This window comes from Streptomyces ficellus, from assembly GCF_030406405.1.
Classification (GTDB): Bacteria; Actinomycetota; Actinomycetes; order Streptomycetales; family Streptomycetaceae; genus Streptomyces; species Streptomyces ficellus_B.
In genome coordinates this window covers 1-55,674 of record NZ_JAUEPL010000001.1, presented here as the reverse complement: position 1 = coordinate 55,674, position 55,674 = coordinate 1, and the positions used below count along the sequence as shown (strand labels likewise).

Below are 55,674 nucleotides of genomic sequence, written 5' to 3'. Positions count from 1 at the left end.
GCGGTCGCCGTAGACGTTGCGCAGGACGGCCGGCTCCCGCAGGAAGTCGTGCGGGAAGCCGAGCGGTACGGCGCTCACGCGGTCGAGCCGCTCGACGGCCTCGGCGTCCAGCTCCACGCCGAGGCAGGCGAGGTTGTCGGCGAGCTGGTCGGGGCGGGTGGCGCCGATGAGGGGGACGATGTTGCCGGGGCGGCCGCGCAGCCAGGCCAGCGCCACCTGGGCCGGGCTCCAGCCGCCCTGCTCGGCGATCTCCAGGACGGCGGTGATGACCTCGGTCTCCCGGTCGTCCTCCCGGGCCCCGTCGGAGAGCCGGCCCGTCTCACCGCGCCGGTACTTGCCGGTGAGCTTGCCGGCGGCGAGCGGGGCCCACGCCATGACGGCCTGGTCGAAGGCGCGGGCCTGCGGCAGCAGCTCGCGCTCGGGCGTGCGCTCCAGCAGGTTGTAGCGCAGCTGCGAACCGGCGAAGCCGGTCCAGCCGCGCAGCTCGGCGAGGGTGTTCGCCTGGGCGATCTCCCAGGCGGGCCAGTCGGACACACCGAGGTAGAGCACCTTTCCGGCGCGTACGAGATCGTCCAGTGCGCGCATGACCTCCTCGACCGGGGTGAACTCGTCCCGCGCGTGCACCCACAGCACGTCGAGGCGGTCGGTGCGCAGCCGGGTGAGGCTCGCCTCCACCGACTGCACGAGGTTCTTGCGGTGGTTGCCGCCGGAGTTCACATCGCCCTCGCGGGTCGCGCACGTGTACTTGGAGGCCAGGACGAACCGGTCCCGGCGGCCGTCGAGCAGCGTGCCCAGGACGGTTTCGGAGGCGCCGCCGCCGTAGATGTCGGCCGTGTCGACGAAGTTGCCGCCCGCGTCCGCGTACATGTCGAGGACGCGGCCGCTCACCTTCTCGTCGCCGCCGCCTCCCATGGTCATGGCGCCCAGCGCGAGCTCGCTCACGCGCAGACCGGTCCGGCCGAACAGTGTGTACCGCACGGTGTCTCCCCTCGTCAGGTCGTACGCGTGACGTTAGGGGGTGGAGCGCACCGCAAGGCAAGTGCGTTCTTACGTGCCACGCGCGGCGGCCATCAGCTCCGAGACCTTGACGAAGCGGTAGCCGCGCTCGCGCAGCTCCGGGACGACGCGGCGGATCGCCTGCTCGGTGACGGGAGCGGCGCTGCGGGTGCAGTGCAGCACCACCAGCGAGCCGGGCCGTACGCCCGTCAGGACCTGCTCGGCGACCGCGTCGGCGTCGGTGGCGAAGGCGTCGCCGCCGACCACGTCCCATTGCACGGCCGTCACCTTGGCGGCGGCCAGCGCGCGCAGCGCGTCGTCGTCGTAACAGCCCCCGGGGAAGCGGAAGTACGGCACGACGTTGCGGACGCCGACCGTGCGGAACGCGTCGAACGCGCGGCGTACGTCGGCGGCCATGCCCTGCCGGCCGAGGGCGGGCAGCCCGTAGCAGGGGGCCTTGAAGGCGTGGTGGCTGTAGGAGTGGTTGGCGACCTCGAAGCGCGGGTCGTTGCCGATGGCCCTCGCCTGGTCGGGGTACTCCTCCGCCCAGCGGCCGGTCATGAAGACGGTCGCGTCGACCTTCAGGCGCCGGAGCGTGTCGATCAGCGCGGGGTTGTCGAACCGCTCGCCGCTCGCCGCCCGGGGGCCCTGATCGGCGGTCATGTCGGCGTCGAAGGTGAGCGCCACGGTCTTGTCCGCCGTCGCGGGGCCCCGCTCGAACACGGGCGTGAGCCCGCCGGGGCCGGGCGCCATGGTCGGTGGCAGCCGGGCGGGGGAGAGGCTCGCCACGGCGGGCGGCTCCTCGGGTGCGGCCGGGCGCGTGCCGGAGGAACCGCCGCAGCCGACGAGTGCGGAGCACAAAGCGACCGAGGCCGATACTTTCTGTACAAAAGTAGTCACGCACGGAAAATATATGATCATCGGGTCGTAAAGTGTCCATCTGCTTCCGTCCGGAGTAGTCCAGCGCGATGTCCCGCCCCGCCCGGGTGATCGTGAGGGGGAACCGCACTCGCTCGAAGGGACGGACGGACGCATGATCGAGGACACCGCGACACGGCCCATCCTGGGTCCGCCCCCCGTGCGGCACTGGCCCGCGCTCGACCTGACCGGGACGGACTTCGACCCCGTGCTCGCGGAGCTGATGCGCGAGGGTCCCGTCACCCGCATCCAGCTGCCCCACGGGGAGGGCTGGGCCTGGCTGGTGACCCGCTACGACGACGTCCGGATGGTCACCAACGACCCCCGCTTCACCCGCGCGCCCGTCGTCGACCGCCAGGTCACCCGGCTCGCCCCCCACTTCAAGCCGAAGCCCGGCTCACTGGCGTTCGCCGACCAGCAGGACCACAACCGGCTGCGCGGTGCCGTGGCGGCGGCCTTCACCACACGCGGAGTGCAGCGGCTGCGCTCCAGGGCCCAGGACGCGCTGGACGAGCTGGTCGACCGGATGCTCGCGGACGGGCCGCCGGCGGACCTCACGCAGCGGGTCCTGGAGCCGTTCCCCATCGCCGTCGTCTGCGAGGTCATGGGGGTGCCCGCCGCCGACCGCGAGCGGATGCACGCCTGGACCCGGCAGATCGTCTCCTCGGCGGGCGCCGCCGCCAGCGCCCGGGCCAAGGACGGGATGTACGGCTGGTTCACCGAAGCGATCCGGTCCCGCTACGGCAGCACGGAGGAGGACGTCATCTCCCTGCTGGGCGCGGCCGTGGGCCGCGGCGAGATCAGCGAGGACGAGGCGATCGGCCTCGCCGGGCCCCTCCAGATCGGCGGCGAAGCCGTCACCAACAACACCGGCAACATGTTCTACCTCCTGCTGACCCGGCCCAAGCTCCTCGAACGGCTCCGCACCGAGCCGGCGGTACGGCCCCGGGCGATCGACGAACTCCTGCGCTACATCCCGCACCGCAGCGCGGTCGGGCTGGCCCGGATCGCCCAGGAGGACGTGGAGATCCGGGGGGTACGGATCAGCGCGGGAGACCCCGTCTACGTCTCCTACCTCGCCGCCAACCGCGACCCGGACGTGTTCCCCGACCCCGAGCGCATCGACTTCGACCGCGCGCCCAACCCGCACGTCGCCTTCGGGCACGGGCCGCACTACTGCATGGGCGGGATGCTCGCGCGCATGCAGACCGAGCTGCTGATCGACACCCTGATCGACCGCCTCCCCGGGCTGCGCCTGGCGGTCCCCGCCGAGGAGATCCCCTGGCGGCGCAGCACCCTCATCCGCGGCCCGGAGGCTCTGCCGGTCGGATGGTGACGGCCTCCTCCGGCGTCTCACGGGCCGCCGCCCGTCGCCGCCCAGGTCAGCACCACGGCCCGGTCACCGCGAACGTCGTCCCCGGCGCGTAGCAGTTCACGTACATCGTTCCGCCGTCCGGGGAGAACGTGACGCCCGCGAACTCGCCCCACTCCGGCTCCTGCGGCGTCCCGATGTTCTGCCGGCCGCGGGCCATCTCGTACACCTCGCCCTGCTTGGTCAGGCCGTACACGTGCTGCGCGCCGTTGCCGTCCTCGCACACCATCAGTCCACCGCTGGGGGCCAGGCAGATGTTGTCGGGGGACTCGCCGGGCAGCTGGATGTCGGTGCTCGGCCCGAACACGATGACCAGCGTGAGCCGGCGCCGGTGCGGCTCGTACTTCCACACCTGGCCGTAGTGGTCGGCCGCCGACCCCTCGGCGGCGCGCGCGAAACTGGAGACGAAGTACACCGCGTTCCCGCCCCAGTAGCAGCCCTCCAGCTTCTGGGCGTGCGTGATGCCCTTGGGGCCGAAGTCCTGGAGCCGGATGGGCGTCTGCCTGGCCTGAGCGTCCGGTACGGGAACCCACTCGACGCCCTCGAACCTCGCACCCGTCTCCTGGACGGCCGACAGGTCCGGCACGCCCGGCACGCGCATCGCCTCCAGCGCGCCGCCCGCGCGCAGCGAACCGGTGCCGCCGAGCGGCTTGTTCGGCAGGAAGCGGTAGAACAGCCCGAAGGGCTTCTGGAAGGCGTCCTCGGTCTCGTACACGATGCCGCTGCGCGGGTCGACCGCCACGGCCTCGTGCTGGAAGCGGCCCATCGCGGTCAGCGGTACGGCTCCGGTGCGCAGCGGATCGGCCGGGTGCACCTCGAAGATGAACCCGTGGTCCTTGGTGTAGCCGTTGGTGCCCGCCTTGTCCTCGGTCTCCTCACAGGTCAGCCACGTACCCCAAGGGGTGAGCCCGCCCGAGCAGTTGACGGCCGTGCCGGCAATCGCGACGCGCTCGCCCAGGACGTTGTTGCGGCCGTCCAGCTCGATCGCCGTACAGCCGCCCTTGGCCGCCGGGTCGTAGGTCAGGCCCCGGACGGTCGGTACGCCGAGGCGGGCGGAGGCCCGGTTCTCGTGGTTGCGGACGAGGTGGACGCGGCCACGGCGGCCGGCGAACGCCCCCATGCCGTCGTGGTTGCCCGGCACCGTGCCCTCACCGGAGCGCAGAGGGGCGCCCTCGCGGGATATGACCTGGTAGCGGAAGCCTCTCGGCAGGTCGAGCAGCCCGGCCGGGTCGGGGACGAGGGGGCCGTAACCCGCGTGCCCGCGGGCCGCCGCCGTGCCGGCGAAGAGTTCGGAGAACGCGCCGGTGAAGGCGATCCCGGCCACGGAGGCGCCGGTACGGGCGAGGACTTGGCGTCGTGTTGCGGACATGAGGCAACTCCCTGCTGGCGGCCCCCCGAGCCCGAGGCCGAGGGGGAGGACAGGAGATGTGACGTGACCCGCACGTGTGTACCACGCACTGTGGTGACACGTGAACCGTGCGGGCCACGTTGCCTCGTGAGACGCCGGAGGTCGGACGCGGGAGGTCAGACGCCGGAGGTCAGGACGCCGGAGGTCAGACGAGCTTGGCGGTGAGCGTGATCGGCGTACCGCCGAGGGCCTGGCTGACCGGACAGTTCTTCTTGGCGTCCTCGGCCGCCTCGGTGAAGCCGGCCTCGTCCATGCCCGGGACCTCACCCTCCACCGTGAGGTGGATGCCGGTGATGCCGGTGCCGGGCTGGAACGTCACCTCGGCCTTGGTGTGCAGCCGGGTGGGCGGGTTGCCGGCCTTGGCCAGCCCGTTGGAGAAGGCCATGTTGAAGCAGCTGGAGTGAGCCGCCGCGATCAGCTCCTCCGGGCTGGTCTTGCCGTCCGGCTGCTCCGCCCGCGCGGGCCAGGACACGGGGTACTCGCCGATGCCCGAGGAGTCGAAGGTCACGACGCCCTTGCCCTGGAGCAGGTCGCCCTCCCAGACGTTGTGTGCCTGACGCGTGGTGGCCATGGTGGTTCCCTTCGTACGGTGTGAACCCGACTGGCCCAAACCTACTGCGCGACCAGCCCCTTCGCGTCGCGGGCCAGCGCGGTGAGCCGCGAGATCGCCCGGAAGTACTTCTTGCGATACCCGCCGTTCAGCATCTCGTCGCTGAACAGCTGGTCGAACGGCAGCCCCGAGGCGAGCACCGGTACCTCCCGGTCGTACAGCCGGTCGGCCAGCACGACCAGCCGCAGCGCGGTCGACTGGTCGGGCACGGGCTGCACGCCGGTGAGGCAGACCGCCGCGATCCCGTCCGTCAGCGCGCCGTACCGGCTCGGGTGGACCCGGGCCAGGTGCTCCAGCAGGTGCGGGAAGTCGTCGAGCGACGCGCCCGGCGTGGCGTACGCCGCCTTCGTCACCTGCTCGTCGTCGTACGGCGCCGGGGCCGCGGGCAGCCCGCGGTGGCGGTAGTCCTCGCCGTCGATGCGCAGGGGCCGGAAGTGCGCGGACAGCCCCTGGATCTCGCGGAGGAAGTCGGCCGCGGCGAACCGGCCCTCGCCGAGCTTGCCGGGCAGCGTGTTGGAGGTGGCCGCCAGGGCGACACCCGCGTCGACCAGCTTGCCGAGCAGCGTCGACACCAGCACGGTGTCACCCGGGTCGTCCAGCTCGAACTCGTCGATGCACAGCAGCCGGTGCCCGCTGAGCGTGGCCACCGTCTGCTGGAAGCCCAGCGCGCCGACCAGATGGGTCAGCTCCACGAAGGTGCCGAACGCCTTGAGGGACGCCTCGGCGGGGGTGGCGTGCCACAGCGAGGCGAGCAGGTGCGTCTTGCCGACGCCGTACCCGCCGTCCAGGTACACCCCGCGCGGCCCGGTGGGGGCGGCCGGCTTCCTCGCGAACCAGCGGCGCCGGCCCGCTCCGCTCGCGTGCGCGCCGCCGAGCCCGGCCGCGAAGGAACTCAGCACCTCCACCGCCTGGGTCTGGCTCGGCTGGTTCGGGTCGGGAATGTACGTGTCGAAGCGCACCGCGTCGAAGCGCGGCGGCGGCACCATCCCGGCGACCAGACGGTCGGCCGGGACGTGCGGCTCGCGGGCGCACAGGGACAGCGGGGCCGCTTCGGTTATGGCACTGGTCGACACAGTTACTCACTCTAATCGCCGTGCCAGACTGCACGGCATGCGACGCCTGTTCCCTGTGACCGACCAGACACCCGCCGACGCGCCGGACCAGCGGGACCGCGAGTGGTCCCTCGACGAGCTGGCCGAGGCTTACGCGTACCCCGACGAGCGCCCCTGGCTGCGCGCCAACATGGTGTCGTCCCTGGACGGGGCCGCCCAGCACGAGGGGCGGTCCGAGCCCATCTCCTCCGCGACCGACATGCGGATCTTCGGCACGCTGCGCGCGCTGGCCGATGTGGTGATCGTCGGCGCCGAAACGGTACGGCTGGAGGGCTACCGCCCGGCACGCGCCCGTGACGCCTTCGCCGAGCGGCGGGCGGCGGCCGGACAGGGCCCGGTGCCCGCGATCGCGGTGGTCAGCGCCTCCCTGAAGCTGGACTTCTCGCTCCCGCTGTTCTCCCGGCCGCTCGTCCCGACGCTGCTGCTGACCGGCGCCGCGGCGCCGCCGGACCGGGTCCGCGAGGCCGAGGAGGCCGGCGCCGAGGTCGTGATCGCGGGCGACGGGCCGGCCGTGGAGCCGGAGCGCGCGGTACGGGCGCTGGCCGAGCGGGGGCTGACCCGTCAGCTGACGGAGGGCGGGCCGCGGCTGCTCGGCCAGCTGGTGGCGGCGGGGGTGCTGGACGAGCTGTGCCTGACGGTGTCGCCGCTGATGACGGCCGGGGATGCCCAGAGGATCGCGGGCGGGCCGTCGCTCGCGGTGCCGTCGCGCTTCGCCCTGGCCTCCCTCCTGGAGGAGGAAGGGTTCCTTTTCACCCGGTACCGCCGGGTCTGACCAATCAGCGGAATAATCCGTTCCGGTTAGCTTCCGGTGGGCACACTTACTCTCGCAGTCCCCGTGCGGGCACGGGGAAGGATGGTTTCCGCAGAAGGGCTCCCGAGGTGTTCACAAGCGTTCTCATGATTGAGAAGCCCCTGTCGTCCGTCGACGTGGACTTCGTCACCAGCCTGCACGGGGACGAGGCGATGTCCTTCATCGTGCTGATGCAGCCGCGCGGTGAGCAGGCCGTCGTCCTGCTGCGGGCCATTGACGACGTCGCCCTGGGAGAGCTGAGGGAGGCGGTCAAGGAGGGCGAGGAGCCGGAGGGCAAGGCGGCCATCGTCACCGCCCAGGCGGGCCTGGAACACTCGCTCCAGGCACTGCGCAACGCCGGCTGCGAGGCGGTCGGCCAGGTCGTCGAGGACCACCCGCTGGACAAACTGAAGGCGGTGGTGGAGGAGTCCGGCGCGGACGAGGTGATCGTCCTGACCAAGCCGCACTACGTGGAGGAGTTCTTCCACCGGGACTGGGCCTCCCGGGCCCGCCACAAGGTCGGCGTACCGGTGCTCAAGCTCTTCGCGCACAACGACGAGCCGCGGAACGCATAGGCTGGGCACCTTCACGTACGTCGCACCCCGGGGAGAGACACGCATGGGACCCGCCATCCCTGCCGCCATGGCACGGCCGCACTTCATCGGCATCGGCGGCGCCGGAATGTCGGGCATCGCCAAGATCCTCGCCCAGCGCGGCGCCCGGGTCGCCGGCAGTGACGCGCGCGAATCCGAGACCGCCGCCTCCCTGCGGGCGCTCGGTGCGACGGTCCACATCGGGCACGCCGCCGCCCACCTGGCGGACGACACGACCAGCGTCGTCGTCTCCAGCGCCATCCGCGCCGACAACCCCGAGCTGGCCCGCGCCACCGAGCTGGGCATCCCGGTCGTGCACCGCTCCGACGCGCTGGCCGCCCTGATGACCGGGCTGCGCGCGATCGCCGTCGCCGGCACGCACGGCAAGACGACCACCACGTCCATGCTCGCCGTCGCCCTCACCGAACTGGGCCTCGACCCCTCGTACGCCATCGGCGGCGACCTCGCCGGGCCCGGCACCAACGCCCTGCACGGCGACGGCGAGATCTTCGTCGCCGAGGCGGACGAGAGCGACCGCAGCTTCCAGAAGTACGACCCCGAGGTCGCGATCGTCCTCAACGTCGAACTCGACCACCACGCCAACTACGCGTCGATGGACGAGATCTACCAGTCGTTCGAGGCGTTCGTCGCCAAGATCCGCCCCGGCGGCACCCTGGTCGTCGGTGAGCACGCCGGCGCCCGTGAACTGGCCCGCCGCGTCGTCGGCCGCGAGGACCTCCACATCATCCGTGTCGGCGAGTCGGCCGACTCCGACGCCCGGATCACCGCGATCGTGCCCAAGGGCATGACCAGCGAGGTCACCGTCGCCCTCGACGGCACCGAGCACACCTTCACCGTCTCCGTGCCCGGCCGCCACTACGCCCACAACGCCGCCGCCGCCCTCGCCGCCGGCGCCCGCGTCGGCATCGACCCCGCGGCCCTGGCCAAGGCCCTGACCGCGTACACCGGCGTGGGCCGCCGCCTCCAGCTGAAGGGCGAGGCGGCGGGCGTCCAGGTCATCGACTCGTACGCGCACCACCCCACCGAGATGACCGCCGACCTGGAGGCCATGCGCGCCGCCGCGGACTCCTCCCGCCTGCTGGTCGTCTTCCAGCCGCACCTGTTCTCCCGCACCCAGGAGCTGGGCAAGGAGATGGGCCAGGCCCTCGCCCTCGCCGACGCCTCGGTCGTCCTCGACATCTACCCGGCCCGCGAGGACCCGATCCCGGGCGTCACCAGCCGCCTGATCACCGACGCGGCCCGCGCGGCCGGCGCCGACGTCACCGCCGTGTCCGACAAGGACACCGTGCCGGACGTCGTCGCGGGAATGGCCAAGCCCGGCGATCTCGTTCTCACCATGGGCGCGGGCGATGTCACCGACCTCGGCCCGAGGATTCTGGCCCGCCTGTCGAACTGAAGGAGAGCCGATGCCGTACGACGTCGAGAAGCCGGACGAGCAGTGGCGCGCGGAGCTGTCCCCAGAGGAGTACCACGTGCTGCGCGAGGCCGGCACGGAGCGCCCCTTCACCGGTGAGTACACCGACACCAAGACCAAGGGCGTCTACTCCTGCCGGGCCTGCGGCGCCGAACTGTTCACCTCCACGACCAAGTTCGCGTCGCACTGCGGCTGGCCGTCCTTCTACGACCCCAAGGACAGCGACGCGGTCGAACTGATCGAGGACCGCTCCCACGGCATGGCCCGCACCGAGGTCCGCTGCGCCCGCTGCGGCTCACACCTGGGCCACGTCTTCGAGGGCGAGGGCTACCCGACCCCCACGGACCAGCGGTACTGCATCAACTCGATCGCGCTGCGCCTCGCACCGGCCGACGAGGGCTGAGCAGACACCGGGGGCGGCGCTTACACTGAGTCGCACAGGGGCCGTCGCGACCTAACGGAACCGCCATGCGCCACCAGCGACTGTTCGTACCGGTACTCGCCCTGTTCCTGGTGACGGCACCCGCGGTCACCGCGTCGGCGCAGGGCGAGGCGGTGCTGGGCGCCCCCGGGTTCGGCGCGCGCGCCCTGCAGGCACTGGTCGACGGCATTCAGTTCGGCGCCATCATCGCGATCACCGCGGTCGGACTCTCGCTGATCTTCGGCACCATCCACCTGATCAACTTCGCGCACGGGGAACTCGTCACGATCGGCGCCACGTTCGCGTTCTTCCTCAATGTCTCCCCGGCCGGTCCCGGATGGCACCTCATCCCCGCCGCCATCGCCGCGGTCGCCTTCGGGGCCCTGCTGGGCGGGGCCATCGACCGCGGCCTGTGGCGGCCGTTGCGGGCGCGCGGCACCGGGATGATCAACCTGTTCATCGCCACCATCGGGCTGTCGCTGCTGCTGCGGCACGTGGTGCTGGTGCTGTACGGAGCCCGGCCGGGTTCGTACGCCCAGTACGACATCCAGAGCGCGATCGACCTGGGACCGGTCGGCATCACCCCGCGGGACCTCACCGTCACCCTGCTGTCGGTGCTCGTGCTGCTCGGCATCGCCGCGCTCCTGCAGCGGACGAGGATCGGCACGGCCATCCGCGCCGTCTCGGTCAACCGCGACCTCGCCGAGGCCTCCGGCATCGACGTGCAGCGCGTGGTGCTGGTCGTCTGGATGCTGGGCGGCGCTCTCGCCGCCCTCGGCGGGGTCTTCTTCGGCCTGGTCGAGATCGTCACCTGGGACATGGGCTTCAAGCTGCTGCTGCTGATGTTCGCCGGGATCATCCTCGGAGGGCTCGGCTCGGCCTACGGCGCGATGGCCGGCAGCCTGGTCATCGGCATCGTCGCGCAGATGTCCACCCTGTGGTTCCCGGTCGACCTCCAGTACGCCTGGGCCCTGCTCGCCCTGATCGTCGTCCTGCTGATCAGGCCGCAGGGCATTCTCGGCCGTCGTGAACGCGTCGGATGAGGGCGGTGGTGTGCCATGGACTGGTCGGTCATCTTCTCCGACGCCGTGCGCTCCGGCATCGGACCCATCGCCGCCGTCTACGCGCTCGCCGCGATGGGCCTCAACCTGCACTTCGGCTACACCGGGCTGCTCAACTTCGGCCAGGTCGGGTTCATGCTCGTCGGCGGCTACGGCCTCGCGATCACCGTGGCGACCTGGGGCGGCCCCATGGTGCTCGGCGTTCTCGTCGGCCTGGCGTCCGCGGTCGTCCTGGCGCTGCTGCTGGGCCTGCCCACCCTGCGGCTGCGCGCCGACTACCTCGCCATCACCACCATCGCCGCAGGGGAGACGCTGCGGCTGTTCTACCGGTCCAGCTGGGCGGAACCGGTCACCGGCGGCGTGTACGGGCTGCAGCGCTTCGCCAACGATTTCTACGAGATCAGCCCCATCCCGCGCGGCACCTACGGCGTGTGGCTGGTGGAGTTCAGCTCCCGGGACGTGTGGGTGCTCATCGTCGCGTGGGCACTGGTGGCCCTCGTCGGACTGCTGCTCGCCCTGCTGGTGCACAGCCCGTGGGGCCGCGTGGTGAGGGCCATCCGCGAGGACGAAACCGCCGTGCGCAGCCTCGGCAAGAACGTGTACGCGTACAAGATGACCAGCCTGGTGCTCGGCGGCGTGATCGGCGCGGCCGCCGGAATGCTCCAGGCGATCCAGGTGCAGTCGGTCAGCCCGGACACGTTCGACCCCGGCGTCACCTTCTTCCTGTACACGCTGCTCGTGCTGGGCGGCGCCGGGCGGATTCTCGGGCCGGTCGTCGGCTCGATCCTGTTCTGGTTCGTGCTGTCCTTCCTCGACAGCGCGCTCCGGCAGGCCATCGACGCCGGGTACGTCTCGCCGGAGCTGATCAGTACGTCGGAGATCGGCGCCGTCCGGTTCGCCCTGGTCGGGCTCGCCCTGATCGTGCTGATCGCCTTCCGGCCACAGGGCCTCCTCGGCAGCCGGAAGGAGATGATGCTCGGTGCCCGCTGACGCCGCGCGGCCTCGGTCCCCGCTCGCTCCCCTCGACGGGGTCGCGCCCGAGCCCGGGGTGCGCAAGCCCGACCCGCTGCTCGTCCTGGACGGGGTGACCCGCGCCTTCGGCGGCCTCGTCGCCGTGCGGGTCGACCACCTGGAGGTGCAGCGCGGGGCCATCACGGCGCTCATCGGACCCAACGGCGCGGGCAAGACGACCTTGTTCAACGTGGTCAGCGGCTTCGACCGGGCCGACGGTGGCCGCTGGTCGTTCGACGGGCAACCCCTGAGCGGCCGCTCCGCGCACCAGATGGCGCGGCGGGGGCTGGTCCGTACGTTCCAGCTCACCAGGACGCTCGCTCGCCTCACCGTGCTGGAGAACATGAAGCTCGCGGCGGTCGGGCAGCGCGGCGAGCGGCTGCTGCCCGCGCTGCTGCCGCCGCTGTGGCGCGGGCAGGAGCGGGAGATCGAGCGCAGGGCCGACGAGCTGCTGGAGCGGTTCCAGCTCGCGCGCCTGCGCGACGACTACGCCGGCACGCTCTCCGGCGGCCAGCGCAAGCTGCTTGAGCTGGCCCGTGCGCTGATGGCCCAGCCCGTCATGGTCCTGCTGGACGAGCCGATGGCCGGGGTGAACCCCGCGTTGACGCAGTCGCTGCTCGGGCACATCACGCAGCTGCGCGACGAGGGGCTCACGGTGTGCTTCGTCGAGCACGACATGGATGTGGTGATGGGCATCAGCGACTGGGTGGCCGTCATGGCCGGCGGCCGACTGGTGGCCGAGGGTCCGCCGCACACGATCGGGCGGAACCGCGCCGTCGTGGACGCGTACCTGGGCAAGCAGCATGACGAACCGGAAGCGACCGGCGAGACCGGGGAGGCCGGGGAGACCCGGGAGACCGGGGAGGAGGAGTAGCCGATGTCCGCGAACGAGGGCGGGCCGGTGCTGGCGGCCCACGAGATCGTCGCCGGCTACCTGCCGGGAGTCGATGTGCTGCGCGGGTGCAGCATCGAGGTGCGACCCGGCGAGCTGGTCGGCGTGATCGGCCCCAACGGCGCCGGGAAGTCGACCTTGGCCAAGGCGGTCTTCGGCCTGCTGCGCATCCGCACCGGCACCGTGCGGCTGCACGGCGAGGACGTCACCAACCGGCCCGCCCATGAACTGGTGCGCCGGGGCGTCGGCTACGTACCGCAGCTGGCGAACGTCTTCCCCGCGCTGACCGTCGAGGAGAACCTGCGGATGGGTGTCTACCTGCGCCCCCGGACCTATGCGCGCCGTGCCGCCGCCTTGGAGGAACTCTTCCCCGTGCTGGCCGACCGCCGGAAGCAGAAGGCCGGTTCGATGTCCGGCGGCGAACGCCAGATGCTCGCGATGGCACGCGCGCTCATGATGGAGCCGCAGGTGCTGCTCCTGGACGAGCCGTCGGCGGGGCTGTCACCCGTCTTCCAGGACCAGGTGTTCGACCGGGTGAAGGAGATCAACGGCGCGGGCGTCGCCGTGCTGATGGTCGAGCAGAACGCCCGCAGGTGCCTGCAGATCTGCGACCGTGGCTACGTACTCGACCAGGGCCGGAACGCGTACACCGGTCCCGGCCCCGATCTGCTGCACGACCAGAAGGTGATCGACCTCTACCTGGGCACTCTCGCCCGCGTGCGGTGAACCGAGGTCACTGGGCGGCGCCCTTGCTCAGCTCCGTGCGCACGGTCTTCAGGTCGCCCTTCTCGTCGTACGTGTAGACCTCGATCGTCGCCTGGCCGGGCTCGCCGGCCTCGGTGAAGTCGAGCGGACCGCTCACACCGTCGTAGTCGATGTCCCTGCCCGCCGCGAGCAACTTCTTGCAGGCGTCGAACGAGTTGCACTTCTCGCCGTCCTTGGTGACTCCGACCATCTCCTTCGAGAACTTCTCCGGGTCGTCCGACCGGGCCTTTTCGGCGGCGAGCGCGACGGTCGTCACGCAGTCGAACGTCTGGGGTGCGAACTGCAGCTCCTTCAGGCCGGGCGCGAACTCCTTCAGCGCCTTCACGTACGCGGCGTTCGACGCCGATGCCGGTGCCGTGCCCTTCATCCCGGCGAGCCGGCCGGTGTCGCCGGGTGCGACGAGCGAGGGCAGTTCCTCGCTGCGCAGCCCGTCGGTGCCGTACACGCCGATCCTGTCCGGGCCCAGTCCGGCCTCGATCAGGCCTTGGAGGATCTGGGCGCCCTCCTCGAAGGCGACCACCACGGCGGCGTCCGGGTTCGCGTTCCTCACCTTCTGTACGACCTGGTCGAAGTTGGTCGCCTTCGGGTCGTACGTCTCGGCGACGGCCACGGTCGCGCCGCGGTCCTCAAGCGCCTTCCTGGTGGACTCCAGCAGGCCGCGACCGTAGTCGTCGGCGCGGGCGACGATGGCCACCCTCTTCTTGTTGTCGTCCTCGGCCACCACCTTCGCCAGGACAGGCCCCTGCAGCGCGTCACTCGGCGCGGTGCGGAAGTAGAACCCGCCGTCGTCGTAGTCGGTGAACGTGGGTGCGGTGTTCGACCCCGAGCACTGGACCACACCGGCACCGGTCACCCGGTCGATGAAGGCCAGCGACATCCCGGAGGCGGCGGCACCGATGATCGCGTCCACGTCCGCGGCCAGCACCCGGTCGGCCGACTGCGTGGCCACGGCTTCCTGACCGGCCTCGTCACCCGAGGCCGGGGCCGGTATCGGCTTGCCCAGCACACCCCCGGCATCGTTGATCGTCTTGATCGCGAACTTCGTCGACTCGATCATCGGCGGGCCCAGGAAGGACAACTGACCCGTCTCGGGAAGGACGTAACCGAGCTTCAGTACACCGTCCTCCGCCTGGGCCGGAACCTGCGCCGGGACCGTGGCCGGGGATCCGCTGCCGCCGACCGCGCCGGTCGCGCCGATGGTCGTGAGGAGCAGAGCGGCCGCGCTGGCCACGATCGCGGACCGTCGTATCGACGTTTTCATCTTTCCGCCTCCTCTCCGTGGAGACGGGCGACGTCGACAGGGCCGACAGGCCGGCGCTCCGCCCGCCTCTGTATCGAGACTAGAACGTTGAGCCCGAAACGTCCCGCCTTCGCCGGAACCCCGGCCTCGGGCCCCCGTCACGCGGGCTCCAGCAGGTCCCAGCGGTTGCCGTACAGGTCCTCGAAGACCGCCACCGTCCCGTACGGTTCGTGGCGCGGCTGCTCCAGGAACCGCACCCCCGCGGCCAGCATCCGCGCCCGGTCACCGGCGAAGTCCTCGGTGTGCAGGAAGAACCCGACCCGGCCGCCGGTCTGGCCGCCCACGGCCGCCTCCTGGGCGGGACCCGCGGCGCGGGCCAGCAGCAGCCCCGTACCCGCTGCGGACCCGCGCGGCCGGACGACGACCCAGCGCGAGCCGTCACCGCGATCGGTGTCCTCGACGAGTGCGAAGCCGAGAGCGCCGGTGTAGAAGTCGATGGCCTCGTCGTAGTCACGGACGACAAGGCTGACCAGGGCGATGTGGGACATGCGGCCACGCTAGCCGGAGGAAACGGCCCCGGTCGGCCCGCTGCCACAATCCCTCCATGGACTCGCAAGCGCTCGCCGAGCTCACCGACCGCGCCCGCCGCCTCGCCGCCCCCGGGGCCCGCCGGGTCCTGGGCATCGCCGGGGCGCCCGGTGCGGGCAAGTCGACGCTCGCGGGGAGTCTGGTCGACCGCCTCGGCGGGCTCGCCGTCCTCGTCCCCATGGACGGCTTCCACCTCGCCCAGGCCGAGCTGCGCCGCCTCGGCCGCGCCGGGCGCAAGGGCGCCCCCGACACGTTCGACGCCGCCGGGTACGCCGCCCTGCTCGCCCGGGTGCGTGCCGCCGAGCCCGGCGTCACCGTCTACGCGCCCGCCTTCGACCGGGCCCTGGAGGAACCGGTCGCCGGCAGCATCCCTGTTGACCCCGGCGTGCCTCTCGTCGTCACCGAGGGCAACTACCTCCTGCACGACGGCGGCCCGTGGGCGGCGGTCCGCCCGCTCCTCGACGAGGTCTGGTTCCTGGAACTGGACGACCGCCGCCGCGTCCACCGGCTCGTCGAACGCCACGTCCACTACGGCAAGGACCGACCGTACGCCGAACGCTGGGTCAGGGAGTCCGACGAGGCCAACGCCCGGCTCGTCGCCGCCGGTCGTGGCCGCGCCGACCTCGTCGTACGCATGAGCTGACGACGCGGCTCACGCCACCGGCAGCGCGCTCGCGTGCCGGACCGCGGCCGACGCCAGCGCCCGCACGACCGGGTGCGGACGCGTCCCGTCCCCGGCCAGCTCGGGCTGGAACAGCGTGGCCAGGAAGAAGGGGTGACCCGGCAGTTCCACGATCCGCGCCTGCCCGTCCCCGTCCTCGCCGGTGAAGCGCAGCCCGTGCGCGCGCAGCAGGTCCAGGTGGTCGGCGTCCGGCCCGTACGAGCACTGGTACCGCTCCACCAGCCGCTCGGCCCCGATCACCGACTCGGCCAGTGAGCCGGGCGTCACCCGCACCGCTCCCTCGTGCCCCGCCAGCGAACACGCGAGCCGCCCGATCACCAGGTCCTCGGCCGCGGCCTGCGGATCGTTCTCGGCGTGCGCCGCCCGGGACAGCCCGCAGACGTGCCGCGCGTACTCCAGCAGCGCGTGCTGGAAACCGCCGCACGTCCCCAGGAACGGGATGCCCCGCTCCCGCGCGGTACGGACCGCGGCCAGCGCGCCCGCCTCATTGCGGTACGGGCTGCCCGGCAGCAGCCACACCGCGTCGAACCCGTCCACGGCACCGGGCTCGGCGGCGTCCGCGGTCGGCACCCAGTACGCGTCGAGGACGAGACCGTCCCGCTCGGCGAGCGCGTCGAGGAGCAGCGGGACGCGGACATGGGACTGCACGGTGGGGGAACGGTCGGCGACCAGGGCGATCCGGGCGAGAGGAAGCGTCAGAGCAGGGTTCGTCATGCCGAACATGCTTGCCGCCGGGGCCCGTTCAGGTCCAACGATGATCTCTGCACCCTCGATCAGAAACGCTGATGCCGGTCGGGACACTGGTCACCATGGACCCGCACCTGCTCCGTACGTTCGTGACGGTGGCCCGGCTCGCCTCCTTCTCCGGGGCCGCCCGCGAACTGGGCTACACCCAGTCGGCCGTCTCCCAGCACATCGCCGCCCTCGAAGGCGACCTCGGGCTGCCGCTGCTGGCCCGCCGCCCGGTCGCTCCCACCCGCGCGGGAGAACGCCTCCTCGAGCACGCCCGGCCCCTGCTGCTCCGCCTCGACGCGGCCCGGGCCGACCTCACGCGCATGGCCGCCGCACCGGCCGGTGACCTCACCCTCGCCGCCGCCCCGCTCGCCGTCCACCCCGACACCCTCGCCGCGCTGCCCGCCACCCGCGTCACCCTCCGCGTCCTGCCCCGCGACGAGATCCCCGCCGCCCTCGCGGCCGGGACGGCCGACCTGGGGATCGTCGACGGCCTCGCCGCCCCCAACGACCCGCTGCGGCTCCCGGACGTCGCCCCGCTCACCGCCACCCGCGTCGCCGAGGCCCCGCTCGCCGTCCACCTCCCCGCCGGCCACCCCCTCGCCCACCGTCCCGGACTGCGCCTCGGCGACCTGATCGACGCCCGGTGGCTCGACGCACCGGCCGCCGGCCTCCCGCTCGACCGGCTCCGCGCCGCCCACGGCACGCCCGGCTTCCGCCCCGCCCTGCGCTACGACGGCACCGACGTCCGCACCCTGACCGCCCTCGCGGCCGCCGGCCACGGCCTGACCCTCCTGCCGGCGACCATCCCGCCCGCCCCCGGCGCCACCGCCGTGCCCCTCACCGAACCGCGCCTGGTCCACCGCACCGAACTGCTCCGCACCGGCGAACCGGCGGGCCCCGCCGCCACCGTGGCCGCCGCACTCACCACACCCCCGCAATCCGCTCGCGTCGGGCACCCGGCGCGGCGAGGATGACCGTCATGGACAGCCACCGCGACAGCGCCCCCGCTCCCTTCACCGCCGACGACTACCGCGCCCGCATGGCCCGCGCCGTGGACGCCGCCGCAGACGCCGGCCTCGACGGGCTCGTCATCGCGCCCGGGCCCGACCTCGTGTACTTCACCGGTTACCAGCTGACCGCCACGACCGAGCGGCTCACCGCCCTCGTCCTCGTCCCCGGCAAGGACCCGGTCCTTGTCGTGCCCACCCTGGAGGCACCCGACGCCGCCCGGGCCCCCGGGGCCGAGGCGCTCGGCCTGCGCGACTGGACCGACGGCACGGACCCGTACGACGTCACCGCGCCCCTGCTCGGGACCGGCCGCCGCTACGGGATCAGCGACAACGCCTGGGCCATGCACCTCCTCGGGCTCCAGAGGCGGCTGCCGGACACCTCGTACACCGCGCTCACCGAGGCCCTGCCCATGCTGCGGGCCGTCAAGGACGCCCACGAGCTGGCCCGCCTGGAGGCGGCGGGCGCCGCAGCCGACGCGGCGTACCGCGAGATCCTCAAGGTCCGTTTCGCCGGGCGGAAGGAGACGGACATCGCGGCCGATCTCGCCGCGCTGCTCAAGCACTTCGGCCACTCCCAGGTGGACTTCACCGTGGTCGGTTCGGGCCCCAACGGCGCCAACCCGCACCACGAGGCGGGCGACCGCACCATCGAGCCGGGCGACATGGTCGTCCTCGACTTCGGCGGCCTCAAGCACGGGTACGGCTCCGACACCAGCCGTACCGTCCACGTCGGCGAACCCACGGCCGAGGAGCGGCGCGTCCACGACGTCGTACGGGAGGCCCAGCAGGCCGGGTTCGAGGCGGTCAAGCCGGGCGCAGCCTGCCAGGACGTCGACCGGGCGGCCCGAGCGGTGATCACCGAGGCCGGGTACGGCGAGCACTTCATCCACCGCACCGGCCACGGCATCGGCGTCACCACGCACGAGCCGCCGTACATCATCGAGGGCGAGCAGCAGCCCCTGGTACCCGGCATGTGCTTCTCCGTCGAGCCCGGGATCTACCTGCGGGGGCGTTTCGGTGTCCGGATCGAGGACATCGTCACGGTCACCGAGGACGGCGGGCGCCGCTTCAACACCACCCCGCGCGAGCCGGCGATCGTCGAGTAGCGGATCGCGACACAGGGCCGCCCACTCGCCCGCTCATACGTCAGCCCACTCGTACGCTCACACGTCCGCCAGGATCACGCACGACTCCGGCGGGAGCGTCAGCAGACCGTCCCCGTTGGGCAGCTCGACCGGCTCCCAGGCCGCCAGGACCCGGCCACGGCCGCCCAGCGGGATGCGCGCGGCCTCCTTGGCGAAGTTGACCGCCACCCGCAGGTCGCCGCGCCGGAACGCCAGCCAGCGGGCCTCCTCGTCGTACGCCACCCGGACCGCCGCCAGGTCCGGGTCGGTCAGGTCGGGCTGGGCGGCCCGCAGGGCGATCAGCTCCCGGTACCAGGCCAGCAGCCGGGCGTGCGGTTCCCGGTCCCGCTCGGACCAGTCCAGGCAGGACCGGTCCCGGGTGGCCGCATCCTGCGGATCCGGAATGTCGTCCTCGGCCCAGCCGTGCGAGGCGAACTCCCGCCTCCGGCCGGTGCGTACCGCCTCCGCCAGCTCCGGGTCCGTGTGGTCGGTGAAGAACTGCCACGGCGTGCTCGCGCCCCACTCCTCGCCCATGAACAGCATCGGTGTGAACGGCCCCGTCAGCACCAGCGCCGCCGCGCAGGCCAGCAGCCCGGGGGAGCAGGAGGCCGAGAGCCGGTCGCCCGTGGCCCGGTTGCCGACCTGGTCATGGGTCTGGGCATAACCCAGGAAGCGGTGCGCCGAGGTCTTCGTCCGGTCCACCGGACGCCCGTGCGTACGGCCCCGGAAGGACGAGTACGTACCGTCGTGGAAGAAGACGTGGCCCAGGGTCTTGGCGAGGGCGGCGAGCGGGGCGCGGGCGAAGTCCGCGTAGTAGCCCTGGGACTCGCCGGTCAGGGTGGTGTGCAGGGCGTGGTGGAAGTCGTCGTTCCACTGGGCGTGCAGCCCCAGGCCCCAGCTCTCGCGCGGGGTGGTGGTGCGCGGGTCGGCGAGGTCGGACTCGGCGATCAGCAGCAGCTCCCGCCCCTGTTCGGCGGCCAGCGCGTCCACGGCGGCCGACAACTCCTCCAGGAACGTCAGCGCCCGCGTGTCGGCCAGCGCGTGCACCGCGTCCAGCCGCAGCCCGTCGATCCGGTAGTCGCGCAGCCAGGCGAGCGCACTGCCCAGCAGGTACGCCCTGACGTCGTCCGAGCCGGGCGCGTCCAGGTTCACGGCGGCGCCCCACGGGGTGTGGTGGGTGTCGGTGAAGTACGGGCCGAAGGCCGGGAGGTAGTTGCCGGAGGGGCCCAGGTGGTTGTGGACCACGTCCAGCACCACGCCCAGTCCGAGCCCATGCGCGGTGTCGACAAAGCGCTTGAGCGCCTCAGGGCCGCCGTACGGCTCGTGCACCGCCCACAGCGACACCCCCTCGTACCCCCACCCGTGTCTCCCCGGGAAGGGACACAGCGGCATCAGCTCCACATGCGTGATGCCCAGCTCGACCAGGTGGTCCAGCCGCCCGGCCGCCGCGTCGAGGGTGCCCTCGGGCGTGTACGTACCGACGTGCATCTCGTACAGCACGGCGTCGCGCAGGCCGCGCCCCGGAGGCTCGTGCCGCCAGCTGTACGAGGAGTGGTCGACGACCGCGCTCAGCCCGTCCGGCCCGTCCGGCTGGCGGCGCGAGCGCGGATCGGGCAGCACCGGGCCGCCGTCCAGCGCGTACCCGTACCGCGCGCCGTCCGGGGCGTCCGCGTCGTCCACTTCGGTCACCCACCAGCCGTCCCGCTCCGGGTCGCGCGCCAATGGGCGTGTCACATGCTGCAGTTGGAGCTCGACCCGTTCTCGCGCCTGCGGCGCCCACACTTCGAACAGCACTGGCGGTCCCCTCGTCGTCGTCGCCTCCCATCCTGACAAGATCGAGAACGGGAAGCACGACACTTGGCCGAACGGACGGCATGCGTCATACCACGTGCACACCCCCCGCTGATCACGTACCAAGACCGTACCAACGGGGTCCGACAGCGGGCCCCGTCTGGACACTCCCGGCCGCCCGGACCGACAATCACGTCTGTGACGTCCCCTTCCGAGTCCCACACCTACCCCGCTCGGCTCTCCGACGCCGACCGGGACCGTGCGCTGGGGCTGCTGAGGGAAGGCGCCGCGCAGGGCAGGCTGTCGCACGACACGTTCCTGCGGCGCATGGAACTGGCCCTGGTCGCCCGCCGCCCCGACGAGCTGGCGGCGCTCACCGCCGATCTGCGCACCGAGGGGCGCTGGTCCCAGCGGGTGTTCGGCGCGGTGGAGCGGGTGTCGGCGTTCACCGTACGGCTGGGGCGGGCCTGGCGGGCGGAGCGGCTGCCGAAGCTGCTGCTGCCGGAGCCCGGACCGTACCCCCTGCGCATAGGCCGCGACCCGGCCAACGGCCTCCGGCTCAGCCATGAGACGGTCTCCCGCCTCCACGCCGAACTGGCCCTTGACCGTGGGCTGTGGGTGCTGCGCGACCTGGGCTCCACCAACGGCACGACCGTCAACGGGCGGCGGGTGACCGGCTCGGTGGTGGTCCAAGCCGGTGACCTGGTCTCCTTCGGCCAGATGGCCTTCCGGCTGTCCGCCCGCTGACGACGCTTCCGGGAAGGCTCAGTCCTCGTCCCGTACCGCCTCCTCCCGTACCGCCTCGTCCTGTACCGGGCGGCGGCTCAGCAGCGCCACCGGCCGTGCCGCGAACAGATCCACCAGCGGCACCGGCTCCCCGCCCGGGAACTCCCGCCCCGCGTCCACGGCGTCGAACCACCGCCCCTCCGGCAGTGTCAGTGACGTGTCGCCCCAGCCACCGCCCTCCGCCAGCCGCAGCGACAGCCGCGTGACCGCCGTGATGACTTCCCCCGAACGGCAGAACGCCACACAGTGCGCCGCCGCCGGGCCGCTCGCCGCCAGCGGCAGATACGTCCCCGACGCGCCGAACACCTCCGGACTGCGCCGCCGCAGCCACAGCGCCGCACGCGTCACGGCCGTCTTCTCGTCCGGCGGGCCCTCCTGGAAGGGCCGCCGGTTGTCCGGGTCGACCAGCGCCAGATACACCCGCTCGGTCTCCTGGTACAGGTCCGGCACGCCCGGCATGGTCAGGTGGACCAGCGCCGCGCCGAGCGTGTTCGCCCGTACGTACGGCTCCAGGTCGCGGGCCAGCAGGGAGACCGTGTACTGCGGCGGACCGGACGGGCCCGCGTCCACGAAGTCCAGCACGGCCCGCTCGTACGCCGGGTCCGGCTCCGTCCAGGAGGTGTGCAGCCCCGCCTCCCGCACCGCCTTCAGCACCGCGGGCGCCAGCCGGTCCGCGTACGGATACCCCAGGCCCAGCGCCGTCTGCCATGCCGTCCACGCCACCTGCCCGTCCGGCGCGGGCGTCGCCGCGACGTCGTCCAGCAGCTTGGCCCACCGCTGCGGGCACTCCGACAGGACCGCGATCCGCGCCCGTACGTCGGCGCTGCGCTTGGTGTCGTGCGTGGACAGCACCGTCCCGGTCGCCGGCCAGTCGCGGGCCAGCCGCTCGCAGTACGCGTGGAACCGATCCGGGCTCACGGCGGGCCTGCCCGGGTCCCCGCCCACCTCGTTCGCCGAGATCAGCGGCGTGTACCGGTAGAACGCCGTGTCCTCGACGGACTTCGCCCGCAGCGCCGACGAGGTCTGCGCGAACCGCACCCGGAAGGCGGTGTGATCAGGGCCCTCACCGAGCCGGCCCAGCGCCAGGTCCCGGACGACATCGACGGCCGCCGCCTCCTCGGGGACCGTGAACGTCGCCTTCACCTCCCGCGCCGCCTCCTCGGTGAGGATGTCCTCCGCCCCCGTCCCGTAGGGACGGTAGACCGGCACCCGGATCAGCAGCTCCCGGATCGCGGCCCGCAGCGCCCACGGCGCGTGGTCGCGCAGGGCCGGGTCCGTGCCGTCGCAAATCCGCGCGGCGGTCCGGGTCAGGAACGCCACCTCCGACGCCAGCGCGTGCGTCACCACCTTGTACGCGGCCCGGCGCGCCGTCGCCTCCCAGTGGCCGCCCCGGTCGCCGGCCGGGTTCGCGAAGCGCCGGTACTGCTCGGCCAGTTCCGCCGCGCCGGCCTCGTCCACGAACAGCCCGTCCACGTGCCGCAGCGCGTCATAGCCGGTGGTGCCCGCGACCGGCCACCGCGCGGGCAGCCGTTCCTCCCCGGTGAGGATCTTCTCCACCACCGTCCAGCACGCCCCGCCCGTCGCCCGGTCCAGCTGCCGCAGATACGCCTCCGGATCCGCGAGCCCGTCCGGGTGGTCGATCCGCAGCCCCTCGATCACGCCGTCCCGCACCAGCTCCACGACCTTGGCGTGCGTCGCCTCGAACACCCCGGGGTCCTCGACCCGCACCCCGATGAGGTCCGAGATGGTGAAGAACCGCCGGTAGTTCAGCTCCGTACGGGCCAGCCGCCACCAGCTCAGCCGGTACCACTGGGCGTCCAGCAGCTCCGGCAGGGCCAGCCCCTCCGTACCCGGCCGCAGCGGGAACTCCTGCTCGCCGTAGCGCAGCGTCCCGCCCTCGGCGCGCATGTCCGCCAGCTCGTCACCGACCCGGCCGGCCAGCACCGGCAGGAGCACCTTCCCGCCGCCCGCCTCCCAGTCGATGTCGAACCAGCGCGCGTACGGGGACGCGGGCCCCTCCCGCAGCACCTCCCACAGCGCCCGGTTGTGACGGGGCACGGCGGCCATGTGGTTGGGCACGAGGTCCACGACCAGACCGAGCCCGTGCGCGCGGGCCGTGGCGGCGAGGGCCCGCAAGCCCTCCTCCCCGCCCAGCTCCTCGCGCACCCGGCTGTGGTCGGTGACGTCGTACCCGTGCGTCGAGCCGGGGACCGCCTCCAGGACCGGCGACAGATGCAGGTGTGATACCCCGAGCGAGGCGATGTACGGCACCGCTTCCCCGGCGGCCGAGAACGGGAAGTCCGGCTGGATCTGGAGCCGATAGGTGGAGTTGGGCGTCATGCGAACGTACGTACCCGCTTGAGCGGCTCATGTGTCATCCGCTCATGCGATTTACCCCGGACTGGCGCGCGTGTCGCATGACGCGCCGGCGCGCGTAAGGCGCGGACGCGGGGCGCGCGGTGCCGGGCGGCACGCCCCGCACCGCGCCCCACCGCTATCGCACCCCACCCCGCACCGCGCGCCCCGCCACCACCGCGCCCCACCCCACTCCGCGCCCCCGGATCGCCCGCCGCTGGTCAGGCCGGGCGGCGCAGGACCGTCAGGCTGCGGCCGATCAGGGTGAGCCGGTCGCCCGCCGCGACCTTGGGGCCCTGGCCCGGCTCGACGCCCTCCGGGACGGCCGTGTCCACCACCACCTGCCACTGGCGCCCGTGATTGACCGGCACCACGAACTCCAAGTCCTCGGCGCTCGCGTTGAACATCAGCAGGAACGAGTCGTCCGCGATCCGCTCGCCGCGCGGTCCCGGCTCGGAGATCGCACTGCCGTTCAGGAACACCGACAGGGCCTTGGCGTGTGCCGCCTGCCAGTCCCGCGCCCTCATCTCGTCACCCCCGGGGGTGAACCAGTTGATGTCCGACAGGTCGTCGTGGGTGCCCTCGACCGGCCGCCCGTGGAAGAAGCGCCGCCGCCGGAAGACGGGGTGGTCGCGTCGCAGCCACACCATCGAACGGGTGAACTCCAGCAGCGACCTCGCCGCCTCGGAGTCCTCGTCCGGCCAGTGCACCCAGGCGACCTCGTTGTCCTGGCAGTACGCGTTGTTGTTGCCCCCCTGCGTACGGCCGAACTCGTCGCCGTGGCTCAGCATCGGGACGCCCTGCGACAGCATCAGCGTGGCGATGAAGTTGCGCATCTGGCGGGCGCGCAGCTCGGTGATCCGCTCGTCGTCGGTCTCGCCCTCGGCGCCGCAGTTCCAGGAGCGGTTGTGGCTCTCGCCGTCCCGGTTGCCCTCGCCGTTCGCCTCGTTGTGCTTGTCGTTGTACGAGACGAGATCACGCAGCGTGAAGCCGTCGTGGCAGGTCACGAAGTTGATGGAGGCGAGCGGGCGGCGCCCGTCGTCCTGGTAGAGGTCGGAGGAGCCGGTGAGCCGGGACGCGAACTCGGCGAGCGTACGCGGCTCGCCACGCCACAGGTCACGGACCGTGTCCCGGTACTTGCCGTTCCACTCCGTCCACAATGGCGGGAAATTGCCCACCTGGTAGCCGCCCTCGCCCACGTCCCAGGGCTCGGCGATCAGCTTGACCTGGCTGACCACCGGGTCCTGCTGGACCAGGTCGAAGAACGACGACAGCCGGTCCACCTCGTGGAACTGGCGCGCCAGCGTCGCCGCCAGGTCGAAGCGGAACCCGTCGACGTGCATCTCCGTCACCCAGTACCGCAGCGAGTCCATGATCAGCTGGAGCACGTGCGGCGAGCGCATCAGCAGCGAGTTCCCGGTGCCGGTGGTGTCCATGTAGTACCGGGGATTGTCCTCGACGAGCCGGTAGTACGAGGGGTTGTCCAGGCCCCGGAAGGAGAGCGTCGGGCCCAGGTGGTTGCCCTCGGCCGTGTGGTTGTAGACCACGTCCAGGATGACCTCGATGCCCGCCTGGTGCAGCGCGCGCACCGCCGACTTGAACTCCAGCACCTGCTGGCCCCGGTCGCCCCAGGAGGCGTACGCGTTGTGCGGGGCGAAGAACCCGATCGTGTTGTAGCCCCAGTAGTTGGCCATCCCGGCGTCCACGAGCCGGTGGTCGTTGACGAACTGGTGCACCGGCATCAGTTCGAGCGCCGTGACACCCAGTTCCGTCAGGTGCTCGATGACGGCGGGGTGGGCCAGGCCCGCGTACGTACCGCGCAGCTCGTCCGGCAGGGCGGGGTGGAGCATCGTCAGGCCCTTGACGTGCGCCTCGTAGATCACCGTGCGGTGGTAGTCGGTACGCGGCGGGCGGTCGTCACCCCAGTCGAAGTACGGGTTGACGACGACCGACGACATCGTGTGCGGCGCCGAGTCGAGGTCGTTGCGGGAGTCCGGTCTGCCGAAGTGGTAGCCGTACACCGCCTCCCCCCAGTCGATGGCGCCCGCGACCGCCCGCGCGTACGGATCGAGGAGCAGCTTGGCGGAGTTGCAGCGCTGTCCGCGCTCCGGCGCGTACGGTCCGTGGACCCGGAACCCGTACCGCTGGCCCGGCATCACGCCGGGCAGGTACGCGTGCCGTACGAACGCGTCGGTCTCCCGCAGCTCCACCGCGGTCTCCGAGCCGTCGTCATGGAGCAGACACAGCTCGATTCGGTCGGCGGCCTCCGAGAAGACCGCGAAGTTGGTGCCGGCGCCGTCGTAGGTGGCACCGAGTGGATACGCCTGTCCCGGCCAGACCTGCATAGATAAGACTCTTCCACTTCTGATCCGGCTGATGGGTGTCACTTGAGCCAGAATCCTCCCCGAAAGTGGTGCGAGCTCCTAGGACTTCGGCCGGTCCTACCGGGTGACCACGGGGCGCGAAGGGGGCGCTGGCCGGAAAACGCCCCCTTGTGCCGGATTTGTGGGATCACCATACCGGGGGTGCGTGCGGTGGCCGTCCGCTTGCCCCGGGTCAACTTCGCGTTCCCGGGTGTCGCCCGTGGCGAGCCCCGTGCCGCACGCCGTCACCCGTGGGGGCTGCGGCGGCCGGCCGGGCCGGCGCCGGCGGCGTCACCATGGTGAATCCGCTCACTCCGGTCGGTCCCGCCGGCCGGAAGGGCCTTAAGAATCATGGGCGTTGAGTAAGGAGCCTGGGCATCCTGCTGCATCTCCTCCCGGTCCCGGAGTACCCTTCCTTGATCGTTGGAGACGGGCGTCCAGGAGCAGAAGGCGGTGCGCGGGTGAGCTCGGGAGGGCTGGAGCTGCCCCCAGGTGACTCAGGTCATCAGGGGGACTCCTCTGACCCCGCTGATGTCCCGCCCGGAGCGGTCTCACTCGCCCGGCCGATGGAGATCGGTGCGGAACTGGACTGGGGTGCGGAGGCCTGGAGCGAGGTGCGGACCCGTGCTCAGCGGGCGGGGCGCGCCTATATCTGGCTGAATCTGGTCGAACAGCGATTGCGTGCCGTCGTGGCCGCCGTGCTGCGGCCCGTCTACGAACCCGTCCACGGCGATGACTGGGTGGTGGCCGCCGCCGGGCCCGCCGGTCAGGAATGGGTCCAGCGGGCCGTCGCCGTACGGGAGGTCTCGCGCCGCAAGGGCTACCTCCTGGACCCCGCCGACGACAATGTGCTCAGCTTCCTCACGCTGCCCCAGCTGCGCGAGCTGATGGTCCAGCACTGGCCCTGTTTCGAGCCGTACTTCGACGACCGTCGCGACCTGGAGCTCGCCCTGGACGAGCTGGAGGTCACCCGCAACGTCGTCTCCCGCAACCGCGCGCTCTCCCGCACGGTCCTCGACCAGTCCGAGAGGGCCTCGGCCCGGCTGCTGGAGATCCTCGGCGGCGGCGCGGGCGTGCCGTCCGCGCACCGGCTGCCGGTCGACGCGGTGGAGGACCTCGTCGGCGACCGGTACGCGGATGTGGTGTCCGTGCACCCCGACCGGGTCCGGCTCCAGCGGCAGCTGCCCGCAGAGGACCTCTTCGGCGGGGCGCGGCGCCTCGACGCCATCGGCATAGGCCTGAACCTCCTCGTGCAGAACTTCTCCGGGCGGCGGCTGGTGCGGCTCGCCGAATCGGGCTGCCGGATACGACTGCTGTTCCTCAACCCGGCCAGCAGCGCCGTCAAACGGCGCGAAAGGGAACTCGGGATCAGAAAGGGCGAATTGAGCCGCTCGGTGGAAATGAACATCCTCCATATGCGGCGCGTGCGCTCCAAGCTGCGCGACCCGGGCGCCTTCGAGATCCAGGTCTTCGACGAGACGCCGCGCTTCACCGCGTACCTCGTCGATGGCGACGGTCCCGACGGGGTGGGCGTCGTCCAGTCCTACCTGCGCCGGGCCCGCGGCATGGAGGCACCGGTGCTGGTGCTGCGCGGCGGCAGGCGAGCGGTCGTCACGTCCGGGACGGAGAGTGACCACGGGCTGTTCGAGACCTACCGCGAGGAGTTCGAGTCGGTCTGGGCCGACTCGCGGCCGGTCTCCTGACGGACCGTCGCCACGCCGGTCATAGGCCGGTCGAGGCCCGTCCGAGCGGCGTTGTCAGTGGTGCGTGGGAGGGTGAAAGCCCACAGGGGGAGTGCACCGCAGGGGGGCGCACCACAGCACCGCGAGGAGGAGCAGCATGGGCTGGCACGGGGAGACGCTCGTCGGCTTCGATCTGGAGACGACGGGGACGGAGCCGCTCGAAGCGCGCATCGTGACAGCCGCGGTCGTGGAGGTCCGGGGCGGGGACGTGGTGGTACGCCGCGACTGGCTGGCCGATCCGGGCATCCGGATCCCCGCTCAGGCCTCGGCGATCCACGGCATCAGCAACGAGCGCGCCGTGGCCGAGGGCCGCCCGGTCCGGGAGGTGGCGGACGAGCTCGCCGACACCCTCGCCGGGTACTGGACGCGGGGAGTGCCCGTCGTCGCGTACAACGCCGCCTTCGATCTGACGCTGCTCACCGCCGAGTTGCGGCGGCACGGGCTGCCCGGCCTCGGTGAGCGGCTGGGCGGCGCACCGATAGGCCCGGTCGTCGACCCGTACACCATCGACCGCGCTGTCGACCGCTACCGCCGGGGCAAGCGGAACCTGGAGGCGGTCTGCGCCGAGTACGGCGTGGTGCTGGACGACGCCCACGACGCGGCCGCCGACGCGCTGGCGGCGGTGCTGGTCGCCCGCGCGATAGCCGAGCGGCACGCCGCCGTGGCCGCCCTGTCCCCGCGTGAGCTGCACCAGCGGCAGGTCCAGTGGTACGCGCAGTGGGCGGCGGACTTCCAGCGGTTCCTGCGCCGCAAGGGCACACCGGACGCCGTGATAGACCCGGCCTGGCCGCTGCGCGAGGCGGCCGCGGTGGCGGGCTGAACCGCCGTCGGGCGATCGGCGCGGCGAGCGGCGTCCTGGTCAGCGCCCACCCCGGCGCTGCTCCGCGAAGAAGTCCAGCAGCAGCGTGTTCACCCGCTCGGGAGCGTCCAGTTGCAGCCAGTGGCCGGCGCCCTCGATCCGCTCGTACCGCCAGCAACCGTCGACGTACTTCCCCGTACCGGCCATCGACCCCTCGGTGAGGAAGCGGTCACCGGTGCTCCATACGCCCAGGACCGGGCCCGGCAGTGACGGCAGCGGCTGCTCCGGGCCGAACAGTACCTCGGGGCGCAGACCAGCCCGGTACAGCGACAGCGCGGACGTGAGCGCACCCGGCTCGCGCAGGCGCTCCACCACCTCGTCGGCGTCGGGGTGCTCGGCGAGCATGTCGCGCAGGTTGGCGAAGTCGTCGCGGGAGAGCCACTCCTCGGCGAGCCCCGTCAGTTGGAACAGCAGCATGTACCAGGAGCGCTGGCGCTGCTCCCAGCCCGCGCCCAGCAGGCCGCCGAGGTGCCCCACGGACAGCAGGGACAGACTCGCCACCCGGGCCCGGTCGGTCAGGGCCAGCGACTGGGCGATGCCCGAGCCCCAGTCGTGCCCGACCAGGTGGACGCGGCCGATGTCGAGCCGGTCCAGGAGCTCCACCAGGTCGGCGACGATCCGGTGCGGGGCGTACGCCGCGGTCTCCTCCGGCCGGTCGGAGGCGCCGAAGCCGCGCAGGTCGGGCGCGATGGTGCGGTACCCGGCGGCGTCCAGCGCCCGCACCTGGTGGCGCCAGACGGCATGGGTGTCGGGGAAGCCGTGCAACAGCAGGACGGGGTCCCGGCCGGTCCCGTTGTCCTGGACCTCGTTGTCCTGGACCTCAAGGGTCACCTCGCTGAGCTCCATACGCATGCCGAACCTCCGGTTCACGAAAGGGAGTTCATGTTCTCAGAACGAATGCCAGCGGATTTCCGGGTCGTCGTCCCGCAGCGAGGCCACCCGGCGGCGGAACTCCGCCAGCGCCTTCGGGTTCGACGGCGCGTGCTGGGCCACCCAGGCGCAGCTCGCGGTCTCCCGGGCGCCGCGCAGCACGGCGCAGCCGTCCCACTCGCGCACGTCCCAGCCGTACGCCTCGGTGAACGCGTCGTAGGCGGCCGGGTCGAGGCCGTAGCGGTCCCGGGACAGGAGCAGGACCACCAGGTCGTGTTCGCGCAGGTCGGCCGAGAACGTCTCCAGGTCGACCAGTACCGGCCCGTCCGGGCCGATATGCACGTTGCGCGGCAGCGCGTCGCCGTGGATCGGCCCGGGCGTCAGCCGTGGCGTGAGCGCGGCGGCCGCTTCGGCGAACGCGTCGCGGCGCTCACGCAGGTAGGCCGCGTCGACCGGGTCGATCGCGTCGCCCGCGAGCCGCAGCCAGCGCTCCACGCCACCCAGCAGGTCCCGGCGCGGCAGCGGGAACGGCGGCTCGGCGAGCGCGTGGACGCGGCGCAGCAGCGGCGCCAGGTCCCGGGGCTCCGGCGGGCGTACGGCGTCGGGCAGCCGGTGCCAGACCGTCACCGGGTGCCCCTCCACCAGGCGGGGCTTCGGCTCGGCCGCCCGTACCACCGGAATGTCCGACTCCGCGAGCCAGGACGAGATGGCGACCTCCCGCTCCGCCCGCTCCAGCAGTTCCACGTCCCGGCCGACCTTGACCACCAGGTCCCCGGCGGCGAAGACGGCGTTCTCGCCCAGCGCCAGCAGCGCCGCCCCGCGTTCCAGTCCCGCGGCGGCCAGAACCTCCCGCGCCCGCGCCTCATCCATCGCGCCCGTCCCTCCCCTGCGTGCCGTCCCTGTCGTACATATGCGAATCCGGCATATGCGCATCCGGCAAAGTCTCGCATCCGCGTGGGCACGCTTGACGAACCGACGACCCGTCAGCACGATGACGCCAGGCCGGCTCACCTTGACCAAGGGGGCGCTCCGTGACATCGGTGACCGCAACGGCGCGGTCCGGCGGAAAGGCCGGCGGCACGGGGAGACCGGCACACCGGCCGCGCCCGGTGGATCACGGGGCATGGTTCCTCGTCCTGCCGGCGCTGATCCCCATCCTGGTTCTCAGCGTCGGACCGCTGCTCTATGGCGTCGCCCTCGCCTTCACCGACGCCCAGTCCGGACGCACCCGGTCCACCCAGTGGGTGGGCACGCTCAACTTCCAGGACCTGCTGCACGACACGCTTTTCTGGGAGTCGTTCCGGATCGGCCTGCTCTGGGCGGTGGGCGTCACCGTCCCGCAGTTCGTGCTCGGCCTCGGGCTGGCCCTGCTGCTCAACCAGAACCTCCGCTTCCGCTGGCTGGCGCGGGCGCTGGCGATCATCCCCTGGGCCATGCCCGAGGTGGTCGTCGGCATCATGTGGCGGCTGGTCTACAACCCCGACGCCGGCATCCTCAACGAGACCGTCCGAGACCTCGGCCTCGGCGACGGCCGCGACTGGCTCACCGGACTGGCCACCGCCCTGCCCGCCGTGACAGCCGTCGGTATCTGGGCCGGCATGCCGCAGACCACCGTCGCCCTGCTCGCCGGGCTCCAGAACACCCCGCAGGAGCTGCATGAGGCCGCCGCCCTCGACGGCGCCGGCGCGTGGCGCCGCTTCCGTACCGTCACCTGGCCGGCCCTCAAGCCCGTCGCCCTCGCCATCACCGCGCTCAACTTCATCTGGAATTTCAATTCTTTCGCGCTGGTGTACGTGCTCACGGGTGGCGGGCCCGGCGGCCGTACCCGCCTGCCCATGCTCTTCGCGTACGAAGAGGCGTTCCGCTATGGACAGTTCGGCTACGCCGCCGCCATGGGCTGCGTGATGGTCGCCGTGATCTCCGTACTCCTCGCCCTCCATCTGGTGGGCCGGCTGAAGGGAGGCGAGGACCGGTGAACGGCCTTCGCCCGAGCGGGCCCGCACGGGCCGGCCAGTACCTCGCGCTCCTCGGGTACCTGGCCTTCCTCGCCTTCCCCTTCCTCTGGCTGATCTCCACCGCGTTCAAACCGGCCCGTGAACTGGCATCCCTGCACCCCACCTGGCTCCCGGACGACCCCACCCTCGGCAACTTCCGGCAGGCCTTCGCCGAGCAGCCCCTGCTGCGGGCCGCCGGGAACAGCCTGATCGCCGCGCTCGGTGCCGCCCTGATCGCGGTCGCCATCGCCACGCCCATGGCCTATGTGATGGCCCGCCACCGCGGCCGGCTCTCGGCCGCCGCCACCGGCTGGGTCGTGATCAGCCAGGCGTTCCCCTTCGTCCTGGTGATCATTCCGCTGTTCCTGGTCCTGAAGAACCTGCATCTGCTCAACACCCTGTCCGGGCTGGTGATGGTGTACGTCGTGTGGTCGCTGCCGTTCGCGCTGTGGATGCTGACCGGCTACGTACGGGCCGTACCCGCCGAGCTGGAGGAGGCCGCCGCCGTCGACGGCGCGGGCAGGCTGCGTACGCTCGTCTCGGTCACCGCCCCGCTGCTGGCGCCCGGCATCGTCGCCACCGCGCTGTTCGCCTTCATCACCGCGTGGAACGAGTTCTTCTTCGCGCTCGTCCTGCTCAAGACCCCGGAGAAGCAGACCCTGCCGGTGGTCCTCACCCGCTTCCTCGGCGCGGAGGGCGTCGCCGACCTCGGCCCGCTCGCCGCCGCCGCGTTCCTCGCCACGCTGCCCTCCCTCGTCGTCTTCGCAGTCATCCAGAAGCGGATCACGGGCGGCATGCTCTCCGGGGCGGTGAAGTCCTGATGCGTGGACGGGCACTGACCGCCGCGGCCGCAGCGCTCGCGCTGCTCCTGGCCGGCTGCTTCGGCGGGGCTGAGCGGGACGGGGACGGACGGGCCGGGAGGGTGGTGCTCCGCTTCCAGTCCCTGGCCTGGCAGAAGGAGTCCGTGGACGCCAACAAGGAACTCGTCGCGGAGTGGAACGCCGCCCACCCCGGCATCCGGGTCGAATACGTCCAGGGCAGCTGGGACAGCGTCCACGACCAGCTGCTCACCTCCTTCGAGGGCGGTGAGGCGCCCGACATCATCCACGACGCCTCCGACGACCTCGCCGACTTCGCCTACGGCGGCTACCTCGCCGACCTGCGCGGCCTGCTGCCCGCCCGGCTGAAGGCGGACATACCGCGGCGGAGCTGGGAGACGGTCACCTTCGGCGACGGCGTGTACGGCGTGCCGTTCCTCCAGGAACCGCGCGTCATCATGGCGAACAAGAAGATCCTGCGCTCGTCCGGCGTCCGCATCCCGACGCCCGCCCGGCCTTGGACGTGGCCGGAGTTCCGGCAGGTCACCAAGGAGCTGACGGCCACGATGGGCAAGGGCCGGTACGCGGTGGCGTGGCCGCTGAAGGAGCCGGTCTCCGTGTCCCTGAACCTGGGACTGTCCGCGGGCGGGCGGCTCTTCCACCGGGGCGACGACGGGAAGGCCGAGATCCGGTTCACCGACGGGGACGCCGTCATGCCGGGCACCGTGCACGCCCAGGTCAACACCGACCGCAGCGCCCCGCGCGGCACGCTCGGCATGGGCGGGTCCGACACCCTGCCCGGGTTCTTCGGCGGCAGGTACGCGATGGTTCCGCTCGGCTTCTCCTACCGCCAGCAGATCGTGCGGCAGGCGCCCGAAGGGTTCGAGTGGATGGTGCTGCCCGCGCCGGCCGGGGACGGGGGACTGGCGCAGGGGGTCAGCCCGCAGACGCTGTCGATCGCCGAGGACAGCCCGTACAAGAAGGAAGCCGTCCGGTTCATCGACTTCCTCCTCCAGCCGCGCAACATGGTGCGTCTGGCGCGCGGTGACTGGATGCTGCCGACCGGTACGGAGGCGCTGAAGGACCCCTCGCTGCACACGGCGAAGGACGGGTGGGCAACCGGCGTGGCGCTCGCGAAGGACCTCCGCCCGGCCCCGGCGCAGTGGGTGCGCGGCTATCCGGAGTGGAAGGACAAGGTCGCCACGCCCGCCTTCCAGGAGTTCTACAGCGGCGCCATCGACGCCCGTGAGCTGGAGAAACGCCTCGTCGACGACGGCAACCCGGTGCTCGCCCGCTACCAGCGCTGAGCGCGCCGCGAGCCGGCGTTGCCGCGGCGCCCCCCGACGCGACCCTGATCACCCCGCCTCAGTACGCCCGTGAGCGGGCACCGGCGACGGCCGCCGAACTAGTTGCACGAGACGTCTCGTCTCGCCTAGTCTGAGCGGCATGACCCCCACAGAACGCGCCCATATCGCCATGTTCTCCATCGCCGCCCACGGCCATGTGAACCCGAGCATCGAGGTCATCCGGGAACTCGTCGCCCGTGGGCACCGCGTCAGTTACGCGATCCCCGCCTCCTTCGCCGACAAGATCGCCGCGACCGGCGCGGAGCCCGTCGTCTACACCTCGACCCTCCCGACCGACGACGATCCGGACGAGTGGGGGACCGAACTGATCGACAACATCGAGCCGTTCCTCAACGACGCGATCCAGGCGCTGCCCCAGCTGGCCGCGGCCTTCGAGGGGGACGAGCCGGACCTCGTCCTGCACGACATCACCTCCTACCCGGCGCCCGTCCTCGCCCACCGCTGGGGCGTCCCCGCCGTCTCCCTGTGGCCCAACCTCGTTCCGTGGGAGGGGTACGAGAAGGAGGTCGCCGAGCCGATGTTCGCCGACCTCAAGACGTCCGAGCGCGGGAAGGCGTACTACGCGCGCTTCGAGGCCTGGCTCGCGCAGAACGGCATCACCACCCACCCCGACCGGCTGGTCGCCCGGCCGCGCCGGGCCGTCGTCCTGATCCCCAGGGTGCTCCAGCCGAACGCCGACCGCGTGGACGAGTCCGTCTTCACCTTCGTCGGCGCCTGCCAGGGAGACCGCGCCGAACAGGGGCAGTGGCAGCGGCCGGCCGGTGCGCGGAAGGTGCTGCTGGTCTCGCTCGGCTCGGCCTTCACCAAGCAGCCCGCCTTCTACCGCGCGTGCGTGAAGGCCTTCGGTGACCTGCCCGGATGGCACATGGTCCTCCAGATAGGGGCACACGTCGACGCGGCCGAGCTGGGGGAGCTGCCCGGCAACGTCGAAGTGCACACCTGGGTCCCGCAGTTGGCGGTACTGCGCCAGGCGGACGCCTTCATCACGCACGCGGGCGCGGGCGGCAGCCAGGAGGGCCTCGCGACGGCCACGCCGATGGTCGCCGTCCCGCAGGCCGTCGACCAGTTCTCCAACGCCGACATGCTGGCCTCGCTGGGCGTCGCCCGGCACCTTCCGATGGCCGACGCCACCGCCGACGCCCTGCGCGCGGCGGTGCTGGAACTGGCCGGCGACCCGGAGGTGGCCCGGCGGGCCGAGGAGATCCGGCGGCGGATGGCGAGCGAGGGCGGCACCCACCGGGCGGCCGACCTCATCGAAGCGGAACTCGCGGCGGCGCGCCCGGCTCCCGCCGATGCGTAACGGCTGATACGGCTGCGCTCGCGCCCCTGCCAGCGGCCGCCGTGCCCTCCCCCACGGGGCGCGGCGGCCGTCCTATCGTGTGACCATGACGACGACGTACGCCGCCCTGCTGCGCGGAATCAATGTCAGCGGCCACAAGAAGGTCCCCATGGGGGAGCTCCGCACGCTGCTGACCGAGCTCGGGCACAGCGACGTACAGACGTATCTCCAGAGCGGCAACGTCACCTTCGCCGCCGCGTCCGGGGCGGAGGAGAACGCGCTGGCCGCCGAGCTGGAGCAGGCGATCGAGAAGCACTTCGGCTTCCGCGTCGACTGCCTGGTCCGCGGCGGACCGTATCTGCGCGCCGTCGCCGGCGCCTGCCCCTTCCCGGCGGCCGAGCTGGAAGCCAGGCAGCTGCACGTCACCTTCTTCTCCGAACCCGTCGGCCCGGACAGGTTCGCCGCCATCGACCAGGCCGCCTTCCTGCCGGAGGAGTTCCGGCTCGGTGACCGCGCCCTGTATCTGTACGCCCCCCAGGGCCTCGGCCGCTCCCGGCTGGCCGACGCACTCTCACGCCCCCGCATTCTCCAGGGCATCACCGCCACCACTCGCAACTGGAACACCGTCGTCAAGCTGGTGGAGCTGACCCGTGACTGAGCAGACCTCGGCCGTCGCCGCCGCGATCGAGGGCGAACTGCGGCTGCTGGACCCCGAAGTCCGCACCACGCCCGCGCTGTTCGAGGCGCTGCTGCACCCGCGGTTCCACGAGTTCGGCGCGTCCGGCCGCCGTTGGGACCGGGCCTCCATGATCGCCGCGATCACCTCGGAGGACGCCCCGGGGCCGCGCCCCATCACCACCTCGCGGATGCGCGGCGTGCAGCTCTCCGACGACGTGGTGCACCTGACGTTCGACACCGAGTCCAAGGGGCGTCACGTCCACCGCAGTTCCCTGTGGCGGCGCACCGCGGACGGCACCTGGCTCCTGTACTTCCACCAGGGCACGCCCTTCACCCCCGACGCGTGACGCCGCCGGTCAGGCCACGGCCGCCGGCTGCTCGGCGGCGGCGCGGGCCTCGTCGTACCGGGTCAGCAGCAGGCGCGCCATCTCCGGCGCGGGGCCCAGCACGTCGGCGAGGACGTCCGCCCCGGCCGCGCCCGCGGCGATACGGTCCGGCAGGCGGCCCGGCGCGATGACGTACGGGGCGACCGCCACCCGGCGCACGCCCTCGGCGCGCAGGGCGGCCACCGCGTCCTCGGTGCGCGGAAGGGATGCGGAGGCGAACGCAGGCCGCACGGCGCACCAACCGGTGTGCCGCAGCTCCCGCGCCATTTCAGCGATCACTGCGATCGCCTCCGGGTCGGTGGAGCCCGCCGAGGCCAGGACGACCCCGGTCGAGCGCTTGTCGGCGGGCGTGAGCCCCGCCTCGTACAGCCGCCGCTCCAGCGCCGCCACCAGCAGGGGTGAGGGACCCAGGACGGGAGCCTGCCGGACGCACAGGGACTGCGGGGCCTCCCGCAGGACGGCCGGGATGTCGGCCTTGGCGTGGAAGGCGCGGGTCAGCAGGAGGGGGAGGGCCACCACCTCGCGTACCCCGTCCGCCGCCAGCCGTTCCAGCACCGCCTGCACCGACGGGACGTTGAAGTCGAGGAACGCCGTCTCCACCCGCAGCCCCGGCCGCGGGACCCCCGCCGCCCGCACCAGGGCGTGAACGGTCGCGGCGTGCCGCGGGTCGCGACTGCCGTGGGCGATGACGAGAAGGACAGGACGACGGTTCATGGGGACGCTCAGCTCTTGACGAGGAGACCGCGGCTGCGCAGCACCGACCGCTCCAGCGGGCTGAAGATCAGCAGGTCGATGGCGATGCCGACGACCAGGATCAGGATGATCGCCAGGAAGATCCCGGGCATGTCGATGTTGTTGCGGCCGTTCTCCAGCAACTGGCCCAGGCCGAGGCCCAGTTCCGGCGACGAGGCGATGATCTCGGCCGCCATCAGCGAGCGCCACGAGAAGGCCCAGCCCTGCTTCAGCCCCGCCAGATAGCCCGGCAGCGCCGCCGGCATCACGATGTGCCGGGCCCCCCGCAGCCCCGTCGCGCCGAGCGTACGGCCCGCCCGCAGGAACAGCGGCGGCACCTGGTCCACGCCCGCCACCAGCCCGTTGGCGATCGACGGCACCGCGCCCAGCAGGATCACCGTGTACATCATCGAGTCCTGGAGGCCCAGCCACAGCACCGCCGGCGGCACCCACGCCACCGAGGGCAGCGACTGCAGCCCCGACAGGATCGGCCCGATCGCCGCCCGCACGAACCTCACCCGCGCGACCAGCAGACCCAGCGGCGTACCGATCGCCAGCGCCATCAGGAACCCGAGCAGCGCCCGCGACACGCTCGTCCACAGGACGTCGAACAGCGTGCCCTGCAACCACATCGTGGCCAGGCTGTCCCACACCGCGGACGGCGCGGGCAGCTTGTACTCGTCGGTGACCTTCGCCGACACCAGGACCTGCCACACCAGCAGCACCAGCGCGACGGCGACGAGCGGCGGCAGCACCTTCTTGACCAGCACCTCCCGCACCGGGGTGCGGGTCACCTGCACCGCCTCCAGCGCGTCGAGGCCCGCCTCCAGACCGGCCAGGTCGTCCGTCTTGGAAGCGGTGGACGTCGTATCAGTGCTGGCCATGACGGCGGATCTCCCCACGCAGTTCTTCGGTGATCTCAAGCGACAGCTCCGCCACCGCGGCGTCCTCGATACGGCGCGGCTGCTCGATGTCCACGGTCCACTCACGGGCGATCCGCCCCGGCCGGGACGACAGCAGCACCACACGCTGGGCCAGCCGCACGGCCTCGCGCACATTGTGGGTGACGAACAGGACGGAGAGGTTCGTCTCCTCCCAGATGCGGGTCAGCTCACCGTGCAGCACATCCCGCGTGATGGCGTCCAGCGCCGCGAACGGCTCGTCCATCAGCAGCAGGTCACTGTCCTGCGCCAGCGCCCTCGCCATCGCCACCCGCTGCCGCATGCCGCCCGACAGCTCGTGCACCCGCTTCCCGTACGCGCCATTCAGCCGCACGAGCTCCAGCAGCCGCTGCGCCTCACCGCGCCGCTCGCCGCGCGGCACCCCGCGCAGCCGCAGCGCCAGCTCGATGTTCTTGCCCGCCGTCAGCCACGGGAACAGCGCGTGCTCCTGGAACATCAGCGCGGGCCGCCCGCCCGGGGTGTCGATCGACCCGGCGCTCGGCCGGTCGAGTCCGGCGACCAGGTTGAGCAGCGTGGACTTGCCACAGCCCGAGGCGCCCAGGAGCGTGACGAACTCGCCCGGCGCGACGTCGAGCGTGATGTCGTCGAGCACGAGCTGCCGCCCGGCCGGTCCGGCGAAGGACTTCGAGACGTGCTCGATGCGCGCGGCGTGGGTGGTCACCGTGGCACGGTCCTCGGCCTTGGCGATCGTGATGGCCATGGTCGTCACCTCCTGGGCGTGATGAAGCGGATACGGGGGTTCGCTACGGGTTACTCGGCGCCGAGCCCGGCGTCGGCGACCTCGGGCCTGCCCTCGGCCCTGAGGACCTTGTTCAGTGGCTTCAGGTCGTAGATGCCGTGCAGGTCGGGCTTGTCCAGCAGCCCGGCCTTCACCGCGTGGTCCGCCTGCGCCCGGAGCGTGGCGGCCAGCGGGTCGTCGGTGAACACCAGCGACGGCCACGCCCGGTCGATCACCTCGGCCGGCAGCGGCTTGCCGCTGAGCGCCTTGAGCCTGGCGTTGGCGGACGCCTTCGCCTTGGCCGGGTTGGCGTTGATCCACGCGTTGGTCCTCACCGAGCCGCGCAGCACCGCCTCGACCACGTCCGGGTGCTCGGCGAGGAACCGCTGCGACACGATGATGTTCGTGATCACGAACTTCTTCTCCGGCCACAGCGACGACTCGTCCAGCAGCACCTTCGCGCCCTCGCTGACCAGCTTGGACGCGGTCGGCTCCGGCACCCACGCGCCGTCGATGGACCCGGACCGGTAGGCGTCCGGGGCGATCTTGTTGTCCGTACGGACCACTGAGACGTCGCCCTTGCCGCTCTGCGGGTCGACCTTCCAGCCCTGCTCCGAGATCCAGTTGAGGAACGCCACGTCCTGGGTGTTGCCGAGCTGCGGCGTGGCGATCTTCTTGCCCTTGACGTCCGCCAGGGTCTTGATCTTCTCGGGGTTGACGACGAGTCTCACACCGCCGGACGCCGCACCGCCGATGATGCGGAGGTTGTTGCCCTTGGCCTTGGTGAAGCCGTTGATCGCGGGGGAGGGGCCGATGAACCCGATGTCGATGGAGTCCGCGTTCAGCGCCTCGATCTCGGAGGGGCCCGCGTTGAAGGTGGAGACCCTCAGCTGGGTGCCGCCCAGCTCCTTCTGGAAGATGCCCTCCTGGTCGCCCACCAGGGCCGTGGCGTGGGTGAGGTTCGGGAAGTACCCGATCCGCACCGCGTCGGCCGACAGCTTCGCCCCCTTGGCCTTCGCCCGCGTCTCCGGGACGGCCTGGGAGCCGTAACCGCACGAGGCGAGCGCCCCGAGCAGCAGCGGCAGGGCGGCAGCGGCGGCGAGTGCGCGCCGCAGGGCGGTGGAGCGGGAAGTGGCAGGCACGGGAGGGGGTTCCTCTCGTCGGGCCCGGTGCTCACGTCCTCCTGATCGTCAGGGGCGTGGCCGGGGTGGCGGCAGGTGCGGGTCTTCGGGCGTACGGGCGGGGGCGGGGCGTCATCGGACACATCGGGCGACACCCCCGGTTCCCGCGCCGAGGGCACCGCTGCCGACCCGGCCGCCCTCCTTGGCGAAGGTCGCGTAGACGTCGGTCGTCATGTCAGAAGTCCCAGCCGTCCTCGTCGCCTCGGACCACGGGAGCCTTGGCCGACGCGAACGCCTCGCCCGCCATGCCCGCCGCCAGCGTGGTGCCGTCCGCCGGGTCGATGAGCAGGAACGATCCGGTACGGCGGGAGTCGGCGTACGTGTCGAGCGCCAGCGGTTCAGCGGTACGCACCACGACGCGGCCTATGTCGTTGGCGACCAGCTGCCCGGGCGCCGGGTGCTGGGACAGGTCGTCCAGCGTCAGCCGGGACGGGATGTCCTTGACGATCGCCTTGACGGTACGGGTGGTGTGCTTGAGCAGCACCCGCTGGCCGACGACCAGCGGCTGGTCGGCCACGTGGCACACCGTCGCCTCCACATCCCGCGTGGTCGCCGGGGCGTCGCCGACCGGGGCGATCAGGTCGCCGCGCGAGATGTCGATGTCGTCGGCCAGCCGGATCGTCACCGACTGCGGTGCCCAGGCGATGTCGACGCTCTCGCCGAGCGCGTCGATGGCGGTGATGGTGCTCGTCCGCCCCGACGGCAGCACGGTGACCTGCTCGCCCACGCGGAAGGCACCGGCCGCGATCTGACCGGCGTACCCCCGGTAGTCGGGGTGCTCGGCGGTCTGCGGACGGATCACGTACTGCACGGGGAAACGGGCGTGGCAGGCCGTCAGGTCGTGGCTGACCGGGACGGTCTCCAGGTGTTCCAGGACGGTCGGGCCGCCGTACCAGTCCATGTTCGCGGACGGCTCCACCACGTTGTCGCCGTCGAGCGCCGAGATGGGGATCGCGGTGATCTCCGGGACGCCCAGCTCGGAGGCGTACGTCGTGAACTCCTCGGCGATCTTGGCGAAGACCGGCTCGGCGTACTCGACCAGGTCCATCTTGTTGACGGCCAGGACGACGTGCGGGACACGCAGCAGCGCGGCCACCGCGGCGTGGCGGCGCGTCTGCTCCACGACGCCGTTGCGGGCGTCGACCAGGACCACGGCCAGCTCGGCGGTGGAGGCGCCGGTGACCATGTTGCGGGTGTACTGCACATGGCCGGGCGTGTCGGCCAGGATGAACCGGCGCCGGGGCGTGGCGAAGTAGCGGTAGGCGACGTCGATGGTGATGCCCTGCTCCCGCTCGGCCCGCAGGCCGTCCGTCAGCAGCGCCAGGTCCGGGGCCTCCTGGCCACGGCTCAGGGACGCCGCTTCCACGGCCTCCAGCTGGTCCACCAGCACCGACTTGGAGTCGTGCAGCAGCCGGCCCACCAGCGTGGACTTGCCGTCGTCGACGGACCCGGCGGTCGCGAAACGCAGCAGGGTGGTGGCCGAGAGCTGCTCGGTCGTCGTGCTCATCTCTAGAAGTACCCTTCGCGCTTGCGGTCTTCCATCGCGGCCTCGGACAGCTTGTCGTCGGCGCGGGTGGCGCCCCGCTCGGTGAGCCGGGAGGCGGTGATCTCGGCGATCACGGCCTGGAGCGTGGTGGCGTCGGAGTCGACGGCACCGGTGCAGGACATGTCGCCAACCGTGCGGTAGCGGATCATCCGCTTCTCCACCGGCTCGGTGTCCTTCGGGCCGCCCCACTCGCCGGCCGTCAGCCACATGCCGTTGCGGGAGAACACCTCACGCTCGTGCGCGAAGTAGATCTGCGGCAGCTCGATGCCCTCGCGCTCGATGTACTGCCACACGTCCAGCTCGGTCCAGTTGGACAGCGGGAACACGCGGACGTGCTCACCGGGCGCGTGCCGGCCGTTGTAGAGCTGCCACAGCTCCGGGCGCTGGCGGCGCGGGTCCCACTGCGAGAACTCGTCCCGCAGCGAGAACACCCGCTCCTTGGCCCGGGCCTTCTCCTCGTCGCGCCGCCCGCCGCCGAACACGGCGTCGAAGCGGTGCTGCTGGATGGCCTCGGTCAGCGGCACGGTCTGCAGCGGGTTACGGGTGCCGTCGGGGCGCTCCTTGAGGACCCCGCGGTCGATGTAGTCCTGCACGGACGCCACGTGCAGGCGCAGCCCGTACTTCTCGACGGTGCGGTCGCGGTACTCGATGACCTCGGGGAAGTTGTGCCCGGTGTCCACGTGCAGCAGCGCGAAGGGGATCGCGGCGGGAGCGAACGCCTTCAGCGCCAGGTGCAGCATGACGATGGAGTCCTTGCCGCCGGAGAACAGGATCACCGGCCGCTCGAACTCACCCGCCACCTCGCGGAAGATGTGCACCGCCTCGGACTCCAGCGAGTCCAGGTGCGACAGCGCGAACGGGCTGTCGGTCTCCTCGTCGAACGTGGTGACGCTGGTCGTCATGCTGCTACCCCTTCATGAGCTTCTCCGCCTGCGCGGCGCAGAGGTGCGGCGGCCATGGTTGTCTTCTGCGGCCCGGCGGCGTTGCGTGCGTCGCTCACAGCAGTCCCCTCTCGGTCAGCAGGGCGTGGACCGCCGCGGCGGACTCGGCCACGGTCTGGTTCTGGGACTCGATCCGCAGATCCGGGCTCTCCGGCTCTTCGTACGGGTCGTCCACGCCGGTCAGGCCGCTGATCTCGCCCGCGGCCTGCTTGGCGTACAGCCCCTTCACATCCCGTACGGAGCACACCTCCACCGGAGTGGCGACATGCACCTCGACGTACGGAGTGCCTTCCTGCTGGTGGCGCTTGCGCACCGCCTCGCGGCTGTCCGCGTACGGGGCGATGACCGGGACCAGCACGTGCACACCGTTCGAGGCGAGCAGCTCGGCGACGAAGCCGATCCGCTGCACATTGGTGTGCCGGTCCTCGCGGCTGAAACCGAGGCCCGCCGAGAGGAACTCACGGATCTCGTCGCCGTCGAGCACCTCGACCCGGCGGCCATCGGCGCGCAGCCGGCCCGCCAGCTCGTGGGCGATGGTGGTCTTGCCGGCGCTCGGCAGACCCGTGAGCCAGATGGTGGCCCCAGTCACGTCCTTCTCCTGATCGTTCGTCATCAGCCGTGCAGCCCGCATTCGGTCTTGGCGCGGCCCGCCCAGCGGCCGGCGCGCGCGTCCTCGCCCTCCAGCACGCGGCGCGTGCAGGGCGCACAGCCGACGGACGCGTACCCGTCCATCAGCAGCGGGTTGGTGAGGACGCCGTGCTCGGTGACGTACGCGTCCACGTCGTCCTGCGTCCAGCGGGCGATCGGCGAGATCTTGACCTTCTGCCGCTTCTCGTCCCAGCCGACGACCGGGGTGTTCGCCCGGGTCGGCGACTCGTCGCGGCGCAGCCCGGTCGCCCAGGCGTCGTACGCGGTCAGGCCCTCTTCGAGCGGCTTGACCTTGCGCAGGGCGCAGCACAGGTCGGGGTTGCGGTCGTGCAGCCTCGGCCCGTACTCGGCGTCCTGCTCGGCCACCGTCCGGCGGGGCGTGAGCGTGATGACGTTGACGTCCATCACGGCGTCGACCGCGTCACGGGTGCCGATGGTCTCGGGGAAGTGGTAGCCGGTGTCCAGGAAGACGACGTCCACGCCGGGGAAGGCACGGGAGGCGAGGTGGGCGACGACCGCGTCCTCCATGGAGGAGGTGACGCAGAAGCGCTTGCCGAACGTCTCGGCGGCCCAGGTGAGGATCTCCAGGGGCGACGCCTCTTCGAGGTCCCGGCCCGCCCGCTCGGCGAGCGCCTTGAGCTCTTCCTTGGTCCGAGTGTCCGTCATATCGCTTCCCCTCCACCGTCGTTGCGCCGAAGTCCCCGGGTCAGCAGACCGAGGAACTTCAACTGGAAGGCTCGATTGCAGGCCGCGCATTCCCAGGCGCCGTGCCCCTGCTCGCTGGGACGCAGGTCCTCGTCGCCGCAGTACGGGCAGTAGAACGGCGCCGCGCGCTCGCTCATGACAGAGCCTCCTGGTTCGCCGCGCTCACGAAAGAGCCTCCTCCGACGCGCGCGCCGCCCACGTGGCGAAGCGCTCGCCGTCCTCGCGCTCCGCCTGGAAGCGGTTGAGGACCCGCTCGATGTAGTCCGGGAGCTCGGCCGATGTGACCTTCAGGCCGCGCACCTTGCGGCCGAAGCCCGGCTCCAAACCGAGCGCGCCGCCCAGGTGGACCTGGTAGCCCTCGACCTGGTTGCCGTCGTCGTCCAGCACGAGCTGGCCCTTGAGACCGATGTCCGCCACCTGGATACGGGCGCAGGCGTTGGGGCAGCCGTTGATGTTGATGGTGATCGGCTCGTCGAAGTCCGGGATACGGCGCTCCAGCTCGTCGATCAGCGAGGCGCCGCGCGCCTTGGTCTCGACGATCGCCAGCTTGCAGAACTCGATGCCGGTGCAGGCCATCGTGCCGCGCCGGAACGGCGACGGCTTGACCTGGAGGTCCAGCGCCTCAAGACCCGCCACCAGCGACTCGACCTGCGCCTCCTCGACGTCGAGGACGAGCATCTTCTGCTCGGCGGTGGTCCGCAGCCGGCCGGAGCCGTGCGCCTGGGCCACGTCGGCGATCTTGGTGAGTGTGGCTCCGTCGACCCGGCCGACGCGCGGCGCGAACCCGACGTAGTACCGGCCGTCCTTCTGCCGGTGCACGCCCACGTGGTCACGCCACTGCTGTACGGGCTGCTCGGGCGCCGGACCGTCGACCAGCTTGCGCCCCAGGTACTCGTCCTCCAGCACCTGGCGGAACTTCTCCGCGCCCCAGTCGGCGACCAGGAACTTCAGACGGGCGCGGTTGCGCAGCCGCCGGTAGCCGTAGTCGCGGAAGATGGAGATGACGCCGGTGTAGACGTCCGGGACCTCGTCCAGCGGCACCCACGCGCCGAGCCGTACACCGATCTTGGGGTTGGTGGACAGCCCGCCGCCGACCCAGAGGTCGAAACCGGGGCCGTGCTCCGGGTGGTTGACGCCGACGAAGGCGATGTCGTTGATCTCGTGCGCCACATCGAGCAGCGGGGAGCCGGAGATCGCCGACTTGAACTTGCGGGGCAGGTTGGAGAACTCCTTGTTGCCCACGATGCGGCGGTGGATCTCGTCGATGGCGGGGGTGCCGTCGATGATCTCGTCCTCGGCGATCCCGGCCACCGGCGAGCCGAGGATGACGCGCGGGGTGTCGCCGCACGCCTCGGTCGTGGACAGGCCCACGGCTTCCAGGCGGTTCCAGATCTCGGGCACGTCCTCGATCCGGATCCAGTGGTACTGGACGTTCTGCCGGTCGGTGATGTCGGCGGTGCCGCGCGCGAACTCCTGCGAGATCTCACCGATGACGCGGAGCTGCCGCGTGGTCAGCCGGCCGCCGTCGATGCGCACGCGCAGCATGAAGAACTCGTCGTCCAGCTCCTCCGGCTCCAGGATCGCCGTCTTGCCGCCGTCGATCCCGGGCTTGCGCTGGGTGTAGAGCCCCCACCAGCGCATCCGGCCCCGCAGGTCGTTGGGGTCGATCGAGTCGAAGCCGGCCTTGGAGTAGATCGTCTCAATGCGTGTCCGCACATTGAGACCGTCGTCGTCCTTCTTGAACTGCTCGTTGCCGTTGAGGGGCGTGAAGTGGCCCACGGCCCACTGGCCTTCGCCGCGGTGCCGCCCGGTCTTGCGACGGGCGGTGGCGGAGGCGGGCTTCTCAGGGGTGGCGGCCATGACGATACGTCCTTCGGGACTGCAGGAGGGCGGCTCTGACCTGCACACTCGCGCGCGGAGCAGGGGGTGGCGCGGCAGTGCGCTGGGGGTTCAGAAGTTCGGGGGTCGCGGTGGTGCTGGGTGGGCTCAGCTCACCGGACAGATGGCGCTGGACATGCGGCCGAGGTCGACGTGCCGCCGACTCACCAAGGCAATTCCAGCTCGAGACATGACGGAAGCGTGCCACGGGGCTTTGGACTCAGTCCAGGTTTGTCCACGATATGGACACTGGCGTCCCGCATGGTGGGCAAGTGTGGCGCCGGTCACTCCGAGGGCATGCGTCGACATGCGTGGAACGCGGGTGAAGCCGTCCCGGGGATCAGGCGAACGCGCCCGGCCACGGTCCCGGCGCCGGCCCGTCCGGCTCCTTCGACACCGTCGTGTCGAACAGTCTGAAGCCCCGCCGCAGATAGTTGTCCATCGCGTGCTCCCCGTCCAGGGAGCAGGTGTGCAGCCACACCCGTTTCGTCGCGGCCCGCCCCGGCCAGCGGTCCGCCAGGTCCCAGGCGCGCGCCACACCGTACGACAGCAGGTGGCCGCCGATCCGCCGCCCACGGAACGCCGGTATCAGCCCGAAGTAGATGATCTCCACGACCCCGTCGTCCTGCGGGTCCAGCTCCACGTACCCGGCCGGTGTCCCCTTCTCGTAGGCGACCCAGATCTCGGCGCCCGGACGTTCGACGATCTCCTGCCACTGCGCGTACGTCAGCCCCAGCCGGTCCGTCCAGCGGATGTCGCCGCCCACCGCCGTATAGAGGAACCGGCTGAACTCGGGGGACGGCACCTCGGCCCGCACGATCCGGATGTCGTCGCCGGGGGGTTCGGCGGCGCGCCGCAGGTCGTTCGGCGAGGTCTGTTCGAGGGACCAGGTGGTGACGGTGATGCTCATACGGTCAAGCGAATCATGCGGGCGGGCGGCGGGACGACCGGGTGGTCCCCGAGCGGCCCGCACCGGAGCTGTCCGTCCCCGAGCGGCCCCCCGCCGGCTCGCCGGCCGCTTCGCCGCGCGAGGCCCGCACCGCGGGGGCCGTGGAGTGGGGGAGCAGGTCGCCCGGGTCCGCCGGGCGGACCACCTCCACCTCGACCTCCTCGCGGAAGCGGTACGGGCGGTGGTCCAGCACGCCCGCGAGAGTGCGGCGTACCCGGGACATCTCGGCCCGGACGGTCACCGTGCGCGTACGGTCGCCGAACACGTCGTACGCCAGCTCCGCCGCCGTGCGGCCGTCCCGGTGCAGGGCCAGGACGTACAGCAGCTCGGCGTGGCGCGGGCTCAGCTCCTGCGTCCAGCCGCCCACCGCGCCGGACACCTCCAGCGACCAGCGCCGCGGCCGGCTCACGTCCAGCACCAGCCGGCTCACCGTCCGCGTCTCCTCGTCCACCAGCCGCAGCAGCCACCCACCGGGCAGCGGCTCCACCGCGCACATGCCCAGCGACGGCAGCCACACCCGCCCCGCCCTGAACGACGCCGGCAGTGGCAGCCGGTCCACCGGCGGCATCCCGGTCACGCCGGCCAGCCAGCCATGGGTGTCCACCGCCAGCGCCCGGCCGCCCACCCGGCACAGGATCGGCGCGGCCACCGAACGCAGCCGCGCCAGCTCCGCGAAGTGCCGGTTGCGCAGCTCCGCCTCGGCGAGTCTGGCGACCGAGCTGACCAGCATCAGCGTCGCCGGGTGCATCGTCGCCAGCGGCCCGCTCACATCCACCGCGCCGAGCAGCTTCCCGTCCCGCGGATCGGTGATCGGGGCGCCCGCGCACGTCCACGAGTGGTGGGTCGAGACGAAATGCTCCGCCGAGTGCACCTGCACCGGGCGCCGGGTCACCAGCGCGGTGCCCACGCCGTTCGTCCCGACGGTCGTCTCCGCCCAGTCGGCCCCCGGCTCGAACCCGTGCCCGTCCGCCTTCCTCAGCACGGCCGGACTGCCCTCCCGCCACAGCACCCGGCCCTCGGCGTCCGCCACGACCATGATGTGCTGCACCGCGTCCCCGCCGGAGCCCGATACCGACACGAGCCCCTCGCGCAGCACCGGCAGCAGCGCCGCCAGCGGAGAGGCGTTGCGCCGGCGCTCCAGCTCGCCCGGTGGCAGCAGCCCCGACCGGTGGTCCTTGTCCGGGTCCACGCCCTTGCGCAGCATCCGCTGCCACGACTCGCGTATGTCGGCGCGCGGCGCCAGCGGGGGCCGGCCGCCCCTGAGCGTGGCGTCCCGTACGCCCTTGAGCAGCAGCGCCGCCTCGCGCGTGTCCATGGCGGCGAGCCGGGTCATGTCGACTGTGGCGTTCCGCACCGGTTCCTCCCCGCTGCCGCCCGCACGCGGTGGCTGGTGTGTGTCATCCCATCCTCCCCCGACGCCGCGGCGGCCCGCTCCGATATCGCCCACAACGCTGCAACCCTTTGCAACTCTCGCGAACGGCTGTGCCCCTGTACGAAAGTGGCGTCGTACCGGTGCTTCGTGCTTCCGGTGCGGCGGTGGGTTGGTGCCGTGTCGGCGCAGCACCAATCCGGCCGCTCTCCCGGGCGCGGGCCGTATGGACACACGGCCCGCGCCCGCTCCGTACGCGCGGCGCCGCTCAGGGCCCCGGTCCCCGCCCGCTCCGTACGCGCGCCGGCCCGCCTCAGACCACCGCGCGGGCCCGCTCCACCACGGACGCCAGGTCCAGGGTGTGCGGCAGCGTCCCGAACGCCGACCCCCGGTCACCGCCCAGCCGGGACGCGCAGAACGCGTCCGCGACGGCCGCCGGAGCCCAGCGCACCAGCAGCGAGCCCTGGAGCACCAGCGCCATCCGCTCCACCAGCCGGCGCGCCCGCGCCTCGATGCCGTCCAGGTCGGCCAGTTCGGCCAGCAGGTCCTTGATCGCCCCGTCCAGCCGGTGGTCCGCGCCCCGCGCCGTGCCGACCTCCTCCAGGAAGGCGTTCAGCGCCTGCGGCTCCCGCTGGAGCGCCCGCAGCACATCCAGCGCCTGGACGTTGCCCGAGCCTTCCCAGATGGAGTTCAGTGGCGACTCGCGCAGCAGCCGGGGCATGCCCGACTCCTCCACGTACCCATTGCCGCCCAGGCACTCCAGCGCCTCGGCCGTCACCGGCGTACACCGCTTCGTCACCCAGTATTTGGCCGCGGGCACCGCGATCCGCAGGAATGCCCGCTCGGCCTGCGAATCGCTGTCGTAGGCGGCCGCCAGCCGCATCGCCAGCGTGGTCGCCGCCTCCGACTCCAGCGCGAGATCGGCCAGTACGTTGCGCATCAGCGGCTTGTCGATCAGTACGCCGCCGAACGCGCTGCGGTACGCGGCGTGGTGCACCGCCTGCGCCACCGCCTGCCGCATCAGGCCCGCCGAGCCGACCACACAGTCCAGCCGGGTCGCCGCCACCATCCCGATGATGGTGCGCACCCCGCGCCCCTCCTCGCCGACCCGGCGCGCCCACGTCCCGTTGAACTCGACCTCGCTGGAGGCGTTCGACTTGTTGCCGAGCTTGTCCTTCAGCCGCTGGATCATGAACACGTTGCGGGTGCCGTCGTCCAGCACCCGCGGCACCAGGAAGCACGTCAGCCCCCCGGGCGCCTGGGCCAGCACCAGGAAGCCGTCCGACATGGGGGCCGAGCAGAACCACTTGTGGCCGGTGAGGAGGTACTCGCCCGGCGCGTCCAGCGGCGTCGCGGCCGTGGTGTTGGCGCGTACGTCACTGCCGCCCTGCTTCTCGGTCATGGCCATCCCGAACAGCACACCGGTCTTCTCCGCGGCCGGCCGCAGCAGCTCCTCGCCCTCGTACACCTGCGAGGTCAGCTTGGGCTCCCACACGGCGGCCAGCTCCGGGTCCGTGCGCAGCGCGGGCACCGCGGCGTGCGTCATCGACAGCGGGCAGCCGTGCCCCGCGTCGGTCTGCGTCCACACCAGGAACCCGGCGGCGCGCCGTACATGGCCGCCGGGCCGGCCCCAGGCGTTGGTGAGGCCGTTGGTCACGGCGTGCCCGAGGAGACGGTGGTAGGCCGGGTGGTAGTCGACGTGATCGATCCGGTTGCCGTACCGGTCGTGGGTGCGCAGCTTCGGGGGGTACTCGTTGGCGAGCGCCCCCCAGTCCTGCGCCTGCGCGGAGCCGGCCGTGGTCCCGAGCGTGGACAGCTCCTGCCGGGCCCCGTCGAGGACTTCGAGCGGAAGATGCCGTTCCACGGCCTCGGTCAGGGCACGGTCCGCGGTGAACACGTCGTACCCGACCAGGGGGGGAGGCTGGTTGGTCACGGTGTGGGTGCTGGTCGCCATGCGGATACGGTAAGGAGGTGCAGGCAGCAAATGAAACACCCCCGGGGCTTCCTCGGCCTCAGGGCAGACTCCACCGGGCCCGGGCCCTCTACCGCAACGTGTCCAAGCGGAGGATGGTCTGGCTGCTCCTGAAGGACACCGTCAATTCGTGCATCGAGTACCGGATCCTCGGCCTCGCCGCCGAGGCGGCGTTCTTCACCCTGTTGTCGCTGCCGCCCCTGATGATGGGCCTCCTGGGCCTCCTCGGCTACATCGACGACTGGACCGACACCACCACCGTCGCCTCCATCGAACGGAACATCCTCCGAGCGGTCGGCACGGTCCTGTCCGACCGGGGCGTCAACGACATCGCGAAACCGTTGCTGGCCGACGTCACCCACGGCGGCCGCCCCGACATCATCTCGATCGGCTTCGCCATCGCGCTGTGGTCCGGCTCGCGGGCGGTTAACGTCTTCATCGACACGATCACCGTGATGTACGGCCTGGACGGCCACCGCGGCATCGTCGCGACCCGGCTCCTGGCCTTCCTCCTCTACATCGTCGCCCTGCTCATCGGCGCGGTCGTCCTGCCACTGGCGGTGGTCGGGCCGGACCGGGTGGTGGAACTGGTCCCGTGGAGCACGGAAGTCGTCTCCATCCTGTACTGGCCGGTCGTGATCCTGCTGTCCATCGCCTTCCTCACCACGCTCTACCACGTGTCCGTCCCGGTGCGCTCGCCCTGGATCGAGGACGTCCCGGGCGCGCTGGTGGCCCTCGCGATGTGGGTCCTCGGCAGCTTCCTGCTGCGCATCTACCTGACCAGTACGGTCGAGGGCCCGACGATCTACGGTTCGCTCTCCGCGCCCATCGCGGTCCTGCTGTGGATCGGCATCTCGGCCTTCGCGGTCCTGGTGGGCGCCGCGGTGAACGCGGCGATCGACCGCGTCTGGCCCTCGGTCGCCACGGCGGCGGCCCGCGCCGCGAACGAACGCGCCCGCACGGCCGAGGCCGCGGCCCTGGTCGCCCGCGCGAAGGCGGCGGTCGAGGGCCTGGACGACGAGGACCCGGACATGCCCTCGGAGTTCCCCGAGCGCTGGTCGCGGTTCCTGCCGCCGGACGACGTGAAGTCCCGGCTGCACTCGGCGAAGGAGAAGGAGCGCGAGAAGGGACGGGAGAAGGAACGCGATCGGGAACGGGGGAGGAACCGGGAGGGGGAAGAGCGTTCCTGACCCGGTGGTCACGGGGCGCTGTCAGTGCCGCGCCCCACACTGGCGGCATGCGGAACATCTCTGGACCCGGCCGGTTTCTCTCGCTCCCGGGCGGGCGTACGCAACGTCGCAGGAGGCTGCCGCTTCCAGGTGACGCTGCCCGGCGGTGACGTAAGGCCGGTGACGTAAGGATTTCGTGATCGGCCCGCAAAGCTCAGCAGCGCTTTTCTCGCATTGAATGGGCGCGGGACACACGCCCATTCGAGGAGGCAGCGGTGACACGGGTACGACGAGCGATGACCAGTCCGGTGATGATCGGCGCCCTCGCGCTGGCCCTGGTGGCGGCGGGGTTCGGGCTGTGCTGGTTCCAGCCGTGGAAGCTGTGGGCGGACCGGACGGTCAGCGAGGCGGCGCCCTCGGAGGCCGCCACCACCCGCCCTTCGGCCGAGCAGTCCGGTCCGGCCGGGCCCCGGACGCTCGCCACCGGCACCTTGATCAGCCATGAGCACAGCACCACCGGCACGGTGCGCGTGCTGCGGCTGGCCGACGGCTCCCTGTCCCTCCGGTTGGAGAACCTGGACACGAGCAACGGGCCCGACCTCAAGGTCTGGATCACCGACGCCCCCGTACGGGAAGGCAAGGACGGCTGGGGCGTCTTCGACGACGGCGCCTATGTCAACCTGGGCGACCTCAAGGGCAACAAGGGCGACCAGAACTACCGGCTCCCCGCCGGGCTGGACCTGGGCACGTACACCAGCGTCAGCATCTGGTGCGACCGCTTCGACGTCTCCTTCGGTGCCGCGCCGCTCAGCCGAGTGTAATGATAAGGTAAAGAAGATCCTTTTCCAGTCTGGCGTCTGTTCACTCGCGGAGGGGCGATCATGGGCACGCGCAGCACCCCATTGCCCGGCGTCGGAACGCAGTACGACTTCACGACCGAGGCCGGTCAGCACATCTCCGTCGTCGTCCACCACGACGGGCGCCGGTTCCTCGGCTTCTACCGGGCCGACGACCCGGACACCTGCCAGGCATCGGTGCCCCTCACCCCCGAAGAGGCCACCAGCCTGGCCCACTTGATCGACCCGATGCCGCTCGAAGCGATCCGCACGGACGGTCTGGACCTGGTCACCGAACACATCCCGGTCAGCAGCCACTCCCCCTACACAGGGCGGTTGCTCGGTGATACCCGGGCCCGCACCCGCACGGGCGCCTCCATCGTCGCCGTACTGCGCCGCACCAGCGCGCACCCCTCACCGGGGCCGGACTTCCGGCTGGCGGCCGGCGACACACTCGTCGCCGTGGGCACCCGCGAAGGTGTGGACGCCCTCGCCGAGATCATCGCCGGAGGATGACATGCACGACACCACCGCGCTCCTCATAGAACTCGGGGCGGTCATCCTCTGCCTGGGACTGATAGGCCGCTTCGCCGGGCGCGTCGGCCTGTCACCGATACCGCTCTACCTCCTCGCCGGGCTCGCCTTCGGACACGGCGGACTGCTCCCCCTCAACGCCAGCGAGGGCTTCGTCGCCGTCGGCGCCGAGATCGGCGTCATCCTGCTGCTCCTGCTGCTCGGCCTGGAGTACAGCGCCACCGAACTGGTCACCAGCCTCAAGACCCAATACCCCTCCGGCGCCGTCGACTTCGTACTCAACGCCACCCCGGGCGCGGTCGCCGCGCTCCTGCTGGGCTGGGGGCCGGTCGCCGCCGTCGCCCTCGCCGGCGTCACCTGGATCTCCTCCTCCGGCGTCATCGCCAAGGTCCTCACCGACCTCGGACGGCTCGGCAACCGCGAAACCCCCGTCATCCTCGGGCTGCTCGTCATCGAGGACCTGGCGATGGCGCTGTACCTCCCCGTCCTGACCGCCCTCCTGGCCGGTGTCGGACTCGCGGGCGGCAGCATCACCCTGATCATCGCGCTCGGCACGATCGGCCTCGTGCTGTACGTCGCGCTGCGCCACGGACGGATCATCAGCCGCGCCGTCTCCTCCGACAACCCCGAGATGCTGCTCCTGGTCGTCCTCGGGCTGACCCTCCTCGTCGCCGGCATCGCCCAGGAACTCCAGGTCTCCGCCGCGGTCGGCGCGTTCCTCGTCGGCATCGCGCTCTCCGGCGAGGTCGCCGAGGGTGCGCGCAAGCTGCTCACCCCGCTGCGAGACCTGTTCGCCGCGGTCTTCTTCGTCTTCTTCGGCCTGTCCACCGCCCCCGCGGACATCCCGCCGGTGCTGCTGCCCGCGCTGCTGCTCGCCCTCGCCACCGCCGCGACCAAGATCGTCACCGGCTGGTACGCGGCCCGGCGCGCCGGCATCGGCCCGCGCGGCCGGCTGCGCGCGGGCGGTGCGCTGGTCGCCCGTGGTGAGTTCTCCATCGTCATCGCGGGCCTCGCGGTCGGCGCCGAACCCCGGATCGGGCCCATCGCCACCGCGTACGTCCTGATCCTGGTCATCCTCGGGCCGCTCACCGCCCGCTGGACCGAACCCGGGATCGCCCGCCTGCGGGGATTGCTCCGCCGGGCCCCGAAGCCCCGCGCTGACCCGCCGCCCGGGCACGAGCAGATCACGGAGACGTCCGAGGCGCCGTCCGTGAAGTGAAGACGTGGGAGGGGAAAAACCTTTGGCGCGCCCGCCGGTGGGCTGACTAAGGTGAGCGCGTTCCGCGGAACCGCTGACGGACGAAGGACCGGGAGGTGTGACTGATGGCTGTCGTTGCGATGGGCGCTGCCCACATCCAGAAGTTCATCCACTCCACCCCCGTGGCCACCGGCTGACACTCCTCACCTCACTTCCGCGTCGTTCACGGACGCCGGCTCGCCGGGGCCACCCTTCGAAGGGTTCCCCTTGTCTTCGTTCCCTCTCTCGTCCGGTTCGTCCTCGTTCCCGTCCTCGGACGCCCTGTCTCCGTACGGATGGGACGCCGCCTGGGAGGCCGAGTTCGCCCCGTACGCCGGCCAAGGGCTGGTCCCGGGCCGGGTCGTACGCGTGGACCGCGGCCAGTGCGATCTCGTCACCGCCGCCGGGACCGTCCGCGCGGACACCGCGTTCGTGACCCCGCACGACCCCCTGCTGGTGATCTGCACCGGTGATTGGGCGGCCGTCGACGCCGACGGGCACCCCCGTTACGTACGCGCCTATCTGCCGCGCCGTACCGCGTTCGTACGGTCCACCTCGTCCAACCGGTCCGAGGGACAGATCCTCGCGGCCAACGTCGACCACACGATCATCGCGGTCCCGCTCTCGGCCGAACTGGACCTCGGCCGGATCGAACGGTTCCTCGCCCTCGCCTGGGAGTCGGGCGCCCAGCCGCTCGTCGTCCTCACCAAGGCGGACCTGGTGCCCGACCCGGTCGGCCTGTCGTATCTCGTCCAGGACGTCGAGACGGCCGCGCCCGGCGTCCAGGTGCTGACCGTCAGCGCCGCCACCGGCGAGGGCGTCGACGTGCTCGCCGCGGTGATCGCGGGTGGGACGAGCGTGCTGCTCGGTACCTCCGGCGCCGGCAAGTCCACCCTCGCCAACGCGCTGCTCGGCGAGGACGTGATGGCCGTGCAGGCCATCCGGGACGTCGACGGCAAGGGCCGGCACACCACGACCACCCGCAACCTGCTCGCGCTGCCGGGCGGTGGCGTGCTCATCGACACCCCTGGGCTGCGGGGTGTCGGCCTCTGGGACGCCGGGACCGGTGTCGCCCAGGTCTTCTCGGAGATCGAGCAACTGGCCGAGGGATGCCGCTTCCACGACTGCGCCCACCAGTCGGAGCCCGGCTGCGCCGTGCTCGCCGCCATCGAGGACGGTTCGCTGCCCGAGCGGCGGCTGGACAGCTACCGCAAGTTGCTGCGCGAGAACCAGCGCATCGTCGCGAAGACCGACGCCCGAATGCGGTCCGAGCTGCTCAAGGACTGGAAGCGCAAGGGCGCGGAAGGCCGCGCGGCCATGCAGGCCAAGCGGGGGCGCTTGCGCTGACCGGTGACCGGTGACCGGTGACCGCTGACCGCTGACCGGTGACCGGTGGCCGGGGTCGGCAGGGCGCTCGCGCGGCCTGCCGGCTCCGCTCCCGCCCGAGCCGTTCAGCCGCCGAGCACGGCGCCCATCCAGGCGCCGAGGATCAGCAGACAGGCGAACAGCTCCACCAGCACGCTGGTGCCGATCGCCCGCATGACGGTCCGGGTGGAGGCCACGGCCGGTCCGTGGCCGCCGAGCCGGAACCGCTCGCAGAGGTAAATGCCGCCGATGTATCCGGGTACGGCTCCGACGACGGGTACGAGGAAGAACCCGAGCAGGGCGCCGGCACCGGCGTACACCACCATGCGCCGGGTCACGCCGATGCCGCGCAGCCGGCGGGCCGGCAGCTGCCAGACGACGACCTGGGTCAGGAGCAGCAGCGCGGTGGAGCCGACGAGCAGCCACCAGGCCAGGCCGGTCTGCACGTGCAGCGCCCACCACATCACCGCAGCCCACACGAGCCACGGGCCCGGCACGCCCGGGATGAGCACGCCGAGCAGGCCGAGCAGCATGACCAGCCCCACCAGGAGCAACTGCCACGCACCCATGTGGCCAGCGTGCAGCAGCGACCTCATTTCCGCAGGCCCACCCGCCCGCCGAGCGCACACCCCCGGGCCGGGAGCCCACCCGTCACCCGCGTGCCGTCACTTCCCGGAGCCGCGTCCCGCCCGAGCGGGAGCCACCGCCGCCCGCCCCGCGCCCCAGGAGCCGGTGCCCCTCCATCGCCGCCCCGCCCCACGCCGGAGGGTGCCGCAGCCCGCCGCGCGTGGGCTCCAGCCCGCAGCCCGCCCCCCGCCGGGCCCACCCGCACGTGCGCCCAGCCCGCCGCGCGCCCGGGCCCCCGCCCGCAACCACGCAGC

Annotated in this window: 53 protein-coding genes and 1 pseudogene (1 of these 54 only partly in view); 26 read left to right on the top strand and 28 right to left on the bottom strand. The window is 72.0% G+C overall.

What is annotated here, in order from left to right; genetic code table 11:
- Positions 1-978, bottom strand: the 5' portion of a protein-coding gene (locus QWM81_RS00265) for an aldo/keto reductase (RefSeq protein WP_290109276.1). Its footprint begins 57 nt before the window's first position; only the first 978 of its 1,035 coding nucleotides appear in the window; its start codon is at positions 976-978; its stop codon lies off the left edge, out of view.
- Between the two features lie 69 nt (positions 979-1,047).
- Positions 1,048-1,917, bottom strand: a complete 870-nt coding sequence (locus QWM81_RS00260) for a polysaccharide deacetylase family protein (RefSeq protein WP_290109275.1) — start codon at positions 1,915-1,917, stop codon at positions 1,048-1,050.
- A gap of 112 nt (positions 1,918-2,029) precedes the next feature.
- Between QWM81_RS00260 and QWM81_RS00255 the strand changes: the two genes are divergently transcribed.
- Complete coding sequence (locus tag QWM81_RS00255) at positions 2,030-3,250, top strand: cytochrome P450 (RefSeq protein WP_290109274.1); 1,221 nt, start codon at positions 2,030-2,032, stop codon at positions 3,248-3,250.
- Positions 3,251-3,296: 46 nt separating this feature from the next.
- On the opposite strand, the gene QWM81_RS00250 is transcribed toward QWM81_RS00255, so the two are convergent.
- From QWM81_RS00250 to zapE, 3 genes are all read right to left on the bottom strand, one after another.
- Positions 3,297-4,655 (bottom strand): alkaline phosphatase PhoX, encoded by a 1,359-nt coding sequence (locus QWM81_RS00250; protein ID WP_290109273.1) that lies wholly within the window; start codon positions 4,653-4,655, stop codon positions 3,297-3,299.
- A gap of 184 nt (positions 4,656-4,839) precedes the next feature.
- Positions 4,840-5,265 (bottom strand): OsmC family protein, encoded by a 426-nt coding sequence (locus QWM81_RS00245; protein ID WP_290109272.1) that lies wholly within the window; start codon positions 5,263-5,265, stop codon positions 4,840-4,842.
- A 41-nt stretch (positions 5,266-5,306) separates the two neighbouring features.
- Positions 5,307-6,377 (bottom strand): cell division protein ZapE, encoded by a 1,071-nt coding sequence (zapE, locus tag QWM81_RS00240; RefSeq protein WP_290109271.1) that lies wholly within the window; start codon positions 6,375-6,377, stop codon positions 5,307-5,309.
- Between the two features lie 37 nt (positions 6,378-6,414).
- Between zapE and QWM81_RS00235 the strand changes: the two genes are divergently transcribed.
- The 8 genes from QWM81_RS00235 to QWM81_RS00200 all read left to right on the top strand — a co-directional run bounded on the left by QWM81_RS00235 (position 6,415) and on the right by QWM81_RS00200 (position 13,345).
- Entirely contained in the window at positions 6,415-7,188 is a 774-nt protein-coding gene (locus QWM81_RS00235; RefSeq protein ID WP_290109270.1) for a pyrimidine reductase family protein, read from the top strand.
- A gap of 107 nt (positions 7,189-7,295) precedes the next feature.
- A complete protein-coding gene (locus QWM81_RS00230) occupies positions 7,296-7,781 on the top strand; it encodes an indole-3-glycerol phosphate synthase (protein ID WP_290109269.1) in 486 nt (161 codons plus the stop codon).
- A gap of 43 nt (positions 7,782-7,824) precedes the next feature.
- On the top strand, positions 7,825-9,216 hold the full coding sequence (gene murC / locus QWM81_RS00225; protein WP_290109268.1) for a UDP-N-acetylmuramate--L-alanine ligase: 1,392 nt from the start codon (positions 7,825-7,827) through the stop codon (positions 9,214-9,216).
- 10 nt (positions 9,217-9,226) lie between these two features.
- A complete protein-coding gene (msrB, locus tag QWM81_RS00220; protein ID WP_290109267.1) occupies positions 9,227-9,637 on the top strand; it encodes a peptide-methionine (R)-S-oxide reductase MsrB in 411 nt (136 codons plus the stop codon).
- Positions 9,638-9,702: 65 nt separating this feature from the next.
- On the top strand, positions 9,703-10,698 hold the full coding sequence (locus tag QWM81_RS00215; protein WP_290109265.1) for a branched-chain amino acid ABC transporter permease: 996 nt from the start codon (positions 9,703-9,705) through the stop codon (positions 10,696-10,698).
- Between the two features lie 15 nt (positions 10,699-10,713).
- Positions 10,714-11,706 (top strand): branched-chain amino acid ABC transporter permease, encoded by a 993-nt coding sequence (locus QWM81_RS00210; RefSeq protein WP_290109263.1) that lies wholly within the window; start codon positions 10,714-10,716, stop codon positions 11,704-11,706.
- Positions 11,696-12,601, top strand: coding sequence for an ABC transporter ATP-binding protein (locus QWM81_RS00205; protein WP_290109262.1), 906 nt, complete (start codon positions 11,696-11,698; stop codon positions 12,599-12,601). The genes QWM81_RS00210 and QWM81_RS00205 overlap by 11 nt, the downstream gene beginning before the upstream one ends.
- A 3-nt stretch (positions 12,602-12,604) precedes the next feature.
- Positions 12,605-13,345 (top strand): ABC transporter ATP-binding protein, encoded by a 741-nt coding sequence (locus tag QWM81_RS00200; protein ID WP_290109260.1) that lies wholly within the window; start codon positions 12,605-12,607, stop codon positions 13,343-13,345.
- A gap of 7 nt (positions 13,346-13,352) precedes the next feature.
- Here QWM81_RS00200 and QWM81_RS00195 read toward each other — a convergent pair whose 3' ends face one another.
- Both QWM81_RS00195 and QWM81_RS00190 read right to left on the bottom strand, forming a co-directional pair.
- A complete protein-coding gene (locus QWM81_RS00195) occupies positions 13,353-14,645 on the bottom strand; it encodes an ABC transporter substrate-binding protein (protein WP_290109259.1) in 1,293 nt (430 codons plus the stop codon).
- A gap of 137 nt (positions 14,646-14,782) precedes the next feature.
- A complete protein-coding gene (locus tag QWM81_RS00190) occupies positions 14,783-15,172 on the bottom strand; it encodes a VOC family protein (protein ID WP_290109258.1) in 390 nt (129 codons plus the stop codon).
- Between the two features lie 56 nt (positions 15,173-15,228).
- Between QWM81_RS00190 and QWM81_RS00185 the strand changes: the two genes are divergently transcribed.
- Complete coding sequence (locus tag QWM81_RS00185) at positions 15,229-15,855, top strand: nucleoside/nucleotide kinase family protein (protein WP_290109257.1); 627 nt, start codon at positions 15,229-15,231, stop codon at positions 15,853-15,855.
- A gap of 9 nt (positions 15,856-15,864) precedes the next feature.
- Here the strand turns inward: QWM81_RS00185 and QWM81_RS00180 are convergent, their stop codons facing one another.
- On the bottom strand, positions 15,865-16,608 hold the full coding sequence (locus QWM81_RS00180; protein WP_290109256.1) for a CTP synthase C-terminal region-related (seleno)protein: 744 nt from the start codon (positions 16,606-16,608) through the stop codon (positions 15,865-15,867).
- 95 nt (positions 16,609-16,703) lie between these two features.
- Here QWM81_RS00180 and QWM81_RS00175 point away from each other — a divergent pair, with 95 nt between their 5' ends.
- Both QWM81_RS00175 and QWM81_RS00170 read left to right on the top strand, forming a co-directional pair.
- Positions 16,704-17,603 carry a LysR family transcriptional regulator gene (locus QWM81_RS00175; RefSeq protein ID WP_290109527.1) on the top strand — a complete coding sequence of 300 codons (900 nt, stop codon included), beginning with the start codon at positions 16,704-16,706 and terminating at the stop codon, positions 17,601-17,603.
- Positions 17,604-17,608: 5 nt separating this feature from the next.
- Positions 17,609-18,745: a M24 family metallopeptidase gene (locus tag QWM81_RS00170; protein ID WP_290109255.1), complete on the top strand. Its 1,137-nt coding sequence runs from the start codon at positions 17,609-17,611 to the stop codon at positions 18,743-18,745.
- A 57-nt stretch (positions 18,746-18,802) separates the two neighbouring features.
- Here QWM81_RS00170 and treZ read toward each other — a convergent pair whose 3' ends face one another.
- A complete protein-coding gene (treZ, locus tag QWM81_RS00165; protein ID WP_290109254.1) occupies positions 18,803-20,557 on the bottom strand; it encodes a malto-oligosyltrehalose trehalohydrolase in 1,755 nt (584 codons plus the stop codon).
- 195 nt (positions 20,558-20,752) lie between these two features.
- Between treZ and QWM81_RS00160 the strand changes: the two genes are divergently transcribed.
- The gene (locus tag QWM81_RS00160) at positions 20,753-21,301 is read left to right on the top strand and encodes a DUF1707 and FHA domain-containing protein (RefSeq protein WP_290109253.1); all 549 of its coding nucleotides are present in this window, start codon (positions 20,753-20,755) and stop codon (positions 21,299-21,301) included.
- A gap of 18 nt (positions 21,302-21,319) precedes the next feature.
- On the opposite strand, the gene treY is transcribed toward QWM81_RS00160, so the two are convergent.
- Both treY and glgX read right to left on the bottom strand, forming a co-directional pair.
- The gene (gene treY, locus QWM81_RS00155; RefSeq protein ID WP_290109252.1) at positions 21,320-23,680 is read right to left on the bottom strand and encodes a malto-oligosyltrehalose synthase; all 2,361 of its coding nucleotides are present in this window, start codon (positions 23,678-23,680) and stop codon (positions 21,320-21,322) included.
- 236 nt (positions 23,681-23,916) lie between these two features.
- Positions 23,917-26,040, bottom strand: coding sequence for a glycogen debranching protein GlgX (gene glgX / locus QWM81_RS00150; RefSeq protein ID WP_290109251.1), 2,124 nt, complete (start codon positions 26,038-26,040; stop codon positions 23,917-23,919).
- Positions 26,041-26,519: 479 nt separating this feature from the next.
- Between glgX and QWM81_RS00145 the strand changes: the two genes are divergently transcribed.
- Both QWM81_RS00145 and QWM81_RS00140 read left to right on the top strand, forming a co-directional pair.
- Positions 26,520-27,761, top strand: coding sequence for a DUF5919 domain-containing protein (locus tag QWM81_RS00145; protein WP_290109250.1), 1,242 nt, complete (start codon positions 26,520-26,522; stop codon positions 27,759-27,761).
- A 136-nt stretch (positions 27,762-27,897) separates the two neighbouring features.
- Complete coding sequence (locus tag QWM81_RS00140; protein WP_290109249.1) at positions 27,898-28,620, top strand: exonuclease domain-containing protein; 723 nt, start codon at positions 27,898-27,900, stop codon at positions 28,618-28,620.
- 39 nt (positions 28,621-28,659) lie between these two features.
- Here QWM81_RS00140 and QWM81_RS00135 read toward each other — a convergent pair whose 3' ends face one another.
- The gene (locus tag QWM81_RS00135; protein WP_290109248.1) at positions 28,660-29,511 is read right to left on the bottom strand and encodes an alpha/beta fold hydrolase; all 852 of its coding nucleotides are present in this window, start codon (positions 29,509-29,511) and stop codon (positions 28,660-28,662) included.
- Between the two features lie 36 nt (positions 29,512-29,547).
- A complete protein-coding gene (locus QWM81_RS00130; protein ID WP_290109247.1) occupies positions 29,548-30,399 on the bottom strand; it encodes a phosphotransferase enzyme family protein in 852 nt (283 codons plus the stop codon).
- Between the two features lie 161 nt (positions 30,400-30,560).
- Between QWM81_RS00130 and QWM81_RS00125 the strand changes: the two genes are divergently transcribed.
- The 6 genes and pseudogenes from QWM81_RS00125 (at position 30,561) to QWM81_RS00100 (ending at position 36,012) form a co-directional block, all read left to right on the top strand.
- Positions 30,561-31,505: a carbohydrate ABC transporter permease gene (locus QWM81_RS00125; protein WP_435372293.1), complete on the top strand. Its 945-nt coding sequence runs from the start codon at positions 30,561-30,563 to the stop codon at positions 31,503-31,505.
- Positions 31,502-32,344, top strand: coding sequence for a carbohydrate ABC transporter permease (locus QWM81_RS00120; protein ID WP_290109245.1), 843 nt, complete (start codon positions 31,502-31,504; stop codon positions 32,342-32,344). Before QWM81_RS00125 ends, QWM81_RS00120 begins: the two co-directional genes overlap by 4 nt.
- Positions 32,344-33,648, top strand: a complete 1,305-nt coding sequence (locus tag QWM81_RS00115; protein WP_290109244.1) for an ABC transporter substrate-binding protein — start codon at positions 32,344-32,346, stop codon at positions 33,646-33,648. Before QWM81_RS00120 ends, QWM81_RS00115 begins: the two co-directional genes overlap by 1 nt.
- Positions 33,649-33,750: 102 nt before the next feature.
- Positions 33,751-35,008: pseudogene (gene mgt, locus QWM81_RS00110) on the top strand (macrolide-inactivating glycosyltransferase).
- 85 nt (positions 35,009-35,093) lie between these two features.
- Positions 35,094-35,645 carry a DUF1697 domain-containing protein gene (locus QWM81_RS00105; protein WP_290109242.1) on the top strand — a complete coding sequence of 184 codons (552 nt, stop codon included), beginning with the start codon at positions 35,094-35,096 and terminating at the stop codon, positions 35,643-35,645.
- On the top strand, positions 35,638-36,012 hold the full coding sequence (locus QWM81_RS00100) for a nuclear transport factor 2 family protein (protein ID WP_290109241.1): 375 nt from the start codon (positions 35,638-35,640) through the stop codon (positions 36,010-36,012). The genes QWM81_RS00105 and QWM81_RS00100 overlap by 8 nt, the downstream gene beginning before the upstream one ends.
- A 9-nt stretch (positions 36,013-36,021) precedes the next feature.
- On the opposite strand, the gene QWM81_RS00095 is transcribed toward QWM81_RS00100, so the two are convergent.
- From QWM81_RS00095 to QWM81_RS00035, 14 genes are all read right to left on the bottom strand, one after another.
- Positions 36,022-36,765 carry a sirohydrochlorin chelatase gene (locus QWM81_RS00095; protein WP_290109240.1) on the bottom strand — a complete coding sequence of 248 codons (744 nt, stop codon included), beginning with the start codon at positions 36,763-36,765 and terminating at the stop codon, positions 36,022-36,024.
- A gap of 8 nt (positions 36,766-36,773) precedes the next feature.
- Positions 36,774-37,667, bottom strand: a complete 894-nt coding sequence (locus QWM81_RS00090) for an ABC transporter permease (protein WP_290109239.1) — start codon at positions 37,665-37,667, stop codon at positions 36,774-36,776.
- Entirely contained in the window at positions 37,654-38,445 is a 792-nt protein-coding gene (locus QWM81_RS00085) for an ABC transporter ATP-binding protein (RefSeq protein ID WP_290109238.1), read from the bottom strand. The genes QWM81_RS00090 and QWM81_RS00085 overlap by 14 nt, the downstream gene beginning before the upstream one ends.
- Before the next feature lie 50 nt (positions 38,446-38,495).
- Positions 38,496-39,605: an aliphatic sulfonate ABC transporter substrate-binding protein gene (locus QWM81_RS00080; protein ID WP_290109237.1), complete on the bottom strand. Its 1,110-nt coding sequence runs from the start codon at positions 39,603-39,605 to the stop codon at positions 38,496-38,498.
- A 214-nt stretch (positions 39,606-39,819) separates the two neighbouring features.
- Positions 39,820-41,151: a sulfate adenylyltransferase subunit 1 gene (locus QWM81_RS00075; protein ID WP_290109236.1), complete on the bottom strand. Its 1,332-nt coding sequence runs from the start codon at positions 41,149-41,151 to the stop codon at positions 39,820-39,822.
- Between the two features lie 2 nt (positions 41,152-41,153).
- On the bottom strand, positions 41,154-42,092 hold the full coding sequence (gene cysD, locus QWM81_RS00070) for a sulfate adenylyltransferase subunit CysD (RefSeq protein ID WP_290109235.1): 939 nt from the start codon (positions 42,090-42,092) through the stop codon (positions 41,154-41,156).
- 94 nt (positions 42,093-42,186) lie between these two features.
- Complete coding sequence (gene cysC, locus QWM81_RS00065) at positions 42,187-42,762, bottom strand: adenylyl-sulfate kinase (protein ID WP_290109234.1); 576 nt, start codon at positions 42,760-42,762, stop codon at positions 42,187-42,189.
- On the bottom strand, positions 42,744-43,445 hold the full coding sequence (locus QWM81_RS00060) for a phosphoadenylyl-sulfate reductase (protein WP_290109232.1): 702 nt from the start codon (positions 43,443-43,445) through the stop codon (positions 42,744-42,746). Before QWM81_RS00060 ends, cysC begins: the two co-directional genes overlap by 19 nt.
- Positions 43,442-43,621, bottom strand: coding sequence for a hypothetical protein (locus QWM81_RS00055; RefSeq protein ID WP_290109231.1), 180 nt, complete (start codon positions 43,619-43,621; stop codon positions 43,442-43,444). Before QWM81_RS00055 ends, QWM81_RS00060 begins: the two co-directional genes overlap by 4 nt.
- Before the next feature lie 25 nt (positions 43,622-43,646).
- Positions 43,647-45,344: a nitrite/sulfite reductase gene (locus QWM81_RS00050; protein ID WP_290109230.1), complete on the bottom strand. Its 1,698-nt coding sequence runs from the start codon at positions 45,342-45,344 to the stop codon at positions 43,647-43,649.
- Positions 45,345-45,470: 126 nt separating this feature from the next.
- Positions 45,471-45,554 carry a putative leader peptide gene (locus tag QWM81_RS29035; RefSeq protein ID WP_312846103.1) on the bottom strand — a complete coding sequence of 28 codons (84 nt, stop codon included), beginning with the start codon at positions 45,552-45,554 and terminating at the stop codon, positions 45,471-45,473.
- Between the two features lie 148 nt (positions 45,555-45,702).
- Positions 45,703-46,272 (bottom strand): GNAT family N-acetyltransferase, encoded by a 570-nt coding sequence (locus QWM81_RS00045; protein WP_290109229.1) that lies wholly within the window; start codon positions 46,270-46,272, stop codon positions 45,703-45,705.
- A gap of 13 nt (positions 46,273-46,285) precedes the next feature.
- Positions 46,286-47,665, bottom strand: coding sequence for a GAF domain-containing protein (locus QWM81_RS00040; protein ID WP_290109228.1), 1,380 nt, complete (start codon positions 47,663-47,665; stop codon positions 46,286-46,288).
- 328 nt (positions 47,666-47,993) lie between these two features.
- Positions 47,994-49,634, bottom strand: a complete 1,641-nt coding sequence (locus QWM81_RS00035) for an acyl-CoA dehydrogenase family protein (RefSeq protein ID WP_290109225.1) — start codon at positions 49,632-49,634, stop codon at positions 47,994-47,996.
- Positions 49,635-49,651: 17 nt separating this feature from the next.
- On the opposite strand from QWM81_RS00035, the gene QWM81_RS00030 reads away from it, so the two are divergent.
- From QWM81_RS00030 to rsgA, 5 genes are all read left to right on the top strand, one after another.
- A complete protein-coding gene (locus QWM81_RS00030) occupies positions 49,652-50,842 on the top strand; it encodes a YihY/virulence factor BrkB family protein (protein WP_290109224.1) in 1,191 nt (396 codons plus the stop codon).
- Positions 50,843-51,117: 275 nt separating this feature from the next.
- Positions 51,118-51,642, top strand: a complete 525-nt coding sequence (locus QWM81_RS00025) for a DM13 domain-containing protein (protein ID WP_290109223.1) — start codon at positions 51,118-51,120, stop codon at positions 51,640-51,642.
- Positions 51,643-51,702: 60 nt separating this feature from the next.
- Positions 51,703-52,173, top strand: coding sequence for a cation:proton antiporter regulatory subunit (locus QWM81_RS00020; protein WP_290109222.1), 471 nt, complete (start codon positions 51,703-51,705; stop codon positions 52,171-52,173).
- A 1-nt stretch (position 52,174) separates the two neighbouring features.
- The gene (locus QWM81_RS00015) at positions 52,175-53,410 is read left to right on the top strand and encodes a cation:proton antiporter (RefSeq protein ID WP_290109221.1); all 1,236 of its coding nucleotides are present in this window, start codon (positions 52,175-52,177) and stop codon (positions 53,408-53,410) included.
- Between the two features lie 246 nt (positions 53,411-53,656).
- Entirely contained in the window at positions 53,657-54,775 is a 1,119-nt protein-coding gene (rsgA, locus tag QWM81_RS00010) for a ribosome small subunit-dependent GTPase A (protein ID WP_290109220.1), read from the top strand.
- A 104-nt stretch (positions 54,776-54,879) separates the two neighbouring features.
- Here the strand turns inward: rsgA and QWM81_RS00005 are convergent, their stop codons facing one another.
- Positions 54,880-55,362, bottom strand: coding sequence for a DUF456 domain-containing protein (locus tag QWM81_RS00005; RefSeq protein WP_290109219.1), 483 nt, complete (start codon positions 55,360-55,362; stop codon positions 54,880-54,882).
- Positions 55,363-55,674: the final 312 nt, after the last annotated feature.

Excerpts from the sequence above, each read along its gene's own strand:
- QWM81_RS00260 (WP_290109275.1), bottom strand. The coding sequence starts at position 1,917 with ATGATCATATATTTTCCGTGCGTGACTACTTTTGTACAGAAAGTATCG.
- QWM81_RS00255 (WP_290109274.1), top strand. The coding sequence starts at position 2,030 with ATGATCGAGGACACCGCGACACGGCCCATCCTGGGTCCGCCCCCCGTG.
- QWM81_RS00250 (WP_290109273.1), bottom strand. The coding sequence starts at position 4,655 with ATGTCCGCAACACGACGCCAAGTCCTCGCCCGTACCGGCGCCTCCGTG.
- QWM81_RS00245 (WP_290109272.1), bottom strand. The coding sequence starts at position 5,265 with ATGGCCACCACGCGTCAGGCACACAACGTCTGGGAGGGCGACCTGCTC.
- QWM81_RS00235 (WP_290109270.1), top strand. The coding sequence starts at position 6,415 with ATGCGACGCCTGTTCCCTGTGACCGACCAGACACCCGCCGACGCGCCG.
- murC (WP_290109268.1), top strand. The coding sequence starts at position 7,825 with ATGGGACCCGCCATCCCTGCCGCCATGGCACGGCCGCACTTCATCGGC.
- msrB (WP_290109267.1), top strand. The coding sequence starts at position 9,227 with ATGCCGTACGACGTCGAGAAGCCGGACGAGCAGTGGCGCGCGGAGCTG.
- QWM81_RS00215 (WP_290109265.1), top strand. The coding sequence starts at position 9,703 with ATGCGCCACCAGCGACTGTTCGTACCGGTACTCGCCCTGTTCCTGGTG.
- QWM81_RS00210 (WP_290109263.1), top strand. The coding sequence starts at position 10,714 with ATGGACTGGTCGGTCATCTTCTCCGACGCCGTGCGCTCCGGCATCGGA.
- QWM81_RS00200 (WP_290109260.1), top strand. The coding sequence starts at position 12,605 with ATGTCCGCGAACGAGGGCGGGCCGGTGCTGGCGGCCCACGAGATCGTC.
- QWM81_RS00195 (WP_290109259.1), bottom strand. The coding sequence starts at position 14,645 with ATGAAAACGTCGATACGACGGTCCGCGATCGTGGCCAGCGCGGCCGCT.
- QWM81_RS00190 (WP_290109258.1), bottom strand. The coding sequence starts at position 15,172 with ATGTCCCACATCGCCCTGGTCAGCCTTGTCGTCCGTGACTACGACGAG.
- QWM81_RS00185 (WP_290109257.1), top strand. The coding sequence starts at position 15,229 with ATGGACTCGCAAGCGCTCGCCGAGCTCACCGACCGCGCCCGCCGCCTC.
- QWM81_RS00180 (WP_290109256.1), bottom strand. The coding sequence starts at position 16,608 with ATGACGAACCCTGCTCTGACGCTTCCTCTCGCCCGGATCGCCCTGGTC.
- QWM81_RS00175 (WP_290109527.1), top strand. The coding sequence starts at position 16,704 with ATGGACCCGCACCTGCTCCGTACGTTCGTGACGGTGGCCCGGCTCGCC.
- QWM81_RS00170 (WP_290109255.1), top strand. The coding sequence starts at position 17,609 with ATGGACAGCCACCGCGACAGCGCCCCCGCTCCCTTCACCGCCGACGAC.
- treY (WP_290109252.1), bottom strand. The coding sequence starts at position 23,680 with ATGACGCCCAACTCCACCTATCGGCTCCAGATCCAGCCGGACTTCCCG.
- glgX (WP_290109251.1), bottom strand. The coding sequence starts at position 26,040 with ATGCAGGTCTGGCCGGGACAGGCGTATCCACTCGGTGCCACCTACGAC.
- QWM81_RS00140 (WP_290109249.1), top strand. The coding sequence starts at position 27,898 with ATGGGCTGGCACGGGGAGACGCTCGTCGGCTTCGATCTGGAGACGACG.
- QWM81_RS00135 (WP_290109248.1), bottom strand. The coding sequence starts at position 29,511 with ATGCGTATGGAGCTCAGCGAGGTGACCCTTGAGGTCCAGGACAACGAG.
- QWM81_RS00130 (WP_290109247.1), bottom strand. The coding sequence starts at position 30,399 with ATGGATGAGGCGCGGGCGCGGGAGGTTCTGGCCGCCGCGGGACTGGAA.
- QWM81_RS00115 (WP_290109244.1), top strand. The coding sequence starts at position 32,344 with ATGCGTGGACGGGCACTGACCGCCGCGGCCGCAGCGCTCGCGCTGCTC.
- QWM81_RS00105 (WP_290109242.1), top strand. The coding sequence starts at position 35,094 with ATGACGACGACGTACGCCGCCCTGCTGCGCGGAATCAATGTCAGCGGC.
- QWM81_RS00095 (WP_290109240.1), bottom strand. The coding sequence starts at position 36,765 with ATGAACCGTCGTCCTGTCCTTCTCGTCATCGCCCACGGCAGTCGCGAC.
- QWM81_RS00090 (WP_290109239.1), bottom strand. The coding sequence starts at position 37,667 with ATGGCCAGCACTGATACGACGTCCACCGCTTCCAAGACGGACGACCTG.
- QWM81_RS00085 (WP_290109238.1), bottom strand. The coding sequence starts at position 38,445 with ATGGCCATCACGATCGCCAAGGCCGAGGACCGTGCCACGGTGACCACC.
- QWM81_RS00075 (WP_290109236.1), bottom strand. The coding sequence starts at position 41,151 with ATGAGCACGACGACCGAGCAGCTCTCGGCCACCACCCTGCTGCGTTTC.
- cysD (WP_290109235.1), bottom strand. The coding sequence starts at position 42,092 with ATGACGACCAGCGTCACCACGTTCGACGAGGAGACCGACAGCCCGTTC.
- cysC (WP_290109234.1), bottom strand. The coding sequence starts at position 42,762 with ATGCGGGCTGCACGGCTGATGACGAACGATCAGGAGAAGGACGTGACT.
- QWM81_RS00060 (WP_290109232.1), bottom strand. The coding sequence starts at position 43,445 with ATGACGGACACTCGGACCAAGGAAGAGCTCAAGGCGCTCGCCGAGCGG.
- QWM81_RS00055 (WP_290109231.1), bottom strand. The coding sequence starts at position 43,621 with ATGAGCGAGCGCGCGGCGCCGTTCTACTGCCCGTACTGCGGCGACGAG.
- QWM81_RS00050 (WP_290109230.1), bottom strand. The coding sequence starts at position 45,344 with ATGGCCGCCACCCCTGAGAAGCCCGCCTCCGCCACCGCCCGTCGCAAG.
- QWM81_RS29035 (WP_312846103.1), bottom strand. The coding sequence starts at position 45,554 with ATGTCTCGAGCTGGAATTGCCTTGGTGAGTCGGCGGCACGTCGACCTC.
- QWM81_RS00045 (WP_290109229.1), bottom strand. The coding sequence starts at position 46,272 with ATGAGCATCACCGTCACCACCTGGTCCCTCGAACAGACCTCGCCGAAC.
- QWM81_RS00035 (WP_290109225.1), bottom strand. The coding sequence starts at position 49,634 with ATGGCGACCAGCACCCACACCGTGACCAACCAGCCTCCCCCCCTGGTC.
- QWM81_RS00025 (WP_290109223.1), top strand. The coding sequence starts at position 51,118 with ATGACCAGTCCGGTGATGATCGGCGCCCTCGCGCTGGCCCTGGTGGCG.
- QWM81_RS00020 (WP_290109222.1), top strand. The coding sequence starts at position 51,703 with ATGGGCACGCGCAGCACCCCATTGCCCGGCGTCGGAACGCAGTACGAC.
- QWM81_RS00015 (WP_290109221.1), top strand. The coding sequence starts at position 52,175 with ATGCACGACACCACCGCGCTCCTCATAGAACTCGGGGCGGTCATCCTC.
- QWM81_RS00005 (WP_290109219.1), bottom strand. The coding sequence starts at position 55,362 with ATGGGTGCGTGGCAGTTGCTCCTGGTGGGGCTGGTCATGCTGCTCGGC.